Raw genomic sequence first — 57,671 nt, forward strand, 5'->3', positions numbered from 1 at the left:
CATCGAACGTCACTAATATTTCCATTTTTCAATCCACCCTTCAGTATTATCACAACCCTTTTATGAACTAAAGCGTATCACAAAAAAAGCCGATAAATCAAGTCATTAACCATTGATTATCAGCTTTCATTAATATTCTTTAATTACCCTTGTAATTCTAAATGATAACTCAAGGCACTTAATGCGTAAAATGGTGCCGTTTCGGTTCTTAAAATACGTGGCCCTAGCGCACACACTTTGGCGCCTCGTGTTTCAAATTGTTCAATCTCTTTAGGCGTTATGCCGCCTTCAGGACCGAAAATAAAGGCAATTTTCTCACCAGGTTGAATAGCATTTAAAGTTTGAACCAGTTGCGCATGTTCACCTTCTTTAGCTGCTTCTTCAAATGCCACTAAGACATGATCGTATTGAGCTAACATGTTGTACATTTCATTGATATCCGCCAATAGCAAGACATCCGGTGATACACTGCGATGAGATTGCTCAGCTGCTTCACGGGCAATTTTTTCTAAACGCTCTTGCTTTTGACTACGCTTTTTGTCATTCCATTTCACTATCGAGGTTTTGCTAGGAAAGCCCACAATATGATGGGCGCCTAATTCCGTTGTTTTTTGCGTAATTAGCTCTAACTTATCCCCTTTTGGAAAACCACAGAATAACGTCACATCAACTGGCAGTTCGGTTGACTTTTCAATTCGTTCTACTACCTTCATCGTCAAATAGTTATCAAACAACTCCGTAATCTCAGCTTTAACTACAAGTTGCTCATCAAACACTAAATACGCTTGTTCCTCAGGTTTCATTCGCATCACGCGCGACATGTGGTGGAAAATTTCACCCGTAACCTCAATCGCTTGGTCGTCAACTTCCTCAATCGACTTCAACATAAAGTAACGCTGCATGCTTATTCCTCGTCTTTCACAGGTTTTTCAAAGACTAACGCTAACCAATCTTGTTGTTGGAATTTTTGTTGCAAGCTAAAGCCAACTTCTGTCATTTTTTCCATAATGCTTGGTTCTTTTTCCGTAATAATGCCTGACACGATAAATTTACCGCCTTCAGGTAACAAGTTCCACGCGTCTTCAATCATTAATAAAATAATGTGTGGCAAGATGTTAGCAACAATTACATCTGCTTGAATATCAATCCCTTTTAATAAATCATTCGGTGCAATTTTAACATCTTTTGCGACCGGATTTAAGTCGATATTTTGTTGCGCCGAGGCTACTGCCACTTCATCTAAGTCGTAAGCATAAACATCGCCTGCGCCAAAATGTTTCGCCGCAATACTTAAAATACCTGAACCTGTCCCAACATCAAGCAAGGTTTCTCCCCCACGTAAGTAACTTTCTAAAGCATGTAACGTTAAAAATGTGGTTGGATGCGTGCCTGTTCCAAACGCCATGCCTGGATCCATATAAATAATACGTTCATCGGCATGTTTTGGCTCATAACTTTCCCACTCCGGTACAATCGTTAAGAAACGACTGACTTGCACTGGATGGTAATATTTTTTCCAAGCAGTCTCCCAGTTTTTCTCTGCCACTTCGTTCGTTGATACTTCTCCTGATCCGATATTTAAGCCATATTCAGGTAATTTTGCGATTTGCTCTTTAATCACCGGCAACACTTCCGGTAAGAAAATCGTTTCGGGGAAATACGCAATCACATGTGCCCCTTCGCGAACATGTTCGATTTCTTCTTTATTGATATACTCACCAAATTTATCTTCCGAGTAGTTGATTAAGTCTTGCGCATCTTCGATTGAGACGCCACTTGCGCCTGCTTCCATTAAGATATTCGAAATCGCCTCAACTGCTTCTGTTTCCGTGATAACTTTTACTTCTGTCCAATTCATGATGGTTCCTCTTTTCTTTCACATTTCAACACGCGACTAATAGCGTGGGTATGGCCATTCTGTTTGGCCTTGAGATTTAGCTAATTGGGCTTGTTCTACTTCTGCAAAAGCCGCGTCATCCCACAATAATTCGAAGACTTCTTGCGTTTCATCTTGTAAGAAATCCATCAAGTCGCTTTCGCCTTGCTCCACTACTTGGTATAAATATTTAGCAATCGCTTCGATCGTGCCTTGCTTCATGCCTTTTTTCCCAGCGTAAGGTAATACTGCTAAGTAATCATGAGGGTCGCCTTGGTACTTGCCTTCAGGTGCTAATAAAATCGCGTCTTCAAATTCAATCACTTCTTCTTCCGACTCAATGCCGTCTAAATCAGCAATCGTCACACTTTGATTATTATGTGCGTATAACACCACCATCACTTCAACTGTATGCTCTTTGGTGTTCCAATCAATCGCAAAGTCGTAGTCTTTCATCTCTTTTTCTAATTGTTTATCTAAAAATTCCAACATGTTCTTTTTTTTCATGGTTGTTACTTCCTCTCCTATTGGTCTTCCCTATCATACTAAAAAAACGCGCTTTACGCTAGATTGCTAACGTGTCTCGAAATTCAATAATGGTTCCCTCTGGTGCCTTCACCTTAAATAATCGACCACCTTCAACTGAATAAATCTTGCCACCGTTTTTTTCTAAAAAAACCACTCCTAAAGTTTCCAATTCGCTTAACATCATTTCCAACTCATCCACATATAGACAAAAATGTGGTATTCCACAAGTTTCTTTGTCATATGCTGCCAGTGCTTGTTTACCTGTTTGTAGTTCGATATAAAAACCATTTAGCTCTAGCCAAGTATTATACTCGCGCCCGTGAAAACCGGCTGTTTCTTGTTTTAATTCAAAACCTAGTGCTTGATAAAAAGCTAAACTCGCTTGATAATCATTGGTTTGAATGCATAAGTGATGGACAAATTTTTTCATCATGTGCTCCTCAAATTTGATACTCAAATCTTACCACAAAGCACGCCAATTAAGTAGTAAACTTACTAGTTAAAACGTGCCCTATGGTATAATAGAGGCAAGAATATTTCAAAGGAGGTCGTCTCATGCAACAACCGTTAGCTTTTCGCATGCGACCACGCAATATCGAAGAAGTCTTTGGACAACAACACTTAGTCGGTGAAGGCAAAATTATTCGCCGCATGGTTGACGCCAAAATGTTGTCTTCGATGATTTTATACGGCCCACCAGGCACCGGTAAAACCAGTATCGCTAGTGCGATTGCCGGTTCAACGCGTTATGCTTTCCGTATGTTGAACGCCGCAACCGATACTAAAAAAGATTTACAAATTGTCGCCGAAGAAGCCAAAATGAGTGGCACAGTGATTTTACTGCTTGATGAAGTCCATCGTTTAGACAAGACGAAACAAGATTTTCTCTTACCTTTCTTAGAAAACGGCAAAATTATTATGATAGGCGCAACAACTGAGAATCCTTATATTAGTATCAATCCAGCGATTCGCAGTCGTTGTCAAATTTTTGAAGTCAAATCGCTGAATGAAACCGATATTCAAGCGGCCATTAAGCAAGCACTAAGTGATGAAGAACGCGGACTTGGTCTTTATCAAACCCGCTTAACAGACGACGCTCTGTTGCATTTATCACGGGCAACCAATGGTGATTTACGTAGCGCCTTAAATGCTTTAGAATTGGCGGTCAAGTCAACGCAACCTGACGAAGACGGCACGATACAACTAACACTTGCAGTCATTGAAGAATGCGTCCAACGCAAAGCCTTAACTCATGACAAAAAAGGTGATGCCCACTATGACGTGATTTCGGCCTTGCAAAAATCTATTCGAGGAAGCGATGTTGATGCGGCCATGCACTATTTAGCTCGTTTAGTTGAAGCCGGCGATTTAGTAAGTATTTGTCGACGTTTAATGGTGATTGGCTATGAGGATATCGGACTAGCTAATCCTGCCGCAGCCGCTCGCACTGTCACAGCTGTCCAAGCAGCTGAAAAATTAGGTTTCCCGGAAGCACGCATTCCGCTAGCTCAAGCGGTCGTTGATTTATGTTTATCACCAAAATCAAACAGTGCCTATTTAGCAATTGATGGTGCTTTAGCCGATATTCGTAACGGATTGGTCGGCGAAATTCCAGCCCATTTAAAAGATAGCCACTATAAAGGCGCAGCTGACTTAGGACGAGGCGTTGGCTACCAATATCCTCACGATACGCCCGACGCTTGGGTTGATCAGCAATATTTACCAACCGGTATGACTAACAAACATTATTATCAGCCAAAAATGACGGGTAAATATGAACAAGCCCTAGCTCATCGTTATCAACATTTAGAAAAAAACAAAAAAAATCGCTCATAATGTTTCATGGTTTTCAATTTATTCCTAAAGTACCAATGTTTAATAATCGGATCATTAATCTACCAAAAGAAAACCTTTTCATTTGTAAAATTTCTTGAGCAATCTTCATTGCCTGATTATTTATTTTATGCTACCATTGGGTTAAGGAAATCTGTAATGTGCGCGTCGCTTCACTTCTGTGTTGACCGAACATTTTTAGTATTATATCGGGATTCAAACTGATTAAAAAGAAAACAGGCCTTTTCACTTGGAAGTTTGACGTTTATTCTATGAAACCCACCTGCATTACTAGCGGGTTCAATACTACGAAACGACTAACGGCATCGAACGGATTTCTTCTTTATTAAAACAATTTCAAGCAATTTGCCAACTCGCAAATTGCTTTTTCTTTAAATTTTATTATTAGGAGCTTATTTCATGATTAGAGTGTTACTACTATTTTTAATGGCCATGTTAGTGGCTATTGCCTTATTATTAAAAACTAAAGCAAAAGGCATCGCCCAAGTAGCTGGCTCGGAGCAAGCGAAAATAAGTATCGAGAAACTCTTCAAAAGTTTTTCAATTAGCTTAATTATCTTGGCGATTTTAGGTTTGGTCTTTGTTTATTTCAATTCAAAAGCTACGGCATTGATCTATATTGCAATCATTATGTTAACTTCTGCATTTTATAGTATCAGTTTAGCTAAGCAAATCGATTCAAAATAATGATGGTAAAGTTGGTGATGACAAATGGACGGCAATCAATATAAACGAATTCTAGTCGCAGTGGATGGAACAGAATCCTCTGAAAAAGCCTTAAAACAAGGCGTTGACTTAGCAAAAAAATATCATAGTGAACTGTTTATTGCCCATATCATTGACACGCGTGCTTTTCAAACACTCTCTTCATACGATGAAGAAACCGCTCAAATTGCTAGTTCAATGGCCAATCAAACTTTGGCCGAATATGCCATCGAAGCGAGCAAAGCAGGTGTCCAACATGTTACCACGATTTTACGCTATGGTATTCCAAAAAAAGTTCTCGCATATGATTTAATCGCAGAACATCATATTGACTTGTTATTACTAGGTAGCTCAAATCTTAAAACCTTTGAAAAACTATTTTTAGGTTCGCTCAGCAATTATTTAGCCAAACATGCCACTTGTGATGTGGTGACGATAGATTAGTATTTATGAAACATAAAAAGCGTTTTTCCAAATGTTGGAAAAACGCTTTTTTATTAGCACTAAGCAGAACATGTCCTCAAGTACCTTATCCTACAATCATCAGTTCTTTGTTGTAGTGATTTAGGTTTTCATATCCGTCTTCGGTGGCAATAATTAAGTCTTCAATACGGACACCGATGTCGCCTTGGATATAAATTCCTGGTTCAATGGAGAAGATATTACCTGGTTCAACAACACGGTCGTTAGCGGCTGAAACATCCCCTGCTTCGTGACATTCGATTCCGATAAAGTGACCTGTACGGTGCGTGAAGTATTCACCGTAACCTTTTTCGGTAATATAATCACGAGCGGCTGCATCAATTTCGCTAAATTTCACGCCTGGTTTAACGGCTGCAATCGCGCGTTTGTTTGCTTCTAAGACGATTTCATAGATGTCACGATGACGGTCTGATACTTCTTTGTAGAAAACAGTACGTGTCATATCCGAACAGTAGTCATTTTTTACGCCACCAATATCAAGGATGACTGCATCCCCTGGTTTCACACGATCGTCATTTGTTTCGTGATGAGGATCAGCTCCGTTTGCCCCATAAGCCACAATTGGTTCAAAGGCCATCCCAGAATTACCTAATTCCTTATATATTTCAGCAAGTTTTTCCGTCATTTCTAATTCTGTTAATTCTTGTGGCAACAATTTAATTAAGCGACCAACCGCTTCATCATTATCACGTGAAGCTGCACGCATTAGTTCTTTTTCTTCTTCCGTTTTGTGAGCACGGACATCATCCATCACCTCAGAGCCTAAAACAAACTCACTAACTGGTTGACCCGTTTGTTGCATTAAGCCAAGTAAGAATTTAGCCGGCCACGTTTTATCAACCCCAATTTTACCTGCTTCTAATTGGTTGGCTAAAATTTCAATACCGTTATCAACATCATCAATATAAATAATCTCAATACCTAAGCTGCTCTTAATTTGGAACATTTTGTTCACTACTAAGCTATGTTTTCCATCTTCACGAATGACTAAGGCTAATAAACGCTCACCGGGATGAATCCATTCCCCTGTTAAATAAAAAATTGCCGCTGGATCACTGACGATAATTTGATTAATATGGCGTTCTTTCATTAATGCCAAGACATTGGTTAAACGTTCTTGTTTCATATTATTTCCCCCATTTCTTATTTCGCACCTTAATTTTATCACAAAAAGAAAGGACTGTGATAAAATCACACAGTCCTTTGAATAAAATATTAAGCGGATTTCTTCTCGTAGTAGAAGTAACCTGCAAAACAAACCATAAAACATAATAAAATAAAAATAGGAACATATGTTGGATTGGTAGCAATACCACCTACAATAATCATAATACTACCTAAAATTCCAAATATTGGACAAATTAATCCTTTGAATTTGCTCTTGATTTCCTTAGCAACATACATTTTAATTACTTGAATATAAAGTAATGGATAACACACATAGCCAAAGACAATCGCAATTTCACTAATATCACTACCTGGTAACACATTGAATTTCTGAGTTAAATAATGAACAAACATCCAAATTAAAGCTAAGATAAGTGCTAATGAAAAGGATGAACGCGATAATTTCTTTTTAGGATCAATATAAGCCAATTTTTCTGCATTAGGAATCATTTTTTTACTAGCAAGTGCTTGAGGCATACGAATGCTTCCCATTATTAAACCATTGATTACTCCGATAACAGAAATAACGACAAATAATGTAATAATAACCGCTCCTGCTTTTCCAAGCAAAGCTTGACCCACTTGATAAATCGCTTGATCACCTACTGCCAAAATATATTCCGGTCCTAGAATATTGTTCAAACTAACGAAATACAAAACATAAGCTGCCAGTACGATTAATGGACCAATCAACAACGCTAACGGCATGTTTCGTTTTGAATCCTTCACTTCATGACTGATCGACGTCGCAATATTCCAGCCCTCGTAAGAGAACGCTACAGGCGCTAAAGCCGCTAACCAAGCGAATCCTCCAACTGACTTAACTTGTACGGTTGTTTCAGCCACAACTTCAGGACGCCAAAACACACCTAGAATAACAATCCCAATCAATGGAATTAATTTAACAAACGTCGTTAATTCTTGGAAACGACCACCAATTTTTGTTGATAAATAATTCATACCGAAAATAATTAATAAATAAGCTGTTCCTACCATAATTTCTTTTTCAAGTGTTGATTGAATGCCGAGCATAATTAACGTATAAACCCCTGCAACCCACGCAACTACGACCATAATCGTTGGCATGAAAAGGAACGTTTGGAACCAACCAAAAGCACTAGCGATTTCTTTTGAAACAAATTCTTCAAAATAAGCCACCACGCCACCATGACGATTTGTTCTAATTGCTAACTCTGATAAACTTAAACTTCCGAAAATAATACTTAGAGCTCCTAAACATAAAACGAGCACACCTAAAGGAACACTTCCACCTGCGTAACGCAAAATATCATCCGCTTTAAAAAATATACCTGAGCCGATACATATCCCGACAATCATCGTGATTGCCGTCATTAATCCGTATTGTTGCTGACTTTCTTTCTCCATAGCATTTCTCCTAAAAATAATAGATAGGTGAAATTATAGCACATCTCAAGTTTTTAAACAGGTTATTTCCTGAAAAAAATTTATTTTTTTGTAATGATTTAGCAAGTATTTTCTCATTATTTACAAAAAGACTAGCATACCAGGTTATCAAACGTCTGTTATGTTTATCTGAACTATTGACGTATCTCTTTCATTTTCACAAGTGTTGCTTGAATCATATTTAAATATTCCGTTTTATGCTCTTCAATATACGATTCAAAGTATTCACGTTTTTGAGTCGTTAATTCTTTTCCTTCTTTTTGGTTCCCTAATTGGTCATCAACTATTAATTTACCAGAGTATTTCACCTTGGAATCATTTGATTTAGCTATAATTAATTCAATTTTTTGGTCGTTATAAACACCAATAACCAAGTCATTACCTTCGCTTATTTCTTGCCTTGTAATAACCATTAATTTAGTTGCTTCAGTTGGAATCCCATTTAATCCTGTTGGCATCACGTAAGTCCAATAAGTACGCCCTTCTTCTTGTAAAATATAAGCATTGTTGGCCATTACTTGATTTTCATCAATTTTCCAACCTAATGTGGTTAAATTATCACGATAATCTCTTTCAGCCCAACGCATTTTAAAGTTACCCCCCACATATATCATCGCTAAAATACCGATGATAATTAAAGCTACCTTATAATACTTGTTCATTCTGATTTTTTTCGATACTGCTTTTGTCATTTCTGTGTCCTCCCTTAACATTTGATCAAGAGAGATATCAAATAAATCACTAAGCGCAACAATCATTTCAAGATCCGGATAATTTCTACCAACCTCCCAACTTGAAACTGCCGACCGTGAAACATTAAGTAATCCAGCTAGCTGTTCTTGTGTCCATCCTTTTTTTAATCGTTGTTCTTTAATCTTACTTCCAATTTTCATGACATCACCTCTCACCCATATTATTAATAAGGTCTTTACAAAAGTACAGACACTCGTAGTATCAAGCTATCTAGCAGCATGACACGTATCGTATCACGGATAAAATATAGCTTTTTAGACTTCACTAATTTTTTTTTTACTGCTTTTCTTCTAATAATTCTTTCAAAAATTAAAACTATCACCAATATTATTACGTAATAACGAGAAAAACATATCATTGATTCGCTACACAAATAAATAGATTTTAGTTATTTAATATAACAATAAATGTTTGATTTAAATATTCGACATAGATTGCCTTCCATCTTATCTATCCTAGCGATTGTTCATGCTATTTTCAAGACGGTCAAATCGAAGGTACACAAAAAGACCTTCTACCGAAAAATATTCACCAATCTTGAAAATCTGCACACTGTTCCCCTGGTATTACCAAAAAACAATCTTAATGCAGCTTCAATACATTGGCTTAATTATTCAATAGAAGATCCCTCACTTAGTTTATTTTCTTCAGATTAACATATTTGATACTGTTAAGCAATTGCCGATCAAAAATCGGATGATTTTATGGCATTCCCACCAATTCTGACCAATAGAATGGCCCAGCTTTTGATGTCCCCCAAAAGCCAGCAGGCCCCGTCACAAATTTTGGTGACGGATCCACTAAATAATAGCGATGGCCTTGATGTTGCGGTTCATTGAAACTCTTTTCTTCCAGAACATCCGCTGTTACGCTTATTACTGGATGACCTGAACGAATAACTGCCAAGCGAATAGAACCTTTTGGAGTCAGGAAAAAATAACCTAATACTATTATCACTACAACTACCACCACTAACCATCCTTTTTTTCGTTTCATACAACGCCACCACTTTCTAATTTTCTTAGCTCTTACCAACTAAGTGCTTTCGTTTTCCCCACATTGTCATAGACTAAATGTTGCTCTGTTGCCGGCACGCGCAATTGATAATAAATCGGACCAATATCTGGGTAAAAACCGGCTTCGGTAAAACCTTGATCTTTCAAACGATAACTCGCTGCTTTTATTTCAGGTGCTTGAAGTTGGTCATCAAAGACGATTAACTCCGAATTTAATGGCATATTATAAATCGTATGATAGAACCTAAAATAATAGACATTCTCACTTTTCCCTAAATATTCGACATTTTCCTTATAAGTTTGGGTTTCTTTATGATATAAAACAAATTCATCAAGCTCTCTCATATGCTTAATTTTTGGCGTCATTCGCACCATCTCATGATTTTTCTCGCCTACTAGCAAACTTTTCTCAAACTTTTGCGTTATATAAGGAATTTTTTCGATATTACTAATATAAAACTGATAATCATGAAATTTCACCCAAATAAAGACACTCAAACTGGCGATGACCAGTAACGACGAACTAATTGCCCATTTTGATTGTTTTGGATGACTTTTTGTAAAGTAAAGCAAACAAAAAATAATGACAAATCCAAAACACAACATCACTAAAACGAGCCACGCGAGCTGTTGCTTAATAAATACTTCACCTTGAATCCAATCATTAACATCCATCAACATCACCCTTTCGTTAACCTAATTATAGAAGGTTTAACGAAAAAAACAAATAAAAAATCGTAACTCCCATGATTAAGAAGTTACGATTTTGCTTTATTTCTTAACAATCAGTACTTGATTAACAAAAATCAAATCCGACTTAAGATTGTTCCATGTTTTAATTTGCGAAACACTTGTGTTATATTTTTGCGCAATTCGGTACAACGTATCTCCTGCTTTAACTGTATGACGAGAAGTTTGTGATGGTTGCGTTTCTGTTGTTGAACCATTATCGCTTGACTTAGAAGAAACTTTCAATGTTTGCCCGATATAAATCATATCTGATGATAAGTTGTTCCATTTTTTCAAATTAGCAACGGTTGTCTGATATTTTTGAGCGATTCCATATAACGTATCGCCTGATTTCACCTTATACGTTGACTGTTGCGTTTGATTGTTATTATTATTGTTGTTGTTTTGATTATTATTGCTTTGATTATTATTTTGATTATTAGTATTGCTACCAGTGTTACTGTTGTTATTAGATGAAACTAATAAGGTCTGTCCAATATAGATCACGTCTGACGTTAAGTTGTTCCACTTTTTAATATTAGATACTGTTGTGCCGTATTTTTGAGCAATAGCATACAAGGTATCACCTGAGACAACTACGTGTTTGTCTTTACTTGTCGACTGATTATTATTGCTACCTTCATCCGGAACATTACCTGATTCATCAAGGTTAGAATCGTATTGAGTTAAATTATACGTTTCAATAATCATATTTAATTTATTGCCATATTGCGTATCTGTCGCGTATCGACCAGTCAACCATGCTGTTGCATCTTTATAAGAGGCTGTATTACTCTTCCAAGCACCTGAATAGTAATAATTTCCGGTCGAAAAACTCGTATTTTTAAGAACATAAGCATTGTCATTAAATGATTCTTGATAGGACGGATACTTTCTAAAATTTGCTTCAATCCAGTAAGCATTGCCTTTTCCATCATCTTCCCATGTTAGCATCGTAACATATTGGCCATTATATGAACCTTTAATTCCAAATAAATTGTAATTAGGCACCTGGCTAAGTGTGCTCGCCCCGTATCCTGTTTCTAAACAAGCTTGCGCGATCATAACTGAGGCATACAAATCATTAGTTGCTGCCACACTTTTAGCTTGAGAAGCGATTGATTGAACGAAATTTTCGGCATTGCTACTTCTACTAAAAACTTGATTAGTGTAATCTAACTTTTTGGGTAAACTCGCGTCACCTTTAATTAGTGATTGCGTATCTACTTTATCCTCAATAACGGTCTGAGCCTCTTCAGCATGTACCGTGGTCATCGTAGTTGATAAAAATAAAGGTGCCATCATCCATGCTTTGTTATATACTTTTTTCATTCACTTTCCGCCTTTTTATATTTTATATCAGTATTATCGCACAATAACATACGTTTTTTATTTTTATCATCTAGTTGTAAAGAATTTGAAATACAAATGAAAAAACATTATCAACAGTGTATGGCAAGCAACTGCACCGTTAATAATGTTTAGACTTAATTGTAATAGTTTATTCTAGTTAAAAAATGGATTATGTGCCATTTCGAAGCCAATTGTACTTGATCCACGGTGTCCTGGATAGATGGTGTAATGCTCTGGCAACGTGAATAATTTAGTTTGAATACCTGTTAACAAAGTGTCCATGTTCCCCGTTGGTAAATCAGTACGGCCAACACTACCAGCAAATAACGCATCACCTGTCACGACAAATTCAGCTTCTGGAAAGACAAAACTAACCCCACCATGTGAATGACCTGGTGTGTATAACACTTCAAAGTGCATGCCGCCCATTTCATATGTTTTTTCTTCTAACTCAACTTCGGCAGGCTGACACACAATACTCTCCATCGGACGTAAGCCAGAAAGATTTAGTTTATCATCTTGTAACCATGCTTGTTCAAGTGGATGAACTGCCACTGGAATGTCGTATGTTTGACGAATTTCTTCCAATGCACCTATATGGTCATAGTGCGTGTGTGTTAATAAAATACCGACCGGCTTGCGACCGATTTCCTCCACTTTGGCTTTAATACGGTCCGCATCCTCACCAGGATCAACAATAATCATTGCCTCATCGTTATAAATAAAGTAACAGTTGGCCTCAACAGGGCCTGTCGTCATACCTTGAATTTCAATCATTAGACTAGCTCCTTTTCAATATTTTCAACTAATTATCCTAAGTATAACGCAAAAAACAATGAGAACCAACCGATTAAACTAGTTAGCAATGTAATGAAGAATTATATTTTTTAATAGCTCTGTTCCACCTTCAAAGGTTCTTGAATCATAATACTCAATAAAATCCGGTGTAAATGCATAAAGTTGTGCTAAACCAGCATGAGATTCGATTGAATATTTTCCCCAAGCAACGCTGATCCAAGCTTTATGTAATTTGAAAATTTCTTCCGCAATATCTGAAGGTATTTCTATCATTTCGTTATTTTTTAGTAAGTCTAACAGCTCCGCTTCATTTGCTTGCCATGCTTGATACTCCGCTTCATTTAAATTTAGTAATTGCTCTTGCGATAAATTAACCGCTGCTTCCCCGTATTTTTCACGCGCTATTTGTCCGTTTTTTTGGTCTTGGACTACGACCTGTTGTTTGAATGCTTCAAATTTTTGTTTGTCACTCATTTCAATCGCTCCTTCTTTTGCTTGAATAGAATCATCAACCAGTTGTAACAAATTATCTAGTTCAGCTTTTTTAGCTAACAACGATGACCGATGTTCCTTTAATAATGCCAAATAGTCTAGATTGGGATTCGTCAAAATTTGCTGAATCTCCTTAAGCGACAATCCAAGCTCTTTCAAAAACAGTAAGTGTTGCATCTGCTCGACTTCCGCTTCTCCATATATTCGGTACCCCGCATCATTAACATAACTAGGTTTCAACAACCCCATCTCATCATAGTGACGCAACGCCCTAGCCGTCACCCCCGTCAACTCCGCAAATTCCTTAATCAAATACGCCATAAAAACCATACCTCCTATCTGACAAATTAAACAATAAACCATCACGCAACGTCAAGGTCAAGAACAAAGTGATTGAGAACGCGTTAAGCTCCGATATAAATCTCAAATACGACGAAAATATTGCAAATATTTTTGAGAGTATTTAGATTTTTCTGAGGAGTTGCGTTCGAAATCCGGATTAAGAGAGGTGCTTGAGGCATCGTTTAGCTTCAAGTAATATGTATGAAGTGACGAAAGGATTAAAAATCCTTTTGAGAACTTCACCATATTACCGCAGAAGCTGATGCCGAAAGCCCGTTTATCACAAGGTGCTTGAGGTTACGGTTAACTTCCTAGCATTCAAAAAAGAAGTTGAGAGAACTCAACTTCTTCCTTTTATCTTTTCTTCAATTTCCGCGGCCACTTCTTCAATCGAACGTTTATCTGATGAAATCAATTGTGCACCGACTGTTTCATAAACCTCATAGGCATAGCGTAATTCAGCTTCAATTCGTTCCATGCTTGCATAGCTACTATCTTCATTTAAGCCCAAATACTCCAAACGCGCTTTGCGAACTTCTAAAATGGATTCGGGTTTAGCGATTAATCCAAAAATTTTCTCTTTAGGAATATTAAATAATTCTTCAGGTAAGGCTACTTCAGGCATCAAAGGTAAATTTGCTACTTTGTAAGACTTTACGGCTAAATACATGCTTAAAGGCGTTTTCGCCGAACGTGAAATCCCTAAAATTAAGATATCAGCTTTTTCAAAACCCTTAGGATCTTTACCGTCATCATATTTTTCGGCAAATTCAATCGCAGCCACACTCGCCAATTTTTGCTCTGGCATAGTGTAACGCGCACCAGGCTCTTCTCTAGATTCAATCCCCGTTTGGCTCGTAATCAATTGTGTCAAAGGCGACATTAAATCAACAAACCCTAAGCCTGTTCGTTTAGCAAAAGATTGAGCGGATGCTAATAGCTCATGGTTTACCAAGGTTGCTACGACAATCGCCTTATTGTTTAGTGCGCCTCTTAAGGCAAACTTCAAATCATCTTCATTCGTCACAAAAGCAAAACGTCTTACTTCCAGTTCAATACTCTGATAAAACTGTGACTCAACCGCCGAGACAATTGTTTGGGCTGATTCCCCCACCGAATCAGAAATAATATAAACCAACACTTTTTTCATCACACTCACTCCTTACTTATTCATCTTAGCAACCATTATACCCAATCGCCTCTCATTTGACCTTAAACTTGCTTACCTAATTACCTAGTTTATAATGTAAAAAACATCGCCATTGTCGCGACTGTATTTCCTACAAAATGGATAAACATGGAGCAACGCAAATCTTTTGTATACATATAAGTCGCACCTAACACCCAACCGGAGCTAGCGTAAATTAATAAAGCAGGTGTTAAAGCCGCTTCATGCATCAGACCAAAAACTAGTCCTGACACAGCCACCACTAACCAATTACACCAGCGCTTCTTATGGTTAAAGAAATAATTAAAGAAGAACCCTCTGAATAAAAATTCTTCCGTAATCGGTGCAAATACACACGTCATCAACGAAATCGTTAGCGGAATCGCTTTGAAACTCGTTTCAATTAATACTTGGTTTTCTGGTGATTCCATTGGTAAGAAACCTTGAAAAATTATATCCGTCGAAAAATAAACAACCAACATAATGGCGGTAAAAATTATTTTTTTCTTTTGACTCATAACTGACTGATTAAAGCTATTTGGATTACACTTTTCTAATTGTTTACGATAACGAATCACAAAAAACAGCGACACTAAAATCGTGGTCACCACCATGGCCTGAAATGCCTGAAAGTCACTCATCACTGCAGGGAAATTTTCATCTCCTTCAGCTAATAATAATGGAAATTCGGCGATTGCCATCACAATAAAAAACAGAATCAAAAAGAAACTACTCTTAATATAATGCCATATTCCTCCAAAAAACTTAGTCATCTAATTACTCCCTTCGTTCATACACTTTTTTAACTTCCAAATCACGTTAATCCCAAGTATAAAGACACCTCGATTCTTTATCAACTAATAATTATCAAAAAACGGGATTAATTGAAAAATAAAAAAATCACCAAAAACTCTAGCCAAAGAGTTCTTGGTGATGAAATTCTTGCTTATTCTCCTTCTGGTGTCACAACTTCTTCTTCATCAGTTTCCGTTGCCACACGTGGCTCGCTTACTGATGCGATTTGATCATTCAAGTCACCTATAATCTCAAAATCGCCTTTAATGTCTAAGTCACTTAGCATAATCCCTTGACCGATTTCTAAACCTGACACATCCACTTCGATACTATCTGGTAATTTATCAGGCATCGCTGATACGCGCACAGTGAACAAGTCTTGTGTCAACATACCGCCCATTTTCACACCGGCTGGCGTTCCAACTAACACAACGTCCGCTTCTACTTCTTGCGCTTCTTTTAGATCTACCGCCAAAAATTCAATATGATAGATTTTTTGGGTGAAGGTATCCTTTTGAACAGCACGAATCAAAGTTGGGATTTTTTTACCCTCAACTTCTAAATAATACACCGCGTTAATCCCATTACGTTTAACCGCTTTGACAAACTCGATATTATCAACAGTTACTGCTTCACTTTCCATCATTTTACCGTATATAACGGCTGGAATCTCACCTTCCATCCGAATGTTTTTCTTAATAGAACGTGGGCGTAATGCTCTTTCTTCAACTTTTAATAAAGCTTCCATAACCAAAATCCTCCATTCAATTATTTAAAACAAAAATCTTCCTTACACTCTTAATGTTACGTGAGTCTATACTATTAGTCAAATAATACCCTTTTTACATACGAATAATCATTAAATATCCAAGGTTAAAACTTTTATTCCCCTTCTTATTAAAGTAGAATAAGAGTTATAAAAATATACAAGGAGGAAGATATGCGAACCTTATTTCCTTTTACAAAGCGTTATAAAAAAGAAATTATTCTCGGTCCATTTTTCAAATTATTAGAAGCTATTTTCGAATTGCTCTTGCCACTCTACATGGCAAAATTAATCGACGAAGGGATTCGCGCCAATGATTTAGGCACTGTCTATCATTATGCCTTAGTCATGTTAGGGATGACACTTGCCGGACTCGTCTGCGTGATGATTTGCCAGTATTACGCTTCTATTGCCTCACAAGGATTCGGAACCGAACTGCGCGAAGCCTTGTACAAAAAAATCAACCAGTTTTCTTACAAGCAACTAGATGATTACGGAGCTGATACGCTCGTCACTCGCATGACCAATGATATCAATCAACTGCAAAATGCGCTAGCGATGTTGATTAGACTAGTCATTCGCGCACCTTTCCTAAGTATCGGATCGGTAGTGATGGCTTTTTATCTTCATCCGAAGACCGCGTTGCTTTTCCTAGTAACACTCCCTATTTTCTTTCTTTTATTGTTAGTTCTAATGAAGAAAACCGTCCCACTTTACAAAAAAGCGCAAGCCAAAACGGACGAACTCAATCGAACCTTACAAGAAAATTTAATGGGAATTCGCGTAATTCGCGCGTTCGCTCAACAAAGTAAGCAAACCCAACGCGTCGCCACTAATAGTGATGAATTAGCAGCAACTAGTTTGTCCGCTATTAAAATTTCTACTCTATTAAATCCACTGACCACGTTAATCATGAACTTAGCGATTCTCTTTTTACTTTATTTTAGTGGTAAAGAAGTGCATATTGGTAATTTACAACAAGGTGAAGTTGTCGCACTAGTTAATTATTTAATGCAAATGTTATTAGCGTTAATCGTGGTTTCAAACTTAGTCGTGATATTCACCAAGGCAGCCACTTCGGCTAATCGTGTGACAGAAATCTTGACGTTACCAAATGAAGAAACTGCTCAGATGAATCACCACACAACGCCATCCTCACTCACACAACCTAACATTCAAAGTGAGGAACAGACCTTAGCGATTTCAGTCAACCAGTTATCGTTTAGTTACCCTAATCAGAACGGTCGAACCTTAATCGATATTAGCTTTGAAGCATATGCCAAACAAACATTAGGCATTATAGGGGCGACTGGTAGTGGAAAATCAAGCTTGATTAACTTACTACCACGTTTTTACGACTGGCAAGAAGGCACAATTGAACTGTTTAATCAAAATAGTCAGCAACTAGACTTAACGACGCTTCGACAACACGTTCGCATTGTCCCACAAAAAAGTAGCTTATTGGCTGGTACCATTCGTAGTAACCTCCAAGTTGGTAAACCCGATGCTAGCGACACAGAAATTTGGGAAGCACTAGCGATTGCTCAGGCAAAAGAGTTCATCGAACAATTACCACAACAATTAGACGCACCTGTTAGCGAAAAAGGTGATAATTTCTCAGGCGGACAAAAACAACGCCTTGCGATTGCACGTGGTTTAATTGCCAAGCCAGCTCTATTAGTACTCGATGATTCATTAAGTGCACTCGATTACAAAACCGATTTATTATTACGCCAAGCGTTAAAACAACAATTACCAGATACTACCTTATTAATTATTTCGCAACGTGTCCATTCAATTAAGCAAGCCGACCATATTTTAGTGATGGCAGATGGTCGCCTTGTCGGCCAAGGAACGCATGATGAATTACTAAGTAGTTGTCCGACTTACCAGGCAATTGTTGCCTCACAAGAACAACAAACGGAGGTGGCGACTCATGAATAATGCAACCTCGCAACAATTTATGCGTTATCTTAAACCTTACTGGAAACATTTAATCGCGACCTTTTTAGTCGGAATAATCGGAGGTGCTGCTTCTGTTTGGATGACTTATTTAACCGGAACAGCCATCGATCAAATGATTGGTGAAGGCAACGTCCACTTTAGTACACTTTACAAAATACTCGGCTATTTTGCGCTAGCTATCATGATTGCGACGTTAAGTCAGTGGTTAGTTCAGCGCTTAGCTAACTACATTAGTTATCAAGTCGTTTCTACGCTACGTAAAGAAACCTTTAACAAATTAAATCACTTACCGATTAACTATTTTGACACCCAATCTGTCGGGGATATTACCAGTCGTTTCACTAATGACTTAGATTTAGTAGCCGATGCGTTAAGTGCGATTTTCACTAATATTTTTTCCGGTATGACGATTGTTATCATTTCACTAGTGACGATGTTCAACTTAAATATTCCGTTAACGCTCGTGATTTTACTGGCCACACCGTTCATGTTTGCAACTACCTGGATTATTGCTCAAAAAAGCCAAAAACGCTTCGTCGAACAGCAACAATTGGTCGGACAAATTTCAAATTATGTTACCGAACATGTCACCAACCAAAAATTAATTAAAGGTTATCAATATGAAGCACACGCACAAGACGCGTTTAATCAAAAAAACAACCAACTGAATGTTATCGGTCAAAAAGCCCAGTTTGCCTCTTCGCTAACGAATCCATTATCACGCTTTATCGATCACTTATCGTATATCGCTCTTGGCTTGGTCGGCGGTTATTTCATTATCAAAGGAAGTAGCAATTTAACAGTTGGCTTATTGAGTAGTTTTATTATTTACTCGTCACAATTTACGAAACCATTTATTGAATTATCCGGTATTACGCCACAAGTTCAATCAGCACTAGCAGGACTAAGTCGCGTTTTCCAAGTCGTTAATCAAACAGACGAACCGACTGATGAACACTTACCTGAAGTCCCAGAAACGATTCAAGGTGCGATTACATTTGAACACGTCGACTTTGCCTATCAACCTAGTCGTCCGCTAATTGAAAACTTCAATTTAAAAATCAAACCAGGTGAAACGATTGCCATTGTCGGACAAACTGGCGCGGGAAAATCAACGCTAGTGAACTTGCTGATGCGTTTCTACGAACCACAACAAGGTGCCATCAAATTAGACGGCGTCAATATTCAAGACTATCAACGAGATAGTTTACGTCAAAGCTTTGGTATGGTTCTTCAAGATACTTGGCTATTTGACGGGACGATTCGTGATAATTTACTCTTAGGCCGCCCCGATGCGACTGAAGCAGACATCCAAACCGTTCTAAAAGAAGCCAAGATTGAACGTTTCATCGAACTATTACCACAACAGCTCGACACTTTAATTGGTCATCGTGGCATTCAAATGTCTGAAGGGCAACGACAATTATTAACAATTGCACGCACGATGTTAGCCAATAAACCCATGTTGATTCTTGATGAAGCAACTAGTTCCGTCGATTCATTAACCGAACAAGCGATTCAAGAAGCTTTCTTAAAACTAATGAAAGGCAAAACTTGCTTTGTAATTGCTCACCGCCTCGCGACAATTAAAGAAGCCGATCGCATTCTAGTGATGCATCAAGGACAAGTAGTCGAAATTGGGACCCATGATGAATTATTAGCGATTGAAAATGGCTATTATTACCAATTATTCAACGCCCAATTTGTTGAAGAGGTCTAACATTATGACAACCTTAACTTATCAAAAAATCTCCCTAGCCGACGAAGCCTTCCTAACAAAGTTATTAACAAATCCTAACTTGATGATGTTAGGATGGGGGAAAACGTTCACAAAAAATGATATCGACCTGTGGATAACAAAGATTTTAGCCGGTTATCAACAAGATGACTTTAGCTACTATTTAGTTATTAACAATCAACAGCCCATTGGCATCGCTGGACTACTCAAAACAACCATCAATCAGCGCGAAGTTGTGGAAATCGCCTACATTATTGATGAACCTTTTCAAAGACAAGGATTGGCCACACAAATTGTCGCGGAATTATTAACAGCCGCCTTTAATGTGTATGGTTTAGAAGAAGTGGTGATTCAATTTAACGAGGAACATCATGCATCTAGACGAATCGCGGAAAAAAATGGTGCACTTCCCTTGATGACTTATAAAAGAAAACAAGGAACTAACTTGGTAAACTATGACGTTTATTTTGTAAAAAAGAGGTAACTATCTAAACAAAAAAATCCTTTCATGTTTATAAAAACATGAAAGGATTTTTAGTTAACCTATAAACTTGCTTTCCACTCGTTAAAGTTCTCACGCAAACGAAGTGGCAATGAATGATCGCTCATATCACTCGCTTTACCAAATGCAATTTCGCCAGCAATTTCACCGACTTCAAGGGCATCAATAAAGTCAGGACTTTGATACATTGGGTGACGTGTACGAGTATTAATAGGTCCTAAGTTAATATCATTGATACGCACACGACCTTCGTCTTCTACTGAGAAGACTTTACGCAACATCAATTCAGCTGCATTCGCAACTGAAATTGGACCTGAATGTGGTACTGGACGAACAGACGATAAGCCCACAATCATTGAATAACTACCACCAGGTTCAATCGCTGGAATAAAAGTTTTGCCGACAATGAAATGGGTTGTTAAACTACTATTAATTAGATAGTCCCAATGATCTAATGACAAATCAACTAATTTATCTCCTTGCCACCAGCCGAATAATGAAGACACCATCGCATCGATTTTACCAAATGTTTCAATAATTTCATCTCGCACACGGACAGCATCCGCTTCATCCGAAATATTACCTTCGATGAAGACAACTTTTTCACCGTTTGGCGCGATATAATCACGGGCACGATCTACTTTTTTCACATTTCTAGTGGGTATTACAACCGTTGCACCATTTTGTGCGAACCATTTAGCAATTCCTTCTCCAACGCCACCTGTACCACCTGCTACAACAACTACTTTTCCTTCATACATACTCGTTTCCCCCTCTACTCTGCTTCTCTTGATAAAATAATTTTCCCTGGTTGACGATTTTCTTCAATCATTTGATGTGCTTCTTTCACGCCATCCAAGGTAAATGGTAAAACGTATCCTGTTTTAATCGTTAAACCATGCTTACGATAAAAATTGAACAACGCTGGCATCGCAATCGCATTCGTCATCTCAGCAGTTCTTGATAAGAATACGCGTTCCACATCGGGACGCAAGCTTGGATCAGGTAAGGTAGTCATCCCCATATATGTTGCATTTTCTTTTGCTAACGTCAAGGCCGTTTTTTCTCCTTTATTGAACAATGACGCGTCCATTACGAAATCAGCTTGGCCGGCATACTCGTTCACTTGCGCTTGATCGGTATAATCGATAAAAATATCCGCGCCAAGACTTAACACGTAATCACGATTTTTCGGACTCGCTGCTGCAATAATTCTAACATCAAAATCTTTTAATAACTGTACAGCGTAGCTTCCGACACTTCCTGAAGCCCCTACTACCGCAATCGTTTGTCCAGGTTGAATATTATAGAAGCCACCATGTAATCCCCAATACGCCGTTGAAGCTGTACCTGAAAAACCAGCGGCCTCATCTAACGACATCCCTTCAGGAATTTTAAAAACGTTTTGATGACTTAGTGCCACGTATTCTGCGTAACCACCACGACCAGGTTTCCCAATGACTTTGTCACCAATTGCTAAACCAGCTACTGGTTCACGCATTGCCACGATTTCACCTTGGACCTCACTACCTGGAATCCAAAAATGATCTAACGGACGGCCACCGCTCATGCCACCACTTCTAAACATCGTATCAACAGGATTAACCCCCGCGCGTTCAATTTTCACTATCACGTCATGGAGCGAACTAATCTCAACTAGGATGTTTCTTTCTTCCAAGACATCTAACCCTCCATAGTGATCGAATCCTATTGCTTTTGCTTCTATATTATTCATGTTTGATTCCTCCTTGCAACTTACATAATGTAAGTATACACCTCAACTACATATTTTACAAAAAATACGCTTTATTAAAACATTTTTTTATTAAGCACCGTTGTTATCAACCTATATGAAATATGCTATGATAATAAAATGAGTTTTCATTACATTTTTCATAAATCAGGAGGAATACATGTATCATTATTTAAATAAAGAGGATTGGATCGGCGATGGGAAAAGTAACTTGTTTGCTGGTCTGGTGTCGGCCGTTGCAATTTTACCCGAAGTGATTGGCTTCTCGATTCTAGCAGGCGTCCATCCGTTCACGTCACTCTTCGCTTCAGCGATTACGCTATTAGTCATTACACTAACTGGCGGACGTCCCGCGATGGTTTCAGCAGCAGCCGGTTCAATGGCGTTAGTCATGGCACCACTTATTAAAGAACATGGACTAAACTATATGATTGCCGCGACCCTATTAACGGGTGTCTTACAATTAATTCTAAGCTATCTAAACGTCCACAAATTAATTCAATACATTCCCAAAACGGTCATGTATGGTTTTGTTAATGCGCTAGCTATTTTGATTTTCATGTCGCAAGTTCAACAATTACCTGGCAAAAACATGACCACTTATCTAATGGTGGCCGCTACCGTTATCTTAATGTTTTTCATACCAAGACTAACAACTGCCGTTCCACCAGCCTTAATCATTATCATTTTGATGACGATTGTTTCATTTGCCTTTAAAGGTTCGCTACAACTTGTCGGAGATTTGGGTGATATGAGCTCGATGATGCCAAGTCTGGCTTTACCAAGCGTCCCAATGACCCTTGAAACCCTAATGATTATCGTCCCACCCGCAATTGCCTTGACCTTAGTCGGACTAACAGAGTCACTCTTAACGATTCCGATTGTCGATAAAATGACGGACTCACCAAGTAACCCTAAGCAAGAAGTGAAAGCACAAGGTCTTGCAAACATCTTAGTCGGACTATTCGGTGGACCTGCTGGCTGTGCGATGATTGGTCAAGCGGTTATCAATGTCAAATCCGGTGGACGTAGTCGACTATCAACCTTTGTTGGTGGTGTGACCTTATTGATTTTCTTATTTATCCTTAAAAATCTAATGGTTGACATTCCAACAGCTGCTTTAATCGGCATTATGATGGTGGTTGCTTATGATACCTTTGATTTTGAAAGCCTGAAACTAATCACTGAGAAACGTTGGACGGAATTAGCGATTTTAATTCTGACAATCGGCATCATCGTCAAAACACATAATCTAGCACTTGGCATGATTATCGGCGTAATTCTATGCGTTGTGGCCTATAAGTTAAAACTTAAAAATTTACGTTTTGAAACAAAAAATGGTGTCCATACCATCAAAGGACCACTATTTTTCGCCTCTCGACATGATTTAACAAACTATATCGAACAGGTGGTACTAACAGAAGCAACGACAATTGATTTAAGTCAATTAATTGTCTTGGATGAAGCCTCAACTAAGACAGTCACAAACATCTCTCAACAATTAAATCGCCCTGGCATTAAGGTAATCCCTACCGCTAGTGTTGAATAGAAAAATACAGACAAACAAAAAAACCATCCTCCTATTGAGAATGGTTTTTTTGTGCTACTATTTGTAGCTATTTAACTATTTACACGACAATTGACGATAGCGGTCATACCATAAATCCACGTAGCCTTGCGAAAATGGACCTTTTTCATTGTTGATCCAGTCCACGAGAATTTTGACATTTTCTTTTAAGATAAAGTCAATTTCAGGTGGATAATTCATTTGTTTGCGATGTTCTTCATACTCGTCAACGTCTAACAAGCGTTTCTCTCCATCTGGGAAAACTTTAATGTCTAAGTCATAATCAATGTACTTCAACGCCTCTTTATCTAATACATAAGGAGAAGCTAAATTACAATAATACGACACACCATTTTCTCTAATCATGGCTATCACATTAAACCAGAATTTCTCATGAAAATAAACGATCGCTGGTTCACGTGTGACCCAACGTCTCCCGTCAGCTTCTGTTACTAGCGTATGATCGTTCACACCGATTAATGAATGCTCGCTTGTCTTTAGTACCATGGTATCACGCCATGTTCTATGTAAATTACCGTCGTGTTTGTAGCTTTGAATGGTTATGAATTCTCCTTCTTTAGGAACACTCATCATCTCGCCCCTACTTTCTCCATAAAGGTTAGGGTGTGCATTTACACCGGTATCGTAAATATTATAGCATATCTTCTGACAATACCGTAGATTATTTGCTAAGGAATCTGGTTTTCCTATTATTTTTTACCAATTGGTGGCTATACATGATAGAAGAAAAAGGAATATTTCCTATATAAAATAAGAAAAACCCCTACTCAAAGTTGATTAGGGGTTAAGAATCGTTAATTATTCAGCAACTGTTACGTCACCTGATACAGATGCGCCTTCCATTGCCAAGTCAGCTGATTCTTTGTATTCAGCTTTAGAGAAAGTAATGTTACCTTCTACTTTAGCGCCGTTTAATACAAATCCGTTAGCGTTAACTTCGATGTCACCTTTCACCGTTCCGTGAACGATGTTGAAGTTTTCTGAGTTAACAACCATTTTAGGTGCAGTTAATGTGAACTCACCAGTTACATTGTGGTCGTCATCTTGTGTGTATAAAGCAAATTTGCGGTAGATGTCTTGTGTTTCGTCACCTTTATTGTGGAATTCACCATCAACTACTACGTCTGCATCGAAAGTTAAATCGTTTGTAGCAGCAACGATCCAGTTACCGTCTGCTGATAAAGCGTTAGCGATAACTTCCGGAGAATCACTAATTGAAGCTGATGTTACAACTTCTGCTTCGCTTGATACTGCAGTTGAAGCGACTGTTGATTCTGAAGTTTTTTCTTGATCTGAAGTACAACCAGCTAAAAAGCCGCCTGCTAACATTAATGATGCTGTAAGTGTTACTAATTTGATTGATTTCATTATTATATTCACTCCGTTCTTGTTATTACATTGTAATAATATCAAATTGTGAAATAAATTTCAAACTTTTTTTCCTATTTCATCAAATTTACATGATTAATCCCCTATTTATATACAATTATAATAGCCCAACATGTAGAATTATCTTGGTTAACAAACAAAAATGACAGGCGTTTTTTCACAAACTACCACGTATTCCGTAAACTTTTCTGTCTTATATTCTCAATTAAAAACCCGCTATTCTCAATCGAGATAGCGGGCTTTTTTCAAGACTTGATTTATTTTTTCTTGCGGTTTTGGTAACGCTAATTCTTTAAAGCGATCAGGCGCTAACCATAATTGGCGCTCGTTGGTTTCTTGTATAACTGACGCACGTTGATGGCCATATACAATCAAAACGTGCCACTTCAAATGACTGAAAACATGCGTTATTTCACCAACGGGTTGCTTTTGCCAAACAACTTCTGGCATTTCTGCTTGCACTTTCGTTAACAAACTTTCATTTTGTAAGCGTGTATCATCAGATTCTGATGTCTGCCACTCGTTATGATAGGTGTTATATTCTGATTCTGATACTTCTACTAACGGAAACGTCCATAAATTCGCCAGCAAACCTTCACTTGGTCGCTGAATCATTTCAAAAAGACCTTCAGTATTTTCCTTAGCTAACGCCAAATAATATTTGTGCGTGACTTTGATTTTCTTTAACTTGACCGGGTAGTTTGCTTGCGTGCCTTGCTGATAGGTCAGGCAATAGCTTTGGAGCGGACATTCCTCACATTGTGGCTTGGTCGGTGTACAAATACTCGAACCTAAGTCCATCGTCGCCTGATTCATATCCCCTGGGCGTTCTGGATTAATGACATGACGAACAACCGCGTCAAAATACTTTAATGTCGAAGGCTTGGCAATATCTTCATCAATCCCAAACAAGCGACTAAACACGCGCATCACGTTACCATCCACAGCCGGTGCTGCTTCTTTAAACGAAATACTCGCAATCGCCCCCGCTGTGTATGGACCAATACCTTTGAGCTGTTTCAGCCCTTCAGCTGTCGTAGGAAACTCCCCACCAAAATCTTCCACTACCTGACGAGCCGCCACTTGCATATTACGGACACGTGAATAATAGCCTAAACCTTCCCAAGCTTTTAATAATTTATCTTCTGGTGCATAGGCTAAATCCTCAACTGTCGGAAACCATTCTAAGAATCGTTCATAGTAAGGAATCACCGTTGCAACTTGCGTTTGTTGCAACATAATTTCTGACACCCACACACTATAAGGTTCTTGATTAATGCGCCATGGCAACGTACGCTTCTCTTCGTCGTACCATGACAAGAAATCTGAACGAAATGCCGCCACTTTTTCCGGTGTCCAATCACGCGTATAGTTTTCAATTTCGGCGTTAAATTTTACTTGTTGTTTATTCATTGTCTTCATCGATTAACTCTTTCTGTGCAACATATTGCTTAATTAATTCATAGTCAAACCCTTTGCGCATCAAGCCTTGCATCGTTTTTTGTTTACGGTCAAACGGCTCAAAACGACTATTTTTGCGCCATAGTTTGTCGCCTTCCTTCTCAAGCAAACTGGCTTCTTGCTCAACATCTTTTTCTAGCGTTATATTAGCCAAGACTGCGCGGCTCACTTCTTTGTCAAATCCTTTGGTCATCAGAGTTTGTTGTAACTTTTGTTTTTGTGTTTGGAAGGTCTTATGTTGATTTTTACGAATCGTCTTCTCGGCTAATTTGGTCGCGACTGATTGTTGAATCTCAAAGGTATACAAATTAAGGGCAGCGTCAGCAACTGGGGCTTTTATCCCCTTTTGCGTTAGCTTCTGCTTCAAAACGGCCGGTCCCTTATCGCTCAAGCGCATTTGCGTACGCACATAACTCTCTGCATAGACTTGATCATCAACCAACTTAACCTCTTGCAAACGTTCAATAATACGGTCAATATCTTGACGGTTGATTTCCTTGTCTTTCAAATAATCACGTACTTCTTTTTCTGTACGCAATTGATAACTCAAGTAATTCAAACTCATCTGATAACCAAGGTCTTGCTGACCAGCTTTTTTTATTTCATCTATTAAGTCTTGTGTTACTTCTTGATTTTTTAATAGTCGGTAGCGGACAAGAATATCTTCTGACACTAACAACATCTCGCCATTAGACAAACTGATCGTATAGCCTGGCCCTTTTTCTTTTAATACATTTTTGATGGTAATCATCTCATCACCCTCTTACTTTATCTAGTGCTCCGTCAAAAAATTAAGAGGACATTTCTATGCCCTCTTTGAATAATTCTATTATAGCATAAGATACGGCGCTAATAGTTCAGCAATCTCTTGCCTTTCAACTGTTTTATCACGTTGATACGCCAAATGATAGACTAGTTCAGTCGCCAAAAGGGTACTAAAACTCTCATAATTCACATCTATAAAAATCTTTTTCGACCCCTTCACAAAATGATAATAATGAGGGGTAAAATCTGTTAGCCTCTGTTGATAATAGGAAAAAATATCATCACTACCAGAAAAAATTCCCATCATTAAATGCAAATAATAAAAGTAAGTCGATAAATTGTCAATCATTCGTTGCTTCACATATCTTAATTGTACCGGAATAATCAAGCGCGTATTAGGAGACAAGCTCACCAAGGTCGTTGATTGATTGACGATATCTGAACAACGCTCTAGCTTAGTGACTGCTTTCAAATTCAGCCACACCGAGACCCCATGCATCGTCTTAAACTGTCCGAAAACATCATTATCAGTAAGCATCGGCAAACTTTGAGGACCACTACCAATTTCCTTGGCGCAATAATGGACCATCGTTTCAATCGAAATAAATTCACGCGATAGAGAACGTTTCTTAAGTTCTTTGATGGATTCATGAATCAAGGAACACTCACCGCACTTTTCAACGACTAAATAACACGTTTCGCCTTCAAACGAACATTCCATCATCAGCAAAGTTTCTGAACTTATTTTGTAAGTAAACGCATGTTGCTTAATTCGTTCTAACACCAACATCAATTTTTCCTTCGAAACCAAGATCCAACTTAAGTCTGTTAACCGTCTTTTCTCTATCACTAGAATTTCCTCCCTTTTTAATTTAACGCAAAAATTAACGTCCCTTTATTGAGATTTTATCATTATTCATGTCATCTTGGGAGCTGTTTTTGAAAAAAACTTGCTATCTTCACAAAAATTTTGTTTTTTATTCACATAGTTAATCAATCAATGTCGTACTACACTACACATACAACCGGTTGAATCATTATTAGAGGAAGATGAACCATGATAACTACCACAAATGAACAACAATTCGAAACGTATGAACCCATCATTTACGGTGTACTAAAGTCACTTAACATTCACTACTACGCGAGTCATTATGAAGATTTGGTCCAGCAAGCGCGTTTGATTCTTTGGGAACTCCTCCAAACACGTGACCCACGCGAACTGACTGACGAAGAACACCATCAGTTCAATGGGTTTCTCTATCAACGAATACGTTGGCGTTTAATCGACTTATTACGACGTGACAACCAACTACATCATCATTTCGAACACTATCAACCACTCGAAGAAATACAAGAAGTTAGTTGTCTACCAACCAATCCCTATATCTCATCTGTCAAAGAACTGCTCCATGTCGAATGGCCAACATTGCCCAGTCACTTACAAACCTATTTAATCGCAACCGTTGATTACCAACTCACAGTCAGTGAACTTGCACGTTGTCTAGGCGTTTCTCGCCAAACACTCTACACCTGGCGCAAGCAATTACAGCACTATTTAATTAATTGGCAATCAACTTGACACTTTTCATTCGTCAAACGTTCTTATAAATGTAAGCAGACGTCGCTTAACAAAAATCAATCACGAAAGGATGTTGTAAGATGAAACAATGGGAAAGCACAAGTTTAGAAGTATATTTTGATGTTGAAGGGGAAACCTCTCCGAAGAAAGTTTCCTTACGAAACGTAGTTCAAGAACCTGAAGAAGAAGCGGTAAAAGGCTTAGGACAAACACTTGGCACGTTATCACCTGAGGAACAATCATACAACTCAAGTGTCATCGTCAATAAGAGTCGCGTCCTATAATTATCATGTCGTTCCACCACCAACTATTCACCACTTAATTTCATCAATAGAAAGGAAGATTATCATGAAAAAATTACGTATGAACTTCATTAGCGCCAACGACAAGAAAACAACCTTTACCTATACTAACTGCCATCAAGAGCTAAGCGCCGACCAAGTACAAGCTGCGATGGACAGTATTTCTCAATTGAAGCTCATTAGTGCCAACGGCGTCTTGCAGTATGAAACACCAGAAAGCGCCAATTATATTGAAACAATTGTGACAGACATTCTCTAAGTCACCGACTAGCGCTGTGAGATCATCGCAGCGCTTTTCTTCTACCCAAAAGGAGTGAACCGCTATGCTAATATGCATCCAAAAATTTGTACATCTCATCTTTGGACACTCCCTCGACTATCTCTTCTTGTTGTCAGGTATCATGATTCAAAATCTCTTGACCAGACTCGTCATCTGTTTTGAAAAAAGCAGCCTGTCACCACTTATAGCAAAAAAAGTGCTACTGCAAAAAATCACGATTTTCATCATGATTTCGCTCGCACACGGAGTTGATTATCTCTTAGATAAAAACGACATACTACGCAACGCGACTATCTGTTTCTATATTGCAAACGAAGCGTTGCAGACATTAGAACAAGCCACACAAATTCATATTTTAGTCCCCACTAAACTCAAAGAAACGATTCAACATTTACTTAATAACGAGGAGGAAAACGAGCATGACTAACTATCAATTATCAAGTGAAGGTTACCAATTCATTAAGCGCTGGGAGGGTGAACGCCTCCAAGCATACCGTGATCCAGCGGGTGTCTGGACGATTGGCGTCGGCCACACGGGTCCCGTCAACGGGCAAGCCATCACAGCGGGACTAACGATTACCGCCAAACAATCCGAACAACTACTGCAAGCCGATATCGAGACGCACACACGTGTCTTGAAACAAGTCGTCAAGGTCGCACTCACCCAGTCGCAATTCGATGCTTTAGCAAGTTTCTGCTTCAATCTAGGACCGAATATCATTAACGATCCCCTATTACTTCAAGCAATAAATCGCCAAGACTGGGCAGAGACAACTAAGCAGATGGCACGCTACGTCTACGCCGGACAAATCAAACTTCAAGGACTTGTCAACCGCCGTCAAGCAGAAATCGCCCTCTTCAATCAACAACTGACTACCAGTAAGTGGCAGAACGAACATGGCACTTTCAGCTTGAACGAAGCGATTCACTTACGCACGAGTGCCAACACAAACGCTGACATTATCGCTACCTTACAACCCGGACAAAGCATTCAGTACGACGCCTTCTTAATCGAAACGAGCGGCTACGTCTGGCTGCGCCAACCACGCACCAATGGTTACGGCTATCTCGCAAGCGGACAAAGTAAGAACGGCAAACGAATAAGTTATTGGGGGAAATTTAGCTAAACATAAATAAGAGGGGGGACAAAATTGTCCCCCCTCTTATTTGTAAACTTAGTAAAAAAACTAAATACTTTCTTATAATTTTATATATATTCTCTCAGGATAATATTGGTCATTAATTTCTTTAATTTTTTCTAAACTAACTTTTGGCTTTCTATCATACGTAAGCAACCCATTAATTTCTTGCTCGACATCTGTCAATTGCGTATAGCAATATCCCCAAAGAGCAGTCGATGAATAAATAGCATCCATAATTCTAGAATAATCTTCAATGAATTGTTCTTCATTTTCTACTGAAGTATAACCCCAACCACTCTGTTCTCCAATTTTATATCCAATCCCACCGAATTCAGTTAACAAAATAGGCTGCCCTTTGTAATCGGACCCACTAGCAAAGATATCCCATTTTACTGGCGGTATATTTATCAAGTTCTCCACTGTACGTAGTGTTTCTTTGAAATGGTGGTATTTCTTTATTTCATTTTTTTGTCCATGAGCATAGTTATGAATGGCGCATATGTCTGTTTCTGTCATTTCCCATCCATCATTTGAAATTACTAGACGCGTTGTATCTATTGAGTGTAAGAAGTAATACATTGATTTAGAAAAACTTTGTTGTTGTTTATCCCCATGAATATTTGGAACTCCCCAACTTTCATTTAAAGGTACCCAAGTAACTATAGAAGGATGATTATAATCACGCTCAATGATTTCCATCCACTCACAAGTCAATCTATTGACCGCTTCATTTGAATATGAAGGAGCAGATGCACACTCTCCCCAGACTAAATAACCAAGTTTATCAGCCCAATATAAAAATCTAGGGTCCTCAACTTTTTGATGTTTACGACAACCATTAAATCCCATTTGCTTAGATAACTCGATATCTTTCACATAGTCATCATCTGTAGGTGCTGTTAGTAACCCTTCTGGCCAATAACCCTGATCTAATATCAACTTTTGATAGTAAGGACGATTATTTAAAAAAGTCATGCCCTTTTCAGTATGAATCTTTCTCATACCAAAATAACTAGATACTTCATCTAATACTATATTTTTGTCTTCTAAAACAAATTCAACATCAAATAATACTGGATTTTCTGGTGTCCATAACCAACCCGCTTCATGAAAATTACTTCTAAAAATTTTGTTATTAAGTAAATCTACTTCTCTTGAAAATGAAGTATCATAAATTTCAACACGATCATTAATTAGTAACTTTCCTTCTAAATAAATCTTATAATTAAGGGTAGCTTCAATTGTTGCTTCAGACACTTTGAAGTCCATTGTTATTGTTCCTTTATCAACATTCGGAGTAAAGGATACTTTTGAAAGATTCTTTTTAGGAACATTTTCTAACCAAACTGTTTGCCAAATCCCTAATGAATTTGTATACCAAATGCCTCGAGATTCTGATTCCCAAAATTGTTTCCCTCTAGGAATCAATTCATCTTCTATCGGATCATATACTCTAATAGCTAACGAATTCTCCCCTTCATTAACATAGTGTGTAATATCAAATGAGAAACTTGTATGTCCCCCTTCATGTTCACCTACCAACTCACCGTTAACATAAACTGTTGTATGATAATCAACTGCACCAAAATGCAACATACACAAAGTGTCTTCTTGCTTATTATATTCAAATTGTCTATAGTACCAGATAATCTCATGAACTGATTTATCTTCTACCCCACTCAGCTGTGACTGATAAACAAAAGGAACATTGATTGTATCATTAAAATTCTCTTTGTTTTTATACCACTTTTCTTGAAAACCTTTATTTTCGTCATCGAAAGTATACTGCCAAACTCCATTTAAATTTCCCCATTGATTCCTAGCAAATTGCGGACGTGGATACTCGTTTCTATACATAACCTAACTCCCCTGTACTTTTTTTAATTTTATACTTTTATTTTTAGCCAAATAAATAACTCCTGCACTCATACCAAGAATTAAACTAATAATATCTAAAATAAAATATGAGAATAATGATTGAGCACATAAGTAGAACCCAACTTTTTTTGAAGTTGTTTCGTCATGAATGTACTTTTTACTCATTAAAATATTGACTAGTCCCAAAATAACCAACAGTGTACCAAAAGAACAAATAAATATAAACTCGCTATTTATCAAACTTGTTGACGAATCTGCATTTATTTCTTTCAATATCATACTTGTTTTAAAAAAACCATAGTAAACAATAGTATAAACACCATCAGCTATTTGCCAAATTCCCATTAACATTATTAACAATCGTTCTTTTTTTCTATCCATATCTACTCTAACCTTTCACACCAGCTGATAATGACATTGACTGTAAAAAATATTTTTGAGCAAATAAATACAATATAAACGTTGGGATAATTGCAATTAAAGCACCTGCCATTAATAAGGTAGGCTGCGATTGATACATCCCTTGTAACAGCTGTAAACCAGATGTTATTGGCATCTTTTCAATGTCATTAAACACAATAGACGGCCATAAGAAATCATTCCATGAACTAGTAAAAGCAAACAAAGCTACAACTAACAGGACTGGCTTAATTAAAGGTAATATAATTTTGAAAAAGATTGTTAAATCATTCGCTCCATCAATTTGTGCAGCTTCATCAAAATCTTTAGGAATGTTATCCATAAATTGTTTAACTAAAAAGATATTAAATACTCCTGCTGCTCCAGGTATAATCATCGCTAAAGGCGTGTTAACCCATCCCAATATATCAACAATCTTATATAAAGGAATCAAATTTACTACACTAGGAAACATCATCGTCGCTAGTAGAAAAGAAAATAATTTCTTTTTCCCTTTAAATTCCAAGCGACTATAAGCAAATGCTGATAATGAAACAACCACTAGTACTAATAGCGTATGGCTAACTGAAATAAATAATGAATTGAAAAACCATTTAACTAATGGTGTGCTCGTGTTATTAACCAATAATTCTTGATAATTAGTCAATACCCACTCAATTGGTAGTATTTTAAACCCAGCAGTCATTAATTCCATTTCCGATTTAAATGATGTTAGCACACCATAAATTAATGGCACGAGCCAAATAAGAGCCATTACTATCAAAAATAAAAACGATATGATCTGTGATAATGATATTTTTTTCATCATATATACCCACCTAATCTTCTACTTTTAAAAATTTAAATTGAATTGCTGATACACACATAATGCAAATCCCGAGAACCACTGCCATAGCCGATGCTATTCCGGCGATTGACTGCCCTGAACCAAAAGCATTTTGTTGAATATACATTAATAACACTCTTGTTGAATTATTTGGACCACCTTCCGTTAACATTAATGGTTGACCATAAATATTAAATTGAGCAATAGTCGTCATGACTACGGTATATAGAATTTGTCCTTTAATAGCAGGAAGTGTGATTTTAAAAAATTTTTGAACAGCTGTTGCTCCATCGATATCAGCAGCTTCATAAAAGTCCTTTGAAATACCACTAAGAGCCGACTGATAAATAATCATATTTCCGCCAATCGTCCACCAGACCGTCACAACTACTAAGGCAATCCAGGCGTAAGGTTGTGTGCCTGTCCAGGGAGTATCTGTATTAAGAATATTGTTAACAGGACCATAGTTAACATTAAATATCAATTTCCAAATAATAACCACCGCTGAAATAGCAAATAGTGATGGCATATAGAATATCGATTGAAAAATCTTCGCTAACTTAGGTTTGGTATTTAACGCACTTGCCAACAACAACGGGACTGCAATACAAAAAGGAACAGAAAAAATAACGAATTTAAACGTATTCTTCAAACCAATTCTCAACTGCTCATAGAATGTTGAATCAGAGTTAAAAAAAAGTTCTTTGTAATTATCTAATCCAATGAATGTTGGGGTGTTAAACAAATCCCAATTAGTAAATGAAATATATATACCAAAAATAACAGGTATAAAAAAGAAAATAGCAAATATAATTAAATGAGGCGCTAAGAATAACCAAGGAGTAATCTTTTTGGATTTTTTCTTATCTAATGTCATCGTTGTTCCCATATTTTAGTACACCTTTCTAAATATTACAGGAGTTAGAAATTAAACTAACTCCTGTAATAAGTTGTAAATTATTATTTATTTGTATTATCTTTAGAAATCTTATCAGATACTTCTTTTTGTAAGCCTGATGTGAAATCTTCAATTGATACTTTACTAAATAGCGCATCAAAGCCATGTGATTCTAAATACTCTGAAACGTAGCCATTATATTTATAATCAAAAATTTTCAATGTATTCTGCTCTTCTTCTGAATTAATGAAGAATGATTGTGGCATTTTTTGATATTCTTCATTGTTTAATATATCCAAGGTTGCAGGATTTTGCCCCGCTTTAGCCCATTCTAGAGAATTTGTTCTAACCCAATCGATAAAGTCTAAAATACCTTTTGTTTTCTCGTCTGATCGATCTTCATTGTTAAACATCACAAATTGATGAGAAGATGACCAGTTAATTACTTGACTCATATCATCAGATAATTGTGGTGCATTTGTAAGTCCCCAATCGAACTCAGCTCCATTAATAATGTTTTGTAGCCAAATACCTTCTGGTAAAAACAGTAACTTACCTGATAGAAATAATTGGTTAGGATCTTCTCCGTCCTTAGTAGAGACACCTTCTTCATACAGTTCATTCCATTTTCCAATAGCAGCTTTAGATTCTTCAGTGTCTAAAGTTGGATCGATGCCATTTTCTGAAAGTTGGCCTCCTTCTTGTCCAAGAGTAGCCATGTAATTTGGTTTTACCCATGTTAAAGCAATCCCTCTGATGTCGTCCTTACTTGCAAGCTTTCCTGCCTCGACTATTTCATCAAATGTCAAAATGTTATCATCTAAAGCATTGGGAGCATATTTTGCTAATAATTCTTTGTTGTAATACGTTCCCCAGTTATGAATATCTAGTGGTAAACTATATCTTTCACCATCTAATTCACCTAGATTCCATGCCTCCGGAACGTAATTTTCAGCTTTTATTTCACTATAATCTTCTAATAATCCTTCGAAAGAAGTTAACATATTATTGTCTTTATATTGCTTGATTCTTTCTGCATGAACGATGTTTAGGTCAGGAATATTTTTCCCTGAATTAACAACAGTAGGAATCTTTGAGTACATATCGCCTTCCTTCATAGAAACGTTTTTAACTTTAAATTCAGGATTAGTTTTATTATAATCATCAATCATATTTTTGATATTAGCACTGTCTGCTCCCGTAAAAGGATTCCAAAAGACAATTTCTTTACTGTTACTTTCTGAACTCCCACCTGAATTTCCACAAGCAGATAAAAACGTCATAGACGCACCTGCTAACAAACCTAACTTGACTAATTTGCTTACTTTCATAACATTCCCTCCATTTTACTTATTAGTTAATTTCATTAATTAACGATTATTAATATCGTTGTCTACAAAACAAAAATAACACCATTTGAAAGCGTTGTCAATCAAACGTTAACTCCTAAAACCAAAAACAACACTATAGTTAAAATGATTTAAAAAACATTTTTTTTACTATTTATTTTTTACTTTTAAGTTAAAAAAGTTTCGAGTATAATTAAAACTATATAATGAAACTATTATTAACATTAGGGAGTGATTACCATCGAATTAAATATAACCAACGATTCTTTACCTGTGTTTGAATCTCTAGCGAATGCAACCAGACTAGAAATTCTAAGATTCATTGGATCTGAAAAAAAAAGTGTGGGCGAAATTGCCGAGCATCTAAATTTAAGCAACTCTATCACTACTAGACACATTCAGAAAATGGAAGACGCTAACATTCTAACCTCTGAACGAGGGTTAAAAGAACATAGAAACAAAAAAATGGTATCCTTAAAAGTTGATACTATAAACATTCTCTTTCCACAAAAAATTTATAAAGAGTATAATTTACATACTACTGAGGTTAAAATAGGTCATTTTACTAACTTTTCTGTTGAACCTTCTTGCGGCCTAGCCACGATCCAAAATGTTATCGGAAAAACCGATGAACCGGTGTTCTTTTTAGACCCTCAAAGGGTAGATGCATCGATTATTTGGTTTAGTGATGGATTTATAGAGTACAAGATTCCTAATTTCTTAAAAAAAAATGAGGAGCTAGAACTATTAGAACTTAGTTTTGAAATAGCATCCGAGTTCCCTATCTCTAACAATAATTGGCCAAGTGATATTTCAATTTATATTAATGATAAAAAAGTCGCTGTTTACACCGTTCCTGGTAATTTTTCAGACGTTAGGGGCACCTTGACACCAAGTTGGTGGAAAGATGAGTATAGTCAATATGGCCTTTTAAAACACTTACGAATTAACAAAAAAGACACTGGTATCGATGGCAAATTTTTCTCATCTGTTAATATTCACGATTTAAACTTACACGATCAGCCCTATATTAAGTTAAGGTTCCAAATAGATGAAGATGCCATCAACAAGGGGGGCTTTACTATTTTTGGAAAAGGGTTTGGTAATAACGACCAAGATATTATAGTGAATATGTATTATCAATAATAGTTGAGTACCTGTTAAAATCATAAAAAGCTTATTAAATTTGATAATTTCACCTTAACGACTAATCAACTCCATTTCTTCTTTCCAATCAACTAAAATAAAATATGTAGGTTTACCAATAAATTTAATCCTCCTTTCCCATACATTAATATCAAACTTTACACTATAAAAACCTGCCAACCACGCACCAATGGTTACGGCTATCTCGCAAGCGGACAAAGTAAGAACGGCAAACGAATAAGTTATTGGGGGAAATTTAGCTAAACTAAGTTAATTTAGCCTATCACTAAAAAGGGACTGACCTCGTGTCAGCCCCTTTTTTCGTTATCTACTCACCTGTCATTCCCTAAATTTAACGTTGCTGCTTAATCGAAATAACGTGACTAAACTGTGCCGGATGTGTTTCTAGTACCTCGCCTTCGTAATAAATGACTAGCTTATCACCTTCACGATAAGTCCCCGACACTCGATTTTCCGTCGGCACGCGGTAGACTTGCTGCTGTTCATCGACAACTAAGAGTGACTGTTCCTCAACTGTTTGCACCGTCACTGGCATCTCAAGTATCTTCTTCTGATTCAATTCCTTATTCAATAACACTAACCCAACAATCGCCACCATCAACACTAACAAGCCCATAAAATATTTAGGTTTCATATTATCACCTCATACTAGAGGTAACATATAAAATCAAAAGAAGCAATTAATAAGCCAGATACTCTTACACAACAATGGCAGTCTCCCACACATCACCACTCAACAAACAATACCGTATCAAAAAAACAAGCCCGTCACCAGGCTTGTCTATCTATCTCTATTAAATTACTCCATCTCTAATTGTTCTTTCAAGATACCACGTACACGCGCTAACTCGTCATCAGAGATAATTTGGTAAGAGACGCCACCAATCATGTCGCCAGTTCCTTGTAACTGATCTGACTGCGTTGTACCGAAAGCTTTCGTATATTTAGATTGAACATCCAATAATTGGTCCCATGTTAAGTCTGTTGAGACGCTGTTTTGTAATAACTTCAAGATATCATTATAGTTCGTTAACGTATTCAAGCTTAATGCTTGGTTAAGAATGGCAGATACTACCTTACGTTGACGTTTTTGACGACCGTAGTCACCTTCAGGGTCATCGTAACGCATACGGATATATGATAATGTTTGCTCACCATTCATGTGATTCACACCAATTGGGAACGAATAGTTATCTTGTGTAAATTCGATATCATTATCCACATCAATCCCACCAACAATATCCACAACTTCTTTCAAACCACCCATATCAACCGCTACATAGTGATCGACAGGAATTTGTAGTAAATTCTCAACTGACAACATTGACATCTCAGGACCACCAAAAGCATACGCATGGTTCAACTTATCCACTGTGTCATGTCCGATAATCTCTGTATAAGTATCACGCGGAATGCTTACTAAGGTAGATTTCTTCGTGTTTGGGTTAAGTGTCGCAATCATCATCGTATCAGAACGCCCTTGTTCAACACGCCCTAAATCACCCGTATCAATCCCTAATAATAAGATAGAGATAGGATCACCCTTCTTCGTTTGGGCTGGCTTATCGCGCAGCTCTGACACATCACGGTCAATTGGCTTATGAATATCTGAAGCAGTATTCTTCGCATCAAAATAAACTTTCGCCGCCATTCCCCCAAGTGCTAAAATTAATAATAATAAAATCGCTAAAATCGTCTTTAATAACTTCTTACCGAATGAAGAGGACTTCTTCGCCTTCTTAGTCGGTTGATTGTGTCTACTAGAACGAGACATGGTATCAACTCCTAAAATTCATTTGTCTTAACTTTACATCAAAGCTTTAAATGTTTCAATAAACATTAGATAATTTATCACTTTATTTAAAAAAGCTAAAAGGCAAATGCCTTTTAGCTCTTCAACATTTCACCCATTTGAATGATATATTCTTTTAATCCTTCACCAATTTCAGGATGTTCAAGACCAAATTCAATATTAGTGATGGCCATTCCCAGTTTATCACCTACGTCATATCTAGAACCGTTAAAAACATGTGCAAAAACTCGTTGAGTCTTATTTAACTCATCAATAGCATCAGTTAATTGAATTTCATTCCCTGCCCCTGGCGCTTGATTCTCTAATAAATCAAAAATCTCTGGCTTCAATAAATAGCGACCAATAATCGCGTAATTACTAGGAGCTTCTTCTGGTTTTGGTTTCTCAACAAATCGATTAACCCCCATTAGACCTTCATTAACTATTTCATTAGGATCAACAATGCCATATTTATCAGTATCTTCATTAGCCACTGGCATTACTGCTAAAACAGAAGATTTAGATTCCTCATAGCGATTCATTAGTTGTTTCGTCAACGGGATTTGATCCACCATAATGTCATCACCAAGCATCACCACAAATGGTTCATTACCAACAAAAGCTTTAGCCTGCAAAACTGCATGACCTAAACCTAACGGATAACTTTGACGAATGAAGTGAACTCTAACATTAGTAGATTCGTTAACTTCTTCTAGTAATGATAACTTATTTTTTTCTTTTAAATTATGTTCTAATTCCATATGAGAATCGAAATAATCTTCAATTTCTCTTTTATTCTTGCCTGTGACAATCATAATTTCTTCAATACCAGAATCAATCGCTTCTTTCACGATATGATGAATCGTAGGTTTATCAACGATTGGTAACATTTCTTTTGGTACTGCTTTAGTTGCTGGTAAAAAACGTGTACCCAGACCAGCAGCTGGGATTATTGCTTTTCTTACTTTCATACTATCTCCTTTATAGTTAAGAAATAAGTAAATTCTAAAGTTAATATCCATAATAAATTTATAAATAAAGATTTTTTTCAATATTTCAAACTCTATTTGATTCTAATTATTAGAATTTATATTTTATTTCTTAAAAACTTTAACAATATATTAGCTTTCAAAAGCGTCATCAATAATAAATATGATATTATCCCTATTAAAACTTGAATAATTAGGACCATAGAAGAATCAGCCATGCTATGGGTGAGCGCTTTACCTAGTATAAACATACACATACTACTCATTACCGACTTCAATATAAAAGCTAAATCAAATCTAAAATTTGTTATCTTCAAGAAATCATATACTCTAATAAAGGTAACAAAAAACTCAGCAAGTAGTGTACCTACTATTGCTCCATATATTCCTATTTTTGGAATTAATAACACATTGGTTATAATACTTACGATAGCTCCCCATATTACTGTCTTATTGTATTCCTTAATTTTATTTAATGGAATTAAATACTGACGACTGATTGATGTCCCCAAAGGAATAATTACAACTAACGGTGCTACTAAAGGAATTGTTTTCTTGATAAACAAAAATTTCCCACCAAAGAATATTGGTACTAAACTAGAACTTATCATTATTATCCCAAACATAGCAGGTATTGAAAAAAATAATTGAATATTTATAGATGTTTTCATGGTATCTACTAAATAATTCTTATCACCTTTTGATGCTAAATTACTAAATTTAGGCAATAGAACCGTATCAATAGTCGAAAGTAATGTAATAATAACACTATTTAAAATTAATGTATTAGCATAATACCCTACTGCAGTCTCCGAATCCATAAATCCAAGAATTGTTTTATTTAAATTTGTATATAGTAATATAGCCACTTTGGGAATAAAATACGTAAATGACGGTTTCAAGTGTTTAAGTATATTAAGTTCTTTAAAAGAGACAAAGTTAATTTTTTTTAATACGAATAACCACATAAACAATTGACTAACTAACAAATTAAGTCCTTGAATAAAAATATAAAGACCTAAATCACTACTATCTCTTACGAATAGAACAATTAACCCAAAAGAAATAACTTGAGATATTATACTGCTTAAACTTACCAATCTAAAATCTTCAACTCCCATGAAAAACCATGAAATATCAAACATAGCCGCTAAAATAATCATTGATTGAATAATGAAATATACTCTATTATGATCTGAAGGAATTATTATAAAGTAGAATAATAAAGCAATGATTGAGGCAATAAAACTCATAATAAATAATTCCCAAAACGATTTAGATAAATTTTTGCGATTATCACGGTTAACAGCTATTTCTCTATTCCCATATAACCCCACACCTAATCCTGCAATCAATACAAAATATTGCGCTATCGAATTAGTATAATTATAGGTTCCTAAGCCATTAGGACCTAACGCATTCGAAACTATAGGAACAGTAATTATAGGAAGCAGAATCTTAGTAAGTTGAAATATAGATTGATAAAAAAAATTTTTAAAGGTAGACATCATTACTAATCTCTCCTAAAAACATCTCTTGTATAAACCTTATCAGAAACAGCTTTCAATTTTTCTTCCATTCGATTGGAAACAATTATATCCGTAATTTGTTTAAACTCTTCAAAATCACTAATAACTCTAGATTTAAAGAAGTTATCTTCTTTAAGCGTTGGTTCGTAAACCACAACTTCTATGCCCTTAGCTTTCAAACGCTTCATAATGCCTTGAATTGAAGAATATCTGAAGTTATCCGAACCGGCTTTCATTGTTAAGCGATAAATTCCTACCACTCTAGGATTTTTCTCTAAAATTTGTTCAGCAATAAAATCTTTACGAGTAGTATTTGATTTAACGATTGCTTCAATAATATTGTTTGGCACATCTTCATAGTTCGCTAATAATTGTTTCGTGTCTTTTGGTAAGCAGTAACCACCATAACCAAAAGATGGATTGTTATAATGTGAACCAATACGTGGATCTAAGCCGATTCCTTCGATAATTTGCTTAGAATCTAATCCTCTAACTTCAGCATACGTATCTAACTCGTTAAAGAAAGAAACACGTAACGCCAAATACGTATTCGCAAATAACTTAATCGCTTCTGCTTCTGTTGAATCAGTTAATAAAACAGCAGCATTCTTCTCAACTGAATTCTCTAATAATAAGTTTGCGAATTGTTGTGCACGTTCTGATTGCTCTCCCACCACAATTCTTGAAGGATATAAATTATCATACAAAGCTTTACCTTCACGTAAAAACTCTGGTGAGAAAATAATATTGTCCGTTCCATATTTCTCTTTTAACTCTTTCGTATATCCTACTGGAATAGTTGATTTTATAACAAAGACTGCCTCAGGATTGATTGCTAGCCCTTTCTCAATAACATCTTCAACGGTTGATGTGTTGAAATAATTTTTCTTCTCATCATAATCTGTTGGAGTCGCAATAATATTGAATTCACCATGTTTGATGGCTTTCTCAAAATCAGTTGTAAATTCAACTGATAATTCTTTATTCTCTAGAAAATCAATGACTTCTTTATCTTCTAGTGGTGAAACTTTATTGTTTAACATGTCAACTTTTTCATTAACTATGTCATAAGCAACAACTTCTTCATTTTGTCCTAACAATAAAGCATTAGCTAATCCTACATAACCTAAACCAAAAACTGAAATTTTCATAATGACACCTCGTAATATTTTTTATACCATTCTACAAATTTTCTAATTCCTTCATCCAATGATGTAGATGGCTTAAATCCAACAGCTTTTTCTAAATCTGATACATCTGCATAAGTACGCTTAACATCTCCAGCTTGCATTTCCATAAAGACTTTATTAGCTTCTTTACCGACATGTTTCTCAATCGTATTAATGAATTCCATTAGCGAAACAGGATTATTATTTCCAATATTATAGATTTTATACGGTGCAAAGCTTGAACTAATACCGTCTTCCTCACTCCAGTCACTATTCGACTGAGGTGGTAAATCTATTAAACGATAAATCCCTTCAACTATATCATCAATATAAGTAAAGTCACGTTCCATTTCACCATTATTAAAGACCTTAATTGGATTACCTTCAATAATATCTTTAGTAAATGAGTAATATGCCATATCAGGTCGACCATGTGGACCGTATACTGTGAAGAAACGTAAACCAGTCGTTGGAATACCATATAAATGACTATAAGAATGTGCTAATAATTCATTTGATTTCTTAGTTGCAGCATATAAACTAACAGGATGATCTACATTATCCTCTGTTGAGAAAGGAATCTTAGTATTCCCACCATAAACCGAACTTGAAGACGCGTAAATCAAGTGTTTAACGGGATTATTACGACAAGCTTCTAAAATATTCATGAAGCCTGTTAAATTAGAATCAACATAAGCTTGGGGATTTTGAATAGAATAACGAACCCCAGCTTGAGCTGCCAAATTGATTACAACATCAATTTTTTCTTCCAAGAATAAACTATCTATAGATAACTTATCCGCCAAATCTATTTTCTTAAAAATAAAATTATCATTTTTTTCTATTTGACTTAGTCTGTCTTTCTTTAACTCAACATCATAATAGTCATTTATATTATCAATACCTACTACTTTGAAATTAGTTTCTTCCAAAATTTTTTTGCTAATATTAGAACCTATAAACCCAGCTGCTCCGGTTACTAAAATTTTCATTGCTGAGCACTTCCTTTAAATTTTTCTAAGGCTTCTTGCCAATTAATAATATTAAATCCTGTTCCTTTTACTTTAGATAAGTCCATAATCGAGTACTTAGGACGATATGCTTTCTGAGGATATTCTTCTGATGTAACAGGTTTTACTTCAACTTCTTCATCTTTCAAAATTTCACTAGCAAATTCATACCATGAACAGCTATCATCATTTGAAAAATGATACGTTCCAAACGGAATTGCTTGCTCGCTTGCATATAGCATGAATTCTGCTAAACTTCTTGTCCAAGTTGGACGCCCAAATTGGTCTGCTACAACTGTTAATTGTTCGAACTTAGTGGCTAAATTTTGCATCGTAAAAACAAAATTCTTACCATATTGACCGAAGACCCATGAAGTACGGATAATATAATAGTCATCTAGTAATTCTTTAACAGCTAATTCGCCTTCTAATTTTGCGCGACCATACTCATTTTTAGGGTTAGTTACATCTTCAACAGTATATTCACCGTCTTTTTTTGTCCCATCAAAAACATAATCTGTACTAATATAAACTAATTTAGCGCCAACTTTTTGGGCTGCTTCTGCAACGTTTCTAGTTCCAACGACATTCACTAATTGATTTAGCTCTCTTCCTTCGTCTTCTGCCATATCAACAGCTGTATAGGCTGCACAATGGAAGATTACTTTCGGTTGAATTTCTTCGATTCTTGATAAAGTTACTTCTTTATCAGTAATATCTAAATCTTTAGAATCAGTCGCAACATAATCTAAGCCTGTTTCTTCTAATAACTTTGTTACTTCTGTTCCTAATTGACCATTTGCTCCAGTAATTAATATCATCTTGAATTCCTTTCTAAAAAAAGCAGAAGAATCTTCTGCTTTTATTGACCTTTATTAGCGTAAAATGCTTCGACTTGTGCTTTTTCAGCTTTCCACCAGTCTTCGTTTTCTTGATACCATTTAATTGTATCTGCTAATCCTGATTTGAAATCAGTAAATTCTGGTTTCCAACCTAATTCTTCACGTAACTTAGTTGAATCAATAGCATAACGTAAGTCATGTCCCGCTCTATCGGTTACATGATCGTAAGCATATTTAGGTTGACACATTAATTCAAGAATTAATTCAATCACTGTTTTGTTATCTTCTTCCCCGTCAGCACCGATTAAATATGTTTCACCGATACGACCTTTTGTAAGAATAGCCCAAACAGCTGAAGAATGGTCATTCGTATGAATCCAGTCACGAACATTTTTACCTTCACCATAAAGTTTTGGACGAATACCACTTAATACATTAGTGATTTGTCGTGGAATGAATTTCTCGATATGTTGATATGGTCCATAGTTATTAGAGCAATTAGAAATCGTTGCTTGTAAACCAAATGAACGCACCCACGCTTTTACTAATAAATCAGAACCCGCTTTAGTCGAAGAATAAGGACTTGATGGATTATACGGTGTTTCAGCTGTAAACTTCTCGCCTTCTCCTTCACCATTCCCTGGTAAATCTTCTCTTAGTGGTAAATCTCCATAGACTTCATCAGTCGATACATGATGATAACGCACACCATATTTACGACAAGCCTCTAATAGCGTATAGGTTCCTAAAATATTTGTTTGAACAAACGGAAACGGGTCTTCCAAAGAGTTATCGTTATGAGATTCTGCAGCGTAGTGAACGACTGCATCAGTATCGCTAACTAATTTATTTACTAACTCAGCATCTGAAATGTCTCCTACGACTAATTCATAACGATTATTAGGTAATCCTTTTAAATTATCCGCATTACCCGCGTAAGTTAGTTTATCCAAGACTGTCACATGAACACCTGGATGGTTATTGATAACATAATGTACAAAGTTAGAACCAATAAAACCTGCTCCACCTGTTACGATAATTTTTTTCATATTATATTTCACCCCAAACAAAGTCATTTTCTGATTCAAATTCTTTCAGTGTCGGATGATTTTTATCTTTTTCAGATAGCACTGTCTTCGTTAAATCAATTGGCCAATCAATATTCAACTCTTGATCATCAAAAGCTATGCCCGCATCTGCTTCAGCGTTGTAATAGTTATCACACTTATACAAGAAATTAACATTTGGTGTCAACGTCACGAATCCATGAGCAAAGCCCTTTGGTACAAGTAATTGACGATGGTTATATTCTGATAAGATATAGCTTTCCCATTTACCATAAGTAGGACTTCCTTTTCGAATATCAACAATTACATCTAATACTGCTCCAGAGACAACTCTAATTAATTTGGTTTGCGCGTCTTTACCTTTTTGAAAATGGAGACCACGAATGACACCTGGTTCTACAGATAATGAATGATTATCCTGAACAAAATTATGAGTAATACCTGCCTCAATAAAATCTTGTTCAGAATAACTTTCTGTAAAGAATCCACGGTGATCACCAAATACTGCTGGTTCAATGATTTTTACATCTGTTAAATTTGTAGTTGTAACTTTTAAATTCCCCATGTTACACCTCTCCAGCTAATCTAAGCATATACTGTCCATATTGATTTTTCTTTAATGGTTGTGCTAATTCGATTAACTGTTCTTTTGAAATATAACCCATACGGTAAGCAATTTCTTCTAAACATGCAACTTTAAGATTTTGACGCTTCTCAATTGTTTCAATAAAAGTTGACGCTTCTAATAATGACTCGTGCGTTCCTGTATCTAACCAAGTAAATCCACGCCCCATTAATTCAACATTTAATTCGCCTAATTCTAGATATTTCTTGTTAACATCGGTGATTTCTAACTCTCCACGTGGTGATGGTTCAATATTTTTAGCAATTTCAACTACTCGATTATCATAGAAATATAATCCTGTAACTGCATAGTTTGATTTTGGTTCTTCAGGTTTTTCTTCAAGAGACACAGCTTTCATATCATTGTCGAATTCCACTACACCGAAGCGTTCAGGATCAACAACATGATAGCCAAATACAGTTGCTCCTTTATCTATACTAGCAGCACGCTGTAACATTTTTGATAAACCGCCACCATAATAGATATTATCACCTAAAATCAAACATACTGAATCATCACCGATAAATTCTTCTCCGATGATGAAAGCTTGTGCTAAGCCATCAGGACTTTCTTGAACCGCGTATTTAATAGAAATACCCAATTCACTACCATCGCCTAATAGTTCCTCAAATCTAGGTGTATCTGTAGGTGTAGATATTACTAAAACTTCTTTTATTCCTGCCAACATTAATGTTGATAATGGATAATAAATCATTGGCTTATCGTAAATTGGCATTAATTGTTTTGAAACTGATTTAGTTAAAGGATACAAGCGTGTACCGCTTCCGCCGGCTAAAATAATTCCTTTCATCTTCTCCTCCAATTTTTAGATTTTGCTAAGTATTCTATCATAAAATACTATTACTTCATGACAACATCTGTCTAATGTATAATTTTTTTTATATTTTTCTCTTGCTTTACTACCATATTCTTCAATAATATTATGGTGATCCAATAGAGTTTCTAATTTATTAGCTAAATCTATTGGATCACCATAATTATAAATTAAACCGTTAACTTCATTTTCTATTAATTCCATATTAGCACCAGTATTTGATGCAATAACTGTTAATTTATTCATCATATATTCAACTGTTACTCTGCCGAATCCTTCACTTTTAGAGCAAACAATTCCTACATGGTAATCATTTATTACATTTAAGATATTAGTTTTATAACCCCTGAGCGTAACAATGTTATTTAGTTTATTTTCTTTTATTTTTAATTCAATTTCATTTATATAATCTGTATCACCATCACCATAAATATCTACAACTATATTACCTGTTTTTTCTTTTGGTAATATTGATAATGCGTCAATTAATTCCATTTGTCCCTTATGCCTAGACAAAGAGCCTGTAAAAACAATTTTCAAAGCCTTAGTTGTTTTCTTTTTTTCACTATATGAATCTGCTAATCCATTATATATCCTTTTAATTTGTTTAAATGATACTCCTTTATCAATCCAAGAATTCATTACTGATTCAGAAATAGCAATACAATGGTTATTTTCACTATTAAAATCATCTATATAATTTTTATTGTACCTTTTCATATTTATATTCTCTGTTCCAAACTCTCTTAAATGCCAAACATGTTTTATTCCATTGCATTTGGAAAGTTTATAACCAAAATCAATAATCGACACATTAGTATGAATAATATCAATTGATGAAATATCTATTTTTCTCATTATTTTTTTCATTGATATATAATTTATCATCTTATATCTAATGTACTTAATAAAATTCTTCATCTTTGAGTGATTACTTATATACACATTAGCTTCATATTTTATTGTATAATTTTCTATCCCATTGAGGTCACATAACCTATTGATTTGATTGTCAATTGGAGTGAGTACGATAATTTCTATACCTTTTTTTTTCAATTCTACAATTAAATCAAACATTGACTTTGGTGCTCCAAAACGATCATCATTATGACTTACGAATAAAATCTTCATAAATTTTCACCTCCTATATTATCAATAGATATGAATACTAAATAGAACCAGAACATTGAAAGTAAATTATAACCCATTAACTGTTCTTCAAAAAATTGGTGGAAGGCTATTCCTATCATAATTGAAAAACAAATTGTATAAAATCTTATATATTCTACTTTATTAGATTTTTTTATTTTATCAACTAATAAGTATATTGATGTTAACATAATAAACAAAAATACAAATAATCCTATTATTCCAATTTCTGTCAATAAGCTTATATATATATTATGAGGACCTCTCCCCCAGCCACTTAACAACACATTCTCTGTATTACCGAAACCCACACCAATAAATGGATTATTTGAAAAACTTTCTAATAACACTTTCCAAATATCTCCACGTGTATTCAATCCTACATTGACTCTATCATATGAAAAAATATCAATTTTCAACAGCAATAACCCTATAAAAGAAGCTAACATAATTATTGACAATATAAATTTCATTTTATGTTTACTACAAATAAAATAATATACTGTTAAAATTAAAACCGTAGCTATTAATGCTCCTCTTGACTGTGTCAGAAATAAAGATAAAAATTGAATCACTATTGAAAACCCACCTAAAAACTTAGGAATTTGTTTAACATTTAGCAAATATGTGGATAAGACTGATGTTAACATCAAGAACCACGCTAAAGTATTCGGATTAGCTGTTAAAGATGCAATTCTATATCCTGATCCGCCCACAACATTCTGTGATAAAACAACAGATCCAATATTCATTGACAGACCAAAAGAACCATTCACAATAGATTCATATCCAAATTTATAAATCGTCAATCCGTAAATAGATAGTATATTACCAAATATAAGAAACAGTTTACATATGTTATTAAATACTTCAATATTATTACTTAAATTATTCTGTATTCTGAATTCGCATATCAGTGGTATTAAGAATATAGCAATAGCTACAATAGCTTCTTTAGAATACATAGGACTATAAAAAGAACTAATTAACATCAAAGTTAATAACAACAATATCAAAAATAGCATAGAGAACTGATTATTATTTAATCGTACTTTACTTTTTCTAAATGACATAACTACTGTCATCACTAAAATTAATAACAGACCTTTATTACCTGAAATAATTTTCCCATAATCACCAATAATTATCTCGTTAACCATTATTAATAGAAAAAATACTATCATTAACAAATCCGAATTTTTTTTAGTATAATTCATATTACTTCCTTTCTACAACATATTAAAAATAGTTTCAATAAGGAACGATATTTTTCTTTGAAGTCCATTGATCTTTCCTATGTTTTTAAAAATAAAATTCACTTTATTTTTAAAAGAGAATCTATAATTAGCAAATAGATACAATATTTCACTATTTTCTTTTACAATTTGTTTTTCATATCCATTAAGTAATTCTAATGCAGTTCTAGAAGAAATAAATAATGTTTTAGATCTTTTTTGTTTTATTTTTGATATAATTCCAATTTTTTTACCAATAACATTATTTTCATGTTGACGATAGTATATACCAGAGTATTCATCAAACACTATTTTTGCGTTTATAAACGTAGCAACCCTCAAAATCCATGAATCATGCATTTCAAGATATTTTGGAATATATTCATTAATTTTTTTTTTCATAGAACCATTCATTACCATAGTACATCCTTGAACATTGTTTCTTAACATAAGCTCAGTTGCTGAAAATTCTGTGATTTTTGTTGTATATAATGGTTCTAATTTATCATTTGCTATAGTTACAGAAGAACAGTATAAAGAAGGGATATCTTTTTCTAATAATGAAATTGCACGACTTATTTTATCAGACTTCCATACGTCATCTTGATCGCTAAAAGCATAATAGTCAAAATCATCCGAAGCATCATTTAATAGTTTAATAAAACTATTAGCTGGCCCTAAATTTTCTCCTTGTAAAAACAAAACATTAACATACTCTTTTTGAAATTCGTTTATTATTGAAATAGTTTCATCTTTGGAGCCGTCATCTCTAATCAATAATGTTATATCAACTTTATTTTGTTGTAATATACTGTTTATTTGTTCTTGTATGTATTTTTCACCGTTATATGTGGACATCATCACCAATACTTTTTTCATTTATTTATCCCCATAATACTTGTTTAATTGCTGAATCGAATGATCCGCTATATTTTTCCACTGATAATTTTCAAGCACATATTTTTGGGTGTTATTTTTATATTTTTCTTTATTCTGAATATAGTCTTCTACTGCTGTCTCAATAACATCACCAATATTATCAAAATCAGCTCCCCATCCTATTTTATTATCAATAATTTCATTATAAAAGTTAGTTCCTTTGGTAACAATACAAGGCAAACCACATGACAAAGCTTCTAAAATTGTCATTGGAAAACCTTCATATCTAGATGTTAATATATATATATCAGATTCTTTATATGCCTTTATTTTATCTTTCCCATAAACACTACCATAATAATTAACACTTATATAACGAATTTTTTTGATTTCCATCTCAATTTTCTTTTTTGCTTTAATATCGGCATTCCCGTATAAACTAAGTCTAAATTTTGGATTAGGCTTATCTATCAGTTGTAATTCTTTAAATAAATAGTCTAACCCCTTATGATTTATATCAATTCTTCCTAGAAAGACAATATTCACCAAATCATTATTACTAAATTCTTTTTCCTCTATATCTTTTATACCATTGGGAATTATTAAATCATTTTCACTTTGAAAAACAGAATTTTTCCGTTCAGACTCATTCAAAAAAATCATTCCTTTTGAATTGTCCAAATACGATTTCAAAACCGTATAATTAACTACCTTTTTCTTGAAACTGCTCTTTTTCTGTGCCTCTATACTCAATGAACCATGAGGTTCAATGAAGTAATCTATATCATTCTTTCTAATAAACTGACTGTACTTCTTATATACCAGAAAATATATACCATGAAAAATCACTACATCAGGTTGGAAGCCTGATATAAAATCTATATCCTCTTGAAAATTTCCAAAATAATAAAAGAAGGAATTCTCAAAATTTTCTGTGCTATAATTTATTGAAAGCACTCTTGAATCAATATTTCTAATTTTATTTTGCTCACTAACTAAGTTCTCTAATACCACTGGAATTCCACCACTAGGATTCAAATGAGTAGCAGTAATATGTAAAATTCTCACGAAATAATAATCTCCTCTACAATTCTTTTATTTTTCTTGCTGGACACCCTGCGTACAGACTATTAGGTGACATTAAACTTTTATTCACAATCGATCCAGCTGCTACGACAATTCCTTCTTCAATAGTTACACCTGCTAATATTAATGAATTTGCACCAACCCACACATTATCTTTTATGTTTACTTCTTTATCAATATGTAGTTTCTTATATTTATTTTTTTCCCAATCTACTAACGAATAACCCGTAGAATAAATTGATACGCCTCTAGATAAGGTAACATTATTTCCTACATTTACACCGCCCGAAGCATTAATATATATATTTTCATTTATTCTAACATGGTTACCAAATTTAATATTTTTATGATGAATCAGTTTGGGTATACCAAATAACTTTGTTTTTTTTCCAAAATAACGATAATTTAATATTTTAAATAAAAATGTAATTGATCTATCAATAAAATATATTAATCTATACATATCATCCCTCTATTTCAGCTTTCTTAAAAACTTATTTGATATTTTTTTCAACAACCACATAGGTGCTAAATAAATGAATAATTGACCCACTAAAACATACAAGAAATCAATTATTGTACAATGTTTTCTCATTAAAATTTGATACTGTACTGAAATATAACTTGAACAATAACTCCAACTTTTCCTACGAATAAAATTATCTTCATTAGATCTAAACAACAATAGAGAATTTGGAATATTCTTGGCTTTACAATTATTATTTATCATTCTGGAAAACAAGTCTAAATCTTGTTTTCTTTTCATCACTCCATATCCACCAACTTGTATTACCTTACTTTTTTTCATCATAACAGTTGGATGATTAAATGGACTTCTTCTTCTCATAAACTTAATTATTTCTTCGTTACTCGATGGTACAACCCTCTCAGAAACTATATTATCTACATTATCATAAAATTCACTAATGTTAGTACCCACAATGCATAATTCAGGATCCTTTTCAAATTCATTTAATTGTAACTCACATCTAATCGGCAATGAGATATCATCACTATCCATGCGTGCAACCAACTCATTTTTACAATGATTAATACCTATATCTAGAGCTTTTCCAAGTCCTAAATTTTCTGACAAAGAAATTATATTAAAAATATTGGGATTCAGAAAATAATATTTTTCAATTATATTATCTAACTCAGCAGTCAATTCACCATCCTTAACAATAACAAAATCATCGGTTTTTATTGTTTGATTTAGCATACTTTCTATACTTTCAGTTAAAAATCCCGGATTTTCTTTTGCATATACAGACATTAATACTGAATATTTTTTTTTCAAGCTCTTTCACCTTTTCTCGTTAATGTTATTCAACAATATATACCAAATTACCAAAAGCTTTCTTTGTAAGTTCTCCCACTTTTCCTGGAATAAAACTTAGAAGGATAATTCCCCAATTCAAAAAGCTAAATAATTTGATATTCTTTCCTTTTTTCTTTGCAATTTCTTGAACCATCAATGATGTTCTCATATACTCATCGTTTTGAGGGAACTTAATTCCTGAACTCTCTTGATCAATATATGATTTGATAAATCCACATAATTTTTCAACATGTAGTACCGAACGTTCGTTTTTATAATTCGGGAATACTGGCAATTTATCCGCCAATTTTTCTAAGACCTGATAGTTACCTTTACTGTTCGGACCATAAATCATTGGTGGACGTACAATTGTCATCATAAAATCATCACTCTCTAACGTTGCTAAACCTTTCTCGGCTTGTAGCTTACTATCACCATAGAAGTTAGCTGGATTAGGGATTGTTTCAGGAGTAATTACAACCTTCTTACGTACATTTGAGATATCTCCGTAAACAATGATTGAACTCATAAAGATAAATTGACTTTTTTCCCCTTGACGTTCTTGTTTGTACTTACGTGCAACTTCCACTGTCAAATCCCGATTAACTTTATAATAATTAGCTTGTTGTTCTTTTGATACCTTTCCTACATCAGCATGAGCAATTCCTGCTACATGAAAAATCACATCATATTTAGAGAAGTCTTTATTCTTCCATCCTTCTCCTCGAACACTGATTGTATCAACTGTATAATCACTAAATTGAGACATCCATTGTTGAAAAGATGTCCCAATATAGCTATTTTCACCTGTTATTAATATTTTTTTCATGAAGTTTCACCATCATTTTTTAATGTACCTGTTCCACCTTCGACAACCCCTTCCGATTTAAATACCGAAAGAATAGTGCCGAAGAAACATTTCAAGTCCATTAACATACTTTCATTTTCAACGTAATAACCATCCAATTGAGCCTTTACATCGATTTCTAATTCATCACGACCATTAATTTGTGCCCAACCAGTTAGACCGGGTCGAATATCATTTGCGCCGTACTTATCACGTTCTTCTATTAAATCATACTGATTCCATAAAGCTGGACGAGGTCCAATGACCGCCATCTCACCTGTTAAAATATTAATTAACTGTGGTAATTCATCTAGACTAGTCTTACGTAAGAATTTGCCGACTTTAGTAATAAAATAATCAGGATTTTCTAATAGATGTGTTGGCATTTCTTTTGGTGTGTCAATTCTCATAGTACGGAATTTAAGAATCTCAAAATGTTCTTTATTCTTACCAACACGTTTCTTCTTGAAGAAAATTGGGCCTGGCGAATCAATTTTGATGAGTAACATAATGATTAAGATTGGAATGGCTAATACAATCAAGCCAACTAATGACAACACAAAATCAATACCTCTCTTAAAAAAGTTCTTATACATAATTTTATCTCCTCTAATTAATTGATTCATTCGCAAGTGCGACCACTTGCTTAGCCATTTCATCTGGATTATCAGAAAATTGACTAATACGTTCTAATACTTCGTCATAGCTGAAACCTTTAATGTTACCAACGAAGATTTTCTCAAAGACTTGCTCTTCAGCACGTTCTTTATCTACTAATAATTCTTCATACAATTTCTCGCCAGGTCTGATACCTGTTTCAATAATACCAATCTCATCAACTGAATAACCACTTAGTTTTATGACATTTTTGGCAAGATCATAAATCTTAACCGGTTCACCCATATCTAAGATGAAGATTTCGCCACCTTTAGCTAAGGCACCTGATTGTAACACTAAGCGACTTGCTTCAGGAATAGTCATAAAGTAACGCGTCATTCTAAAGTCAGTAACCGTTAACGGTCCACCTTTAGCGATTTGATCTTTAAAGACCGGAATCACACTTCCGCGACTACCTAGCACATTACCGAAACGCACAGCAGAAAATTTTGTTTTTTGATGTTTGTTTAACCCAGTGACAATCATCTCTGCTAAACGTTTTGTCGCCCCCATTACATTTGGTGGGTTGGTTGCTTTATCTGTTGAGACCATAACGAATGATTCTACACCCGCTTCAAGTGCTGCTTCAGCCACATTTTTTGTCCCATAGACATTGTTCTTCAATGCTTCTTTAGGGTTATATTCCATTAGTGGGACATGTTTATGCGCTGCTGCATGATAAACTTGATTTGGTTTGTAGCGTTCCATAATTTCAAACATGCGCTTGCGGTCTTGAACATCCGCAATCACTGGAATAATTTCTGTTACATTTTGTTTTAATTGTTTTAACTCACGGTCAATTAAATAGATAGAATTTTCACCATGTCCTAATAGTAATAGGCGTTTTGGTGAGAATTTCATCACTTGTCGAGCTATCTCTGAGCCAATTGAACCACCCGCTCCGGTAATTAAAATGGTTTTGCTCGTTAATTGTTTAGAAATAACATCCATATCTAACTTAACTTCTTCACGCCCTAATAAGTCTACTACATCAACTTCACGGAACTTATTCACACTTACTTTACCTGAAGTGATATCTTCAATCGATGGCATTGAATTTAATTTAACACCTTTTTCTTGCGAGATATCAACAATTTTTTGATAGCCTTTCGATTCAAGCGAAGGAATCGCCACTGTTAATTGTTCAATACTGTACTCATCAACAATCTCAGCGATATCGTCTAGAGTTCCAAGTACTTTCTTACCATGGAAGTAAGTCCCTTTCTTATCTGAATCATCATCCGCAAATCCAACCACGTTAATGTCCCCACGATTACATGGTTGTTCTAAGGCGTTCATCAAAATATCGCCACCCGCACCGACACCAATGACTAAGGTTCTCGGTGCTTCTTCTTTATGACCATGCTTAGATAAACGATACTCTACTATTAACCGCCATACAATTCGACTACTGAAAATAGAAAGCACACTAAGTACAAATCCTAACGTGACGAAGCGTACACAATAACTACTAGGTAATAACGATAAGCCCAAGAATTCACCCATTGATGCCACAAATAAGGATACAAAAATCAAAATCAACTCGCGCATATTCGTTTGGCGATTCACACGGTTAAATATATTTAATACTGTCGCCAGCACCCAATAAATAACTAATTGAATCGCTAGACCTAAGAATAATTGCTTTAACTCAATTGAAACTAATGGTTTCATAAATACATAAGCGATGAAATTAGCTGCTAGAATCATTAACGTATCTACCAACCAAACAATCACTCGTTTCGTACTGCGTGACATACGCATTCCCCTCAATTCTCTCTTCTAAAATAATCCAAACCTTTTTTTCTTTATTTCCTGATAAGCTGGTATTTGCACGTCATCCCCGTTAATTAACGCTTTGGCTACTTGTTCGAACTCATAGGCTTTGGCTTTGCCGTATTCTTTACGTAGTTTAGTAAACGCTTCTTCTAAATAGAAGTCACGTGTTTTCAAGTTGTGTGCGTCACTGGCCATCATATGGATTAAGTTATGCGTTAACATTTGTTCAGAAACCTTTTGGATTTTCTTTCCGAACACTCCAACATAACTTGGCGCCGTCATTTGGGTTAAGACACCCATTTCAATGAACGGAATCAATTTATTAGGCTCTTCAATGAAGACACTGTTACGTTCTGGATGAACGATAACCGGCGTTATCCCTTTCGTAAGCATCTCAAAGAATAACCGCTCTGAATATAGTGGTACATCTTGCGTCGGAAATTCAATCAACATATAACGGTCACTAACGTCCGTCCCCAGTAATAAGCCGGCTTCGTACTCTTGCATCAAGTCTCCCGAGATACGGACTTCTTGTCCTTCAAAGAGCGTTAACGGTATGTGTTCTTCATCTAAGACGGACTGCAAGTTTATAACCGCTTCTATAATATCCGCCTTACTATTTTGATACTTCCCATTACGATGGGGCGTACATAAAATGTGGGTGATACCACTAGCAACCGCTTTGCGCGCCATCGCTAGTGAATCCTCCATATTTTGAGCACCATCATCTAAACCAGGAAGAATATGACAATGTAAATCAATCATCTTCTCACCTCATTTAATTAGTCTATTATTTATCTGTTCCGTAGTAATAGTAATACCCTTGATCACTAGAACGTTCTGCTCCATTATAAATAGCGCCTAATACATTAGCGTTAGCCATATCTAATAATTGCGCTGCTTTTTGCACGGCTTTTTTGTTTGACACGCCTTCACGCACAACGAGAATTGTACCATCAACAACAGATGACATAATTTGAGCATCCGTTACCGCTACGATTGGTGGCATATCGAAGATAACTAAATCATAGTGTTGTTTCATTAACTCCATCGCCTCTTGCATGCGACGAGAACCTAGCATCTCTGAGGGATTAGGTGGTTTTGTGCCACTAGTCATCACATCTAAATTATCCATTAATGTCGATTGTGTATAATTTGATAAAACCGTACCACCTTCGGCTAATAACGTACTTAAACCTGTATGGTTCATTAAATTAAACGTTTTTGCAACAGTTGGTTTACGCATATCGGCATCGACTAACAAGACTTTCATCCCTGATTTAGCGAACACTACCGCTAAATTTGCTGAAGTAGTGGATTTCCCTTCACCAGGACCTGATGAGGTTACGACTAATGTTTTTAAGTTGCGATCCGTAATGGAGAACTGAATATTCGTTCTAATCGTACGGTATTGTTCTGACACTGGTGATGAACTATCAGAAAGTGTAATCAGGCTAACCGGTTTGGTTACGTTACTCACTTGTTTATTTTTCATTTTTGTTCCTCCTAGACTCTCGCACGACGCGTGCGTTTCATCTCAGTATTGATACTATCTTTTGGATTAAGTTGAACTTTTGCTTTTAATTCCTTATCCGTCATTTCTGG

63 protein-coding genes and 1 other RNA gene (2 of these 64 only partly in view) are annotated in these 57,671 nt (G+C 35.6%); 14 read left to right on the forward strand and 50 right to left on the reverse strand.

From position 1 onward, the window contains the following. The 5 genes from FA707_RS08290 to FA707_RS08310 form a co-directional block, all read right to left on the reverse strand. Positions 1–25 carry the 5' portion of a glycosyltransferase family 8 protein gene (locus FA707_RS08290; protein ID WP_136953787.1) on the reverse strand. The gene continues 815 nt to the left of window position 1, outside the view, so only the first 25 of its 840 coding nucleotides appear in the window; it begins with the start codon at positions 23–25; the stop codon falls past the left edge of the window. Between the two features lie 118 nt (positions 26–143). Beyond that, positions 144–902 (reverse strand): 16S rRNA (uracil(1498)-N(3))-methyltransferase, encoded by a 759-nt coding sequence (locus FA707_RS08295; protein WP_136953788.1) that lies wholly within the window; start codon positions 900–902, stop codon positions 144–146. Positions 903–904: 2 nt separating this feature from the next. After that, positions 905–1,858 (reverse strand): 50S ribosomal protein L11 methyltransferase, encoded by a 954-nt coding sequence (gene prmA / locus FA707_RS08300; protein ID WP_136953789.1) that lies wholly within the window; start codon positions 1,856–1,858, stop codon positions 905–907. Positions 1,859–1,894: 36 nt separating this feature from the next. Beyond that, entirely contained in the window at positions 1,895–2,383 is a 489-nt protein-coding gene (locus FA707_RS08305; RefSeq protein ID WP_136953790.1) for a DUF3013 family protein, read from the reverse strand. 58 nt (positions 2,384–2,441) lie between these two features. Next, positions 2,442–2,837 (reverse strand): VOC family protein, encoded by a 396-nt coding sequence (locus FA707_RS08310; RefSeq protein WP_136953791.1) that lies wholly within the window; start codon positions 2,835–2,837, stop codon positions 2,442–2,444. Between the two features lie 122 nt (positions 2,838–2,959). Between FA707_RS08310 and FA707_RS08315 the strand changes: the two genes are divergently transcribed. The 4 genes from FA707_RS08315 (at position 2,960) to FA707_RS08330 (ending at position 5,407) form a co-directional block, all read left to right on the forward strand. Further along, positions 2,960–4,240, forward strand: coding sequence for a replication-associated recombination protein A (locus FA707_RS08315; RefSeq protein WP_136953792.1), 1,281 nt, complete (start codon positions 2,960–2,962; stop codon positions 4,238–4,240). A 145-nt stretch (positions 4,241–4,385) separates the two neighbouring features. Next, a non-coding RNA gene (ssrS, locus tag FA707_RS08320) (6S RNA) lies at positions 4,386–4,578 on the forward strand. A gap of 79 nt (positions 4,579–4,657) precedes the next feature. Further along, complete coding sequence (locus tag FA707_RS08325) at positions 4,658–4,945, forward strand: hypothetical protein (protein ID WP_136953793.1); 288 nt, start codon at positions 4,658–4,660, stop codon at positions 4,943–4,945. 24 nt (positions 4,946–4,969) lie between these two features. After that, entirely contained in the window at positions 4,970–5,407 is a 438-nt protein-coding gene (locus FA707_RS08330) for a universal stress protein (protein WP_136953794.1), read from the forward strand. A gap of 85 nt (positions 5,408–5,492) precedes the next feature. Here FA707_RS08330 and FA707_RS08335 read toward each other — a convergent pair whose 3' ends face one another. The 11 genes from FA707_RS08335 to FA707_RS08385 all read right to left on the reverse strand — a co-directional run bounded on the left by FA707_RS08335 (position 5,493) and on the right by FA707_RS08385 (position 16,232). Beyond that, complete coding sequence (locus tag FA707_RS08335; protein WP_136953795.1) at positions 5,493–6,572, reverse strand: M24 family metallopeptidase; 1,080 nt, start codon at positions 6,570–6,572, stop codon at positions 5,493–5,495. 89 nt (positions 6,573–6,661) lie between these two features. Further along, entirely contained in the window at positions 6,662–7,999 is a 1,338-nt protein-coding gene (locus tag FA707_RS08340; RefSeq protein WP_136953796.1) for an APC family permease, read from the reverse strand. A gap of 173 nt (positions 8,000–8,172) precedes the next feature. Next, a complete protein-coding gene (locus FA707_RS08345) occupies positions 8,173–8,931 on the reverse strand; it encodes a helix-turn-helix domain-containing protein (RefSeq protein ID WP_136953797.1) in 759 nt (252 codons plus the stop codon). A 562-nt stretch (positions 8,932–9,493) separates the two neighbouring features. Then, positions 9,494–9,787, reverse strand: a complete 294-nt coding sequence (locus tag FA707_RS08350) for a YjcN family protein (protein ID WP_136953798.1) — start codon at positions 9,785–9,787, stop codon at positions 9,494–9,496. 32 nt (positions 9,788–9,819) lie between these two features. Further along, positions 9,820–10,482 (reverse strand): hypothetical protein, encoded by a 663-nt coding sequence (locus FA707_RS08355; RefSeq protein WP_136953799.1) that lies wholly within the window; start codon positions 10,480–10,482, stop codon positions 9,820–9,822. Positions 10,483–10,578: 96 nt separating this feature from the next. Further along, positions 10,579–11,868 carry a LysM peptidoglycan-binding domain-containing protein gene (locus tag FA707_RS08360; protein WP_136953800.1) on the reverse strand — a complete coding sequence of 430 codons (1,290 nt, stop codon included), beginning with the start codon at positions 11,866–11,868 and terminating at the stop codon, positions 10,579–10,581. A gap of 174 nt (positions 11,869–12,042) precedes the next feature. Continuing rightward, positions 12,043–12,663, reverse strand: coding sequence for an MBL fold metallo-hydrolase (locus tag FA707_RS08365; RefSeq protein ID WP_168177413.1), 621 nt, complete (start codon positions 12,661–12,663; stop codon positions 12,043–12,045). Between the two features lie 81 nt (positions 12,664–12,744). Continuing rightward, the gene (locus FA707_RS08370; protein WP_168177385.1) at positions 12,745–13,500 is read right to left on the reverse strand and encodes a MerR family transcriptional regulator; all 756 of its coding nucleotides are present in this window, start codon (positions 13,498–13,500) and stop codon (positions 12,745–12,747) included. A 361-nt stretch (positions 13,501–13,861) separates the two neighbouring features. After that, entirely contained in the window at positions 13,862–14,671 is an 810-nt protein-coding gene (locus tag FA707_RS08375; protein WP_136953803.1) for a pyruvate, water dikinase regulatory protein, read from the reverse strand. A gap of 89 nt (positions 14,672–14,760) precedes the next feature. Then, positions 14,761–15,462 (reverse strand): CPBP family intramembrane glutamic endopeptidase, encoded by a 702-nt coding sequence (locus FA707_RS08380; protein WP_136953804.1) that lies wholly within the window; start codon positions 15,460–15,462, stop codon positions 14,761–14,763. A 173-nt stretch (positions 15,463–15,635) separates the two neighbouring features. Further along, complete coding sequence (locus FA707_RS08385) at positions 15,636–16,232, reverse strand: 50S ribosomal protein L25/general stress protein Ctc (protein WP_136953805.1); 597 nt, start codon at positions 16,230–16,232, stop codon at positions 15,636–15,638. 192 nt (positions 16,233–16,424) lie between these two features. On the opposite strand from FA707_RS08385, the gene FA707_RS08390 reads away from it, so the two are divergent. The 3 genes from FA707_RS08390 to FA707_RS08400 are packed head-to-tail and all read left to right on the forward strand — an operon-like array spanning position 16,425 to position 20,437. Further along, entirely contained in the window at positions 16,425–18,194 is a 1,770-nt protein-coding gene (locus FA707_RS08390) for an ABC transporter ATP-binding protein (RefSeq protein WP_136953806.1), read from the forward strand. Next, positions 18,187–19,935 (forward strand): ABC transporter ATP-binding protein, encoded by a 1,749-nt coding sequence (locus tag FA707_RS08395; RefSeq protein ID WP_136953807.1) that lies wholly within the window; start codon positions 18,187–18,189, stop codon positions 19,933–19,935. The genes FA707_RS08390 and FA707_RS08395 overlap by 8 nt, the downstream gene beginning before the upstream one ends. 4 nt (positions 19,936–19,939) lie before the next feature. Further along, positions 19,940–20,437, forward strand: coding sequence for a GNAT family N-acetyltransferase (locus FA707_RS08400; RefSeq protein WP_168177386.1), 498 nt, complete (start codon positions 19,940–19,942; stop codon positions 20,435–20,437). Between the two features lie 59 nt (positions 20,438–20,496). Here FA707_RS08400 and FA707_RS08405 read toward each other — a convergent pair whose 3' ends face one another. Further along, positions 20,497–21,216 carry an SDR family NAD(P)-dependent oxidoreductase gene (locus FA707_RS08405; RefSeq protein WP_136953809.1) on the reverse strand — a complete coding sequence of 240 codons (720 nt, stop codon included), beginning with the start codon at positions 21,214–21,216 and terminating at the stop codon, positions 20,497–20,499. 14 nt (positions 21,217–21,230) lie between these two features. Then, on the reverse strand, positions 21,231–22,190 hold the full coding sequence (locus FA707_RS08410; RefSeq protein ID WP_136953810.1) for an NADP-dependent oxidoreductase: 960 nt from the start codon (positions 22,188–22,190) through the stop codon (positions 21,231–21,233). 178 nt (positions 22,191–22,368) lie between these two features. Between FA707_RS08410 and FA707_RS08415 the strand changes: the two genes are divergently transcribed. Next, a complete protein-coding gene (locus tag FA707_RS08415; RefSeq protein WP_136953811.1) occupies positions 22,369–23,757 on the forward strand; it encodes a SulP family inorganic anion transporter in 1,389 nt (462 codons plus the stop codon). A gap of 75 nt (positions 23,758–23,832) precedes the next feature. On the opposite strand, the gene ntdP is transcribed toward FA707_RS08415, so the two are convergent. The 5 genes from ntdP to FA707_RS08440 form a co-directional block, all read right to left on the reverse strand. Further along, entirely contained in the window at positions 23,833–24,366 is a 534-nt protein-coding gene (ntdP, locus tag FA707_RS08420) for a nucleoside tri-diphosphate phosphatase (RefSeq protein WP_136954219.1), read from the reverse strand. A 228-nt stretch (positions 24,367–24,594) separates the two neighbouring features. Beyond that, positions 24,595–25,164: a polymer-forming cytoskeletal protein gene (locus FA707_RS08425; protein ID WP_136953812.1), complete on the reverse strand. Its 570-nt coding sequence runs from the start codon at positions 25,162–25,164 to the stop codon at positions 24,595–24,597. Positions 25,165–25,407: 243 nt separating this feature from the next. Further along, positions 25,408–26,598, reverse strand: coding sequence for an A/G-specific adenine glycosylase (gene mutY / locus FA707_RS08430; RefSeq protein WP_136954220.1), 1,191 nt, complete (start codon positions 26,596–26,598; stop codon positions 25,408–25,410). Then, positions 26,591–27,397, reverse strand: a complete 807-nt coding sequence (recX, locus tag FA707_RS08435; RefSeq protein WP_136953813.1) for a recombination regulator RecX — start codon at positions 27,395–27,397, stop codon at positions 26,591–26,593. The genes mutY and recX overlap by 8 nt, the downstream gene beginning before the upstream one ends. A 78-nt stretch (positions 27,398–27,475) precedes the next feature. Further along, entirely contained in the window at positions 27,476–28,261 is a 786-nt protein-coding gene (locus FA707_RS08440) for a hypothetical protein (RefSeq protein ID WP_136953814.1), read from the reverse strand. Positions 28,262–28,468: 207 nt separating this feature from the next. Between FA707_RS08440 and FA707_RS08445 the strand changes: the two genes are divergently transcribed. The 5 genes from FA707_RS08445 to FA707_RS10510 all read left to right on the forward strand — a co-directional run bounded on the left by FA707_RS08445 (position 28,469) and on the right by FA707_RS10510 (position 30,702). Next, positions 28,469–28,993, forward strand: coding sequence for a sigma-70 family RNA polymerase sigma factor (locus FA707_RS08445; RefSeq protein ID WP_136953815.1), 525 nt, complete (start codon positions 28,469–28,471; stop codon positions 28,991–28,993). An 80-nt stretch (positions 28,994–29,073) separates the two neighbouring features. After that, positions 29,074–29,277 carry a DUF1659 domain-containing protein gene (locus FA707_RS08450; RefSeq protein WP_136953816.1) on the forward strand — a complete coding sequence of 68 codons (204 nt, stop codon included), beginning with the start codon at positions 29,074–29,076 and terminating at the stop codon, positions 29,275–29,277. A gap of 64 nt (positions 29,278–29,341) precedes the next feature. Continuing rightward, complete coding sequence (locus FA707_RS08455; protein WP_136953817.1) at positions 29,342–29,554, forward strand: DUF2922 domain-containing protein; 213 nt, start codon at positions 29,342–29,344, stop codon at positions 29,552–29,554. 64 nt (positions 29,555–29,618) lie between these two features. Next, positions 29,619–30,002, forward strand: coding sequence for a phage holin family protein, TcdE/UtxA-related (locus tag FA707_RS08460; protein WP_136953818.1), 384 nt, complete (start codon positions 29,619–29,621; stop codon positions 30,000–30,002). Beyond that, positions 29,995–30,702 carry a glycoside hydrolase family protein gene (locus FA707_RS10510; protein ID WP_136953819.1) on the forward strand — a complete coding sequence of 236 codons (708 nt, stop codon included), beginning with the start codon at positions 29,995–29,997 and terminating at the stop codon, positions 30,700–30,702. Before FA707_RS08460 ends, FA707_RS10510 begins: the two co-directional genes overlap by 8 nt. A gap of 72 nt (positions 30,703–30,774) precedes the next feature. Here FA707_RS10510 and FA707_RS08470 read toward each other — a convergent pair whose 3' ends face one another. The 5 genes from FA707_RS08470 to FA707_RS08490 form a co-directional block, all read right to left on the reverse strand. After that, positions 30,775–32,574, reverse strand: coding sequence for a glycoside hydrolase family 2 protein (locus FA707_RS08470; RefSeq protein ID WP_136953820.1), 1,800 nt, complete (start codon positions 32,572–32,574; stop codon positions 30,775–30,777). Between the two features lie 3 nt (positions 32,575–32,577). Next, positions 32,578–32,976, reverse strand: coding sequence for a hypothetical protein (locus FA707_RS08475; RefSeq protein WP_154299895.1), 399 nt, complete (start codon positions 32,974–32,976; stop codon positions 32,578–32,580). A 7-nt stretch (positions 32,977–32,983) separates the two neighbouring features. Then, complete coding sequence (locus tag FA707_RS08480) at positions 32,984–33,820, reverse strand: carbohydrate ABC transporter permease (protein ID WP_136954221.1); 837 nt, start codon at positions 33,818–33,820, stop codon at positions 32,984–32,986. A gap of 13 nt (positions 33,821–33,833) precedes the next feature. Beyond that, positions 33,834–34,730 (reverse strand): carbohydrate ABC transporter permease, encoded by an 897-nt coding sequence (locus FA707_RS08485; protein ID WP_246032318.1) that lies wholly within the window; start codon positions 34,728–34,730, stop codon positions 33,834–33,836. 71 nt (positions 34,731–34,801) lie between these two features. Next, positions 34,802–36,070 carry an extracellular solute-binding protein gene (locus tag FA707_RS08490; RefSeq protein ID WP_136953822.1) on the reverse strand — a complete coding sequence of 423 codons (1,269 nt, stop codon included), beginning with the start codon at positions 36,068–36,070 and terminating at the stop codon, positions 34,802–34,804. A gap of 258 nt (positions 36,071–36,328) precedes the next feature. On the opposite strand from FA707_RS08490, the gene FA707_RS08495 reads away from it, so the two are divergent. Then, positions 36,329–37,234 carry an ArsR/SmtB family transcription factor gene (locus tag FA707_RS08495; RefSeq protein WP_136954223.1) on the forward strand — a complete coding sequence of 302 codons (906 nt, stop codon included), beginning with the start codon at positions 36,329–36,331 and terminating at the stop codon, positions 37,232–37,234. A gap of 352 nt (positions 37,235–37,586) precedes the next feature. Here FA707_RS08495 and FA707_RS08500 read toward each other — a convergent pair whose 3' ends face one another. From FA707_RS08500 to FA707_RS08605, 22 genes are all read right to left on the reverse strand, one after another. Next, on the reverse strand, positions 37,587–37,889 hold the full coding sequence (locus tag FA707_RS08500; RefSeq protein ID WP_136953823.1) for a hypothetical protein: 303 nt from the start codon (positions 37,887–37,889) through the stop codon (positions 37,587–37,589). A gap of 165 nt (positions 37,890–38,054) precedes the next feature. After that, positions 38,055–39,029 carry an LCP family glycopolymer transferase gene (locus FA707_RS08505; protein ID WP_136953824.1) on the reverse strand — a complete coding sequence of 325 codons (975 nt, stop codon included), beginning with the start codon at positions 39,027–39,029 and terminating at the stop codon, positions 38,055–38,057. A 113-nt stretch (positions 39,030–39,142) separates the two neighbouring features. Further along, positions 39,143–40,018, reverse strand: a complete 876-nt coding sequence (galU, locus tag FA707_RS08510) for a UTP--glucose-1-phosphate uridylyltransferase GalU (protein ID WP_136953825.1) — start codon at positions 40,016–40,018, stop codon at positions 39,143–39,145. A 116-nt stretch (positions 40,019–40,134) separates the two neighbouring features. Next, on the reverse strand, positions 40,135–41,547 hold the full coding sequence (locus FA707_RS08515) for an oligosaccharide flippase family protein (RefSeq protein ID WP_136953826.1): 1,413 nt from the start codon (positions 41,545–41,547) through the stop codon (positions 40,135–40,137). Positions 41,548–41,549: 2 nt separating this feature from the next. Then, complete coding sequence (locus FA707_RS08520) at positions 41,550–42,716, reverse strand: nucleotide sugar dehydrogenase (protein WP_136953827.1); 1,167 nt, start codon at positions 42,714–42,716, stop codon at positions 41,550–41,552. Further along, positions 42,713–43,726, reverse strand: a complete 1,014-nt coding sequence (locus FA707_RS08525) for an NAD-dependent epimerase (protein WP_136953828.1) — start codon at positions 43,724–43,726, stop codon at positions 42,713–42,715. The genes FA707_RS08520 and FA707_RS08525 overlap by 4 nt, the downstream gene beginning before the upstream one ends. Further along, on the reverse strand, positions 43,723–44,565 hold the full coding sequence (gene rfbD / locus FA707_RS08530) for a dTDP-4-dehydrorhamnose reductase (protein ID WP_136953829.1): 843 nt from the start codon (positions 44,563–44,565) through the stop codon (positions 43,723–43,725). The genes FA707_RS08525 and rfbD overlap by 4 nt, the downstream gene beginning before the upstream one ends. A 41-nt stretch (positions 44,566–44,606) precedes the next feature. Then, on the reverse strand, positions 44,607–45,635 hold the full coding sequence (gene rfbB, locus FA707_RS08535; RefSeq protein WP_136953830.1) for a dTDP-glucose 4,6-dehydratase: 1,029 nt from the start codon (positions 45,633–45,635) through the stop codon (positions 44,607–44,609). A gap of 1 nt (position 45,636) precedes the next feature. Further along, a complete protein-coding gene (gene rfbC, locus FA707_RS08540; protein WP_136953831.1) occupies positions 45,637–46,218 on the reverse strand; it encodes a dTDP-4-dehydrorhamnose 3,5-epimerase in 582 nt (193 codons plus the stop codon). A 1-nt stretch (position 46,219) separates the two neighbouring features. Then, entirely contained in the window at positions 46,220–47,089 is an 870-nt protein-coding gene (rfbA, locus tag FA707_RS08545; protein ID WP_136953832.1) for a glucose-1-phosphate thymidylyltransferase RfbA, read from the reverse strand. Between the two features lie 15 nt (positions 47,090–47,104). Next, positions 47,105–48,244 (reverse strand): glycosyltransferase family 4 protein, encoded by a 1,140-nt coding sequence (locus FA707_RS08550; RefSeq protein ID WP_136953833.1) that lies wholly within the window; start codon positions 48,242–48,244, stop codon positions 47,105–47,107. After that, a complete protein-coding gene (locus tag FA707_RS08555; RefSeq protein ID WP_136953834.1) occupies positions 48,241–49,479 on the reverse strand; it encodes an O-antigen ligase family protein in 1,239 nt (412 codons plus the stop codon). Before FA707_RS08555 ends, FA707_RS08550 begins: the two co-directional genes overlap by 4 nt. 12 nt (positions 49,480–49,491) lie before the next feature. Further along, positions 49,492–50,376, reverse strand: a complete 885-nt coding sequence (locus FA707_RS08560) for a glycosyltransferase family 2 protein (RefSeq protein WP_136953835.1) — start codon at positions 50,374–50,376, stop codon at positions 49,492–49,494. Continuing rightward, on the reverse strand, positions 50,377–51,444 hold the full coding sequence (locus tag FA707_RS08565; RefSeq protein ID WP_136953836.1) for a glycosyltransferase: 1,068 nt from the start codon (positions 51,442–51,444) through the stop codon (positions 50,377–50,379). Between the two features lie 16 nt (positions 51,445–51,460). Further along, entirely contained in the window at positions 51,461–51,925 is a 465-nt protein-coding gene (locus FA707_RS08570; RefSeq protein ID WP_136953837.1) for an acyltransferase, read from the reverse strand. 9 nt (positions 51,926–51,934) lie between these two features. Beyond that, complete coding sequence (locus FA707_RS08575) at positions 51,935–52,762, reverse strand: glycosyltransferase (RefSeq protein ID WP_210409617.1); 828 nt, start codon at positions 52,760–52,762, stop codon at positions 51,935–51,937. A gap of 25 nt (positions 52,763–52,787) precedes the next feature. Next, positions 52,788–53,612 (reverse strand): NAD-dependent epimerase/dehydratase family protein, encoded by an 825-nt coding sequence (locus FA707_RS08580; protein WP_136953838.1) that lies wholly within the window; start codon positions 53,610–53,612, stop codon positions 52,788–52,790. Then, a complete protein-coding gene (locus tag FA707_RS08585; protein ID WP_136953839.1) occupies positions 53,609–54,226 on the reverse strand; it encodes a sugar transferase in 618 nt (205 codons plus the stop codon). Before FA707_RS08585 ends, FA707_RS08580 begins: the two co-directional genes overlap by 4 nt. A gap of 13 nt (positions 54,227–54,239) precedes the next feature. Beyond that, on the reverse strand, positions 54,240–56,045 hold the full coding sequence (locus FA707_RS08590; protein WP_246032319.1) for a polysaccharide biosynthesis protein: 1,806 nt from the start codon (positions 56,043–56,045) through the stop codon (positions 54,240–54,242). Positions 56,046–56,069: 24 nt separating this feature from the next. Then, positions 56,070–56,831 (reverse strand): tyrosine-protein phosphatase, encoded by a 762-nt coding sequence (locus FA707_RS08595; protein WP_136953841.1) that lies wholly within the window; start codon positions 56,829–56,831, stop codon positions 56,070–56,072. Positions 56,832–56,856: 25 nt separating this feature from the next. Further along, a complete protein-coding gene (locus FA707_RS08600; RefSeq protein ID WP_136953842.1) occupies positions 56,857–57,561 on the reverse strand; it encodes a CpsD/CapB family tyrosine-protein kinase in 705 nt (234 codons plus the stop codon). 11 nt (positions 57,562–57,572) lie between these two features. Next, positions 57,573–57,671: the 3' end of a YveK family protein gene (locus FA707_RS08605; protein WP_136953843.1), read on the reverse strand. Its footprint extends 666 nt past the window's final position; only the last 99 of its 765 coding nucleotides appear in the window; its start codon lies beyond the right edge, outside the window; the stop codon is at positions 57,573–57,575.

Source organism: Vagococcus zengguangii, from assembly GCF_005145005.1.
In the GTDB taxonomy this organism is placed as follows: Bacteria; Bacillota; Bacilli; order Lactobacillales; family Vagococcaceae; genus Vagococcus_A; species Vagococcus_A zengguangii.

Bases quoted from the DNA above. Each gene is read 5' to 3' on its own strand.
- FA707_RS08405 (WP_136953809.1), bottom strand. From the start codon at position 21,216: ATGTATGAAGGAAAAGTAGTTGTTGTAGCAGGTGGTACAGGTGGCGTT.
- mutY (WP_136954220.1), bottom strand. From the start codon at position 26,598: ATGAATAAACAACAAGTAAAATTTAACGCCGAAATTGAAAACTATACG.
- galU (WP_136953825.1), bottom strand. From the start codon at position 40,018: ATGAAAGTAAGAAAAGCAATAATCCCAGCTGCTGGTCTGGGTACACGT.
- FA707_RS08470 (WP_136953820.1), bottom strand. From the start codon at position 32,574: ATGTATAGAAACGAGTATCCACGTCCGCAATTTGCTAGGAATCAATGG.
- FA707_RS08595 (WP_136953841.1), bottom strand. From the start codon at position 56,831: ATGATTGATTTACATTGTCATATTCTTCCTGGTTTAGATGATGGTGCT.
- FA707_RS08340 (WP_136953796.1), bottom strand. From the start codon at position 7,999: ATGGAGAAAGAAAGTCAGCAACAATACGGATTAATGACGGCAATCACG.
- FA707_RS08475 (WP_154299895.1), bottom strand. From the start codon at position 32,976: ATGGATAGAAAAAAAGAACGATTGTTAATAATGTTAATGGGAATTTGG.
- FA707_RS08315 (WP_136953792.1), top strand. From the start codon at position 2,960: ATGCAACAACCGTTAGCTTTTCGCATGCGACCACGCAATATCGAAGAA.
- FA707_RS08410 (WP_136953810.1), bottom strand. From the start codon at position 22,190: ATGAATAATATAGAAGCAAAAGCAATAGGATTCGATCACTATGGAGGG.
- rfbC (WP_136953831.1), bottom strand. From the start codon at position 46,218: ATGGGGAATTTAAAAGTTACAACTACAAATTTAACAGATGTAAAAATC.
- FA707_RS08330 (WP_136953794.1), top strand. From the start codon at position 4,970: ATGGACGGCAATCAATATAAACGAATTCTAGTCGCAGTGGATGGAACA.
- FA707_RS08310 (WP_136953791.1), bottom strand. From the start codon at position 2,837: ATGATGAAAAAATTTGTCCATCACTTATGCATTCAAACCAATGATTAT.
- FA707_RS08485 (WP_246032318.1), bottom strand. From the start codon at position 34,730: ATGGGAACAACGATGACATTAGATAAGAAAAAATCCAAAAAGATTACT.
- rfbD (WP_136953829.1), bottom strand. From the start codon at position 44,565: ATGATATTAATTACTGGAGCAAATGGTCAATTAGGAACAGAAGTAACA.
- FA707_RS08345 (WP_136953797.1), bottom strand. From the start codon at position 8,931: ATGAAAATTGGAAGTAAGATTAAAGAACAACGATTAAAAAAAGGATGG.
- FA707_RS08460 (WP_136953818.1), top strand. From the start codon at position 29,619: ATGCTAATATGCATCCAAAAATTTGTACATCTCATCTTTGGACACTCC.
- FA707_RS08390 (WP_136953806.1), top strand. From the start codon at position 16,425: ATGCGAACCTTATTTCCTTTTACAAAGCGTTATAAAAAAGAAATTATT.
- FA707_RS08480 (WP_136954221.1), bottom strand. From the start codon at position 33,820: ATGAAAAAAATATCATTATCACAGATCATATCGTTTTTATTTTTGATA.
- FA707_RS08350 (WP_136953798.1), bottom strand. From the start codon at position 9,787: ATGAAACGAAAAAAAGGATGGTTAGTGGTGGTAGTTGTAGTGATAATA.
- prmA (WP_136953789.1), bottom strand. From the start codon at position 1,858: ATGAATTGGACAGAAGTAAAAGTTATCACGGAAACAGAAGCAGTTGAG.
- FA707_RS08400 (WP_168177386.1), top strand. From the start codon at position 19,940: ATGACAACCTTAACTTATCAAAAAATCTCCCTAGCCGACGAAGCCTTC.
- rfbB (WP_136953830.1), bottom strand. From the start codon at position 45,635: ATGAAAAAAATTATCGTAACAGGTGGAGCAGGTTTTATTGGTTCTAAC.
- FA707_RS08520 (WP_136953827.1), bottom strand. From the start codon at position 42,716: ATGAAAATTTCAGTTTTTGGTTTAGGTTATGTAGGATTAGCTAATGCT.
- rfbA (WP_136953832.1), bottom strand. From the start codon at position 47,089: ATGAAAGGAATTATTTTAGCCGGCGGAAGCGGTACACGCTTGTATCCT.
- FA707_RS08505 (WP_136953824.1), bottom strand. From the start codon at position 39,029: ATGTCTCGTTCTAGTAGACACAATCAACCGACTAAGAAGGCGAAGAAG.
- FA707_RS08335 (WP_136953795.1), bottom strand. From the start codon at position 6,572: ATGAAACAAGAACGTTTAACCAATGTCTTGGCATTAATGAAAGAACGC.
- FA707_RS08445 (WP_136953815.1), top strand. From the start codon at position 28,469: ATGATAACTACCACAAATGAACAACAATTCGAAACGTATGAACCCATC.
- FA707_RS08590 (WP_246032319.1), bottom strand. From the start codon at position 56,045: ATGTCACGCAGTACGAAACGAGTGATTGTTTGGTTGGTAGATACGTTA.
- FA707_RS08580 (WP_136953838.1), bottom strand. From the start codon at position 53,612: ATGAAAAAAATATTAATAACAGGTGAAAATAGCTATATTGGGACATCT.
- FA707_RS08550 (WP_136953833.1), bottom strand. From the start codon at position 48,244: ATGAAGATTTTATTCGTAAGTCATAATGATGATCGTTTTGGAGCACCA.
- recX (WP_136953813.1), bottom strand. From the start codon at position 27,397: ATGATTACCATCAAAAATGTATTAAAAGAAAAAGGGCCAGGCTATACG.
- FA707_RS08375 (WP_136953803.1), bottom strand. From the start codon at position 14,671: ATGAAAAAAGTGTTGGTTTATATTATTTCTGATTCGGTGGGGGAATCA.
- FA707_RS08570 (WP_136953837.1), bottom strand. From the start codon at position 51,925: ATGTATAGATTAATATATTTTATTGATAGATCAATTACATTTTTATTT.
- FA707_RS08355 (WP_136953799.1), bottom strand. From the start codon at position 10,482: ATGGATGTTAATGATTGGATTCAAGGTGAAGTATTTATTAAGCAACAG.
- FA707_RS10510 (WP_136953819.1), top strand. From the start codon at position 29,995: ATGACTAACTATCAATTATCAAGTGAAGGTTACCAATTCATTAAGCGC.
- FA707_RS08490 (WP_136953822.1), bottom strand. From the start codon at position 36,070: ATGAAAGTAAGCAAATTAGTCAAGTTAGGTTTGTTAGCAGGTGCGTCT.
- ntdP (WP_136954219.1), bottom strand. From the start codon at position 24,366: ATGAGTGTTCCTAAAGAAGGAGAATTCATAACCATTCAAAGCTACAAA.
- FA707_RS08395 (WP_136953807.1), top strand. From the start codon at position 18,187: ATGAATAATGCAACCTCGCAACAATTTATGCGTTATCTTAAACCTTAC.
- FA707_RS08515 (WP_136953826.1), bottom strand. From the start codon at position 41,547: ATGATGTCTACCTTTAAAAATTTTTTTTATCAATCTATATTTCAACTT.
- FA707_RS08585 (WP_136953839.1), bottom strand. From the start codon at position 54,226: ATGTATAAGAACTTTTTTAAGAGAGGTATTGATTTTGTGTTGTCATTA.
- FA707_RS08425 (WP_136953812.1), bottom strand. From the start codon at position 25,164: ATGAAATCAATCAAATTAGTAACACTTACAGCATCATTAATGTTAGCA.
- FA707_RS08525 (WP_136953828.1), bottom strand. From the start codon at position 43,726: ATGAAAATTTTAGTAACCGGAGCAGCTGGGTTTATAGGTTCTAATATT.
- FA707_RS08560 (WP_136953835.1), bottom strand. From the start codon at position 50,376: ATGAAAAAAGTATTGGTGATGATGTCCACATATAACGGTGAAAAATAC.
- FA707_RS08450 (WP_136953816.1), top strand. From the start codon at position 29,074: ATGAAACAATGGGAAAGCACAAGTTTAGAAGTATATTTTGATGTTGAA.
- FA707_RS08500 (WP_136953823.1), bottom strand. From the start codon at position 37,889: ATGAAACCTAAATATTTTATGGGCTTGTTAGTGTTGATGGTGGCGATT.
- FA707_RS08370 (WP_168177385.1), bottom strand. From the start codon at position 13,500: ATGGCGTATTTGATTAAGGAATTTGCGGAGTTGACGGGGGTGACGGCT.
- FA707_RS08305 (WP_136953790.1), bottom strand. From the start codon at position 2,383: ATGAAAAAAAAGAACATGTTGGAATTTTTAGATAAACAATTAGAAAAA.
- FA707_RS08385 (WP_136953805.1), bottom strand. From the start codon at position 16,232: ATGGAAGCTTTATTAAAAGTTGAAGAAAGAGCATTACGCCCACGTTCT.
- FA707_RS08295 (WP_136953788.1), bottom strand. From the start codon at position 902: ATGCAGCGTTACTTTATGTTGAAGTCGATTGAGGAAGTTGACGACCAA.
- FA707_RS08360 (WP_136953800.1), bottom strand. From the start codon at position 11,868: ATGAAAAAAGTATATAACAAAGCATGGATGATGGCACCTTTATTTTTA.
- FA707_RS08555 (WP_136953834.1), bottom strand. From the start codon at position 49,479: ATGAATTATACTAAAAAAAATTCGGATTTGTTAATGATAGTATTTTTT.
- FA707_RS08415 (WP_136953811.1), top strand. From the start codon at position 22,369: ATGTATCATTATTTAAATAAAGAGGATTGGATCGGCGATGGGAAAAGT.
- FA707_RS08325 (WP_136953793.1), top strand. From the start codon at position 4,658: ATGATTAGAGTGTTACTACTATTTTTAATGGCCATGTTAGTGGCTATT.
- FA707_RS08455 (WP_136953817.1), top strand. From the start codon at position 29,342: ATGAAAAAATTACGTATGAACTTCATTAGCGCCAACGACAAGAAAACA.
- FA707_RS08380 (WP_136953804.1), bottom strand. From the start codon at position 15,462: ATGACTAAGTTTTTTGGAGGAATATGGCATTATATTAAGAGTAGTTTC.
- FA707_RS08600 (WP_136953842.1), bottom strand. From the start codon at position 57,561: ATGAAAAATAAACAAGTGAGTAACGTAACCAAACCGGTTAGCCTGATT.